Origin of the sequence: Microbacterium sp. 2MCAF23 (assembly GCF_052115565.1) — a bacterium.
Lineage (GTDB): Bacteria > Actinomycetota > Actinomycetes > Actinomycetales > Microbacteriaceae > Microbacterium.
This window is the reverse complement of record NZ_JBFRGY010000002.1, coordinates 1-57010: the sequence shown is the minus strand read 5'-3', so window position 1 is coordinate 57010 and position 57010 is coordinate 1. Positions and strand designations below refer to the sequence as shown.

Genomic DNA, 57010 nt, shown 5'->3' with positions numbered 1-57010 from the left:
CTCCACGTCGCTGAGCAGCACCAGCGCGTCGGCCCCGGTCAGCTGCGCCACCAACGCGCCGAGCCGGTCGTTGTCGCCGAAGCGGATCTCCTGGGTGGCGACGGTGTCGTTCTCGTTCACGATCGGCAGCACCCGCAGCCCGAGCAGGCGCTCCATGGCGCGGCGGGCGTTGCTGCGCGATGTCGGATGCTCCAGATCACCGGTGGTCAGCAGCACCTGCCCCGCCACGATGCCGTGCGGTCGCAGGGCCTCCTGGTAGCGGTAGATGAGCAGGTTCTGACCGACGGCGGCCGCCGCCTGCTGCGTGGCGAGGTCGGTGGGCCGCGCGTCGAGCTGCAGGAACGGGATCCCGGTGGCGATCGCACCGGAGGAGACCAGCACGATCTCGGTTCCGCGTGCGTGCGCGTGCGCCAGCGCCTCGACCAGCAGCGGAATGCGCCAGGCTCCCTCACCGCTGATGGACGAGGATCCGACCTTCACCACGATCCGCGTCGCCGCGGGCAGATCCGCCCGCGTCAGCGCCGTCACTGCGCGTCCTCGCCGGCTCCCGCCTGGCGGACGTCCTCGGCGCGCTCGCTGTCGGCGTCGTCCGCCGCCGTGCGAGTCGCCAGGCGCTCGCGCTCGTCCTCGGCGCGCAGTGCGGCCCTGGCATCCATGCGCTCGTGGTACCGCTCGCGCCGCTCGTTGGTGGTGCGTCGGGTGTTCGGATCGAAACGCGAGTCCAGACCGCGCGGTGACGTGATCAGTTCGGCCGCGGAGGACATCTGCGGCTCCCAGTCGAACACGATGCTCTCGCCCGGGCCGATCACGACCGTGGATCCCCGCACCGCGCCCAAGCGGAACAGCTCGTCCTCGACGCCGAGCTTCTCGAGCCGGTCGGCGAGGTAGCCCACCGCCTCCTCGTTCTGGAAGTCGGTCTGCTGCACCCAGCGCACCGGCTTGTCGCCGAGGATCCGGTACACGTTGCCGTAGCTGCCGCCTTCGACGCGGATCTCGAACTCGCGCTTCGAACCCCGGGGGCGGATGACGATGCGCTCCTTGGGAGCCTCGGCGGCTGCGGCCAACTCGGCACGGTGCGCGTCGACGATCTCGCCGAGCGCGAAAGTCATCGGGCGCAGCCCCTCGTGCGAGACCGTGGAGATCTCGAACACGCGGAACCCGCGCTGCTCCAGCTCCGGGCGCACGAAGTCGGCGAGCTCGCGCGCCTCCGGCACATCGATCTTGTTGAGGGCGATCACCTGCGGGCGCTCCAGCAGCGGCACCTGCCCTTCGGGCACCTCGTAAGCGGCGAGCTCGGCGAGGATCACGTCGAGGTCGCTGATCGGGTCGCGGCCCGGCTCGAGCGTCGCGCAGTCCAGCACGTGCAGCAGCGCGGAACACCGCTCGACGTGCCGGAGGAACTGCAGACCGAGTCCGCGCCCCTCGCTCGCGCCCTCGATGAGGCCGGGCACGTCCGCCACGGTGTAGCGGGACTCACCGGCCTGCACGACGCCCAGGTTGGGGTGCAGCGTGGTGAACGGGTAGTCGGCGATCTTCGGCCGCGCGGCGGAGATCGCCGCGATCAGGCTCGACTTGCCCGCCGACGGGTAGCCGACCAGCGCGACGTCGGCGACGGTCTTGAGCTCGAGCACGACGTCGCCCTCGAAACCGGGCGTGCCCAGCAGCGCGAATCCCGGAGCCTTGCGCTTCGGCGTCGCCAGCGCGGCGTTTCCGAGGCCGCCGTGGCCGCCCGCGGCGGCGACATAACGCTCGCCCGGAGTGACCAGGTCGGCCAGGACCTCACCGTCCGGCGACTTGACGACGGTGCCCACCGGTACGAGCAGCTCCAGGTCCTCACCGTCGTAGCCGGCGCGGTGGTCGCCCATGCCGAAGCCGCCGTTCTGCGACGTGCGGTGCGGCGAGTGGTGGTACGACAGCAGAGTGCCGGTCTGCGGGTCGGCGACGAGCACGATGTCGCCGCCGTCGCCGCCCTTGCCGCCGTCAGGCCCGCCGAGAGGCTTGAACTTCTCCCGGTGCACCGACACGCAGCCGTTGCCGCCCTTGCCCGCGCGCAGGTGCAGCGTCACCCTGTCGACGAACGTGACCATGCGGATCCTCCTGGGTTGCGGGACGGGCACTCACCGAAGCGTGCCGGGATATGGAAACGGGGCGAGCCGAAGCCCGCCCCGTTGCCGAAAACTGCCCAACCGGTGGTTGAGTGGGGTCCCCGCGCCCAGAGGCTCCGGTCAGCGCGCAGCGATGGCCGGAGAGGGCGTGGGGCGCGAAGTCTTACTCGGCAGCTGCGACGATGTTGACGACCTTGCGGCCGCCCTTCGCGCCGAACTCGACCGCACCGGCGGCGAGGGCGAACAGCGTGTCGTCGCCGCCACGGCCGACGTTCACGCCGGGGTGGAAGTGCGTGCCGCGCTGACGGACGAGGATCTCGCCGGCGCTGACGGTCTGGCCGCCGAAGCGCTTCACGCCGAGTCGCTGTGCGTTGGAGTCACGACCGTTGCGGGTCGAGCTCGCACCCTTTTTGTGTGCCATTTCTCAGCTCCTCTTCGTGCTTACTTGATGCCGGTGATTTTAACGCGCGTGAGGTCCTGACGGTGGCCCTGGCGCTTCTTGTAACCGGTCTTGTTCTTGAACTTCTGGATGACGATCTTCGGGCCGCGGAGGTGGCTGACGACCTCTGCGGTGACCTTGACCTTCGCGAGCTTGTCGGCGTCGGTGGTGATCTTGTCACCGTCGACGAGGAGCACCGCGGCCAGCTCGACCTTGTCACCCTGGGCCGCCTTCAGACGGTCGAGCTGAACGATCGTGCCGACCTCGACCTTCTCCTGGCGTCCACCGGCGCGCACTACTGCGTAAACCACTTCATACCTGTTTCGTTGGGGAGCGGGACCGCTCCGTAATCTCACGGGAAGACTGTGCGTGCATCGCGCCACAGCAGAGGGATCCGCAGTGGCGGGCGCGAGTTGCATGATCCCGCGGCGGCCGAGTGGGGCGTCCGGCGCGGTGCACCAAGGAGCTACTTTACCGGATGCGCCCTTCCCTCGCAAAGCGAGCGCGACCGTGTCGGGATCCGGATCGGATCGTGGGATCCGGATCCGCCTCCGCGACCTTCCCCGCGCTCTAGGATCGCGGAATGGCGATCTTCGTGGACGACCCGATCTGGCCGGCGCACGGCCGCCTGTGGGCGCACATGGTCAGCGACGCCAGCGTCGCCGAGCTGCACGCGTTCGCCGCCCGGCACGACATCCCCCGCCGGGCGTTCGATCTGGACCATTACGACGTTCCCGCGGACGCTCTGGACCGGCTCGTCGCAGGCGGTGCGAAGCGCGTGGGCGGCAAGGAGCTCACCCGCCGGCTGATCGCCTCGGGGCTGAGGGTCCCGGCCCGCGACCGCACCGGCGGGCACGACCACGGCACGAGGGTCGCACGATGACCTCGAGCAGGCTGGAGGCGTTCAGCGACGGGGTGCTCGCGATCATCATCACCGTGATGGTGCTCGGACTCGCCGTGCCGAAGGGGACGACCTGGACGGACCTGGTGCACACCTCCGGCCTGGGCCTGCTCACCTACCTGCTGAGCTTCGTCTACGTCGGGATCTACTGGAGCAACCACCATCACCTGTTCCAGCTGCGCCCCGCCGTGAACGGCGCCGTGCTCTGGGCCAACCTGCACCTGCTGCTCTGGCTGTCGCTGTACCCGTTCACGACCGCCTGGCTGACCGAGACCCGCGTCGCCCAGGTGCCGACGATCGTCTACGGCCTCAATCTGCTCGGCGCCGCTCTCGCGTACACGATCCTGCAGCGGACGATCGCACGCCAGCCCGGCGGAGACAGGATCCGCGAGGCATTCGGGCACGACGTGAAGGGCATCGTCTCACCGCTGCTCTACCTGAGCGGTCTGGGCCTGTCGTTCGTCGTGCCGTGGCTGGGCCTGATCCCCTACGTCATCGTCGCCCTGATCTGGCTGGCGCCGGACCGGCGCGTGGAGCGATACCTGTCCTCGCACACGGGCGACGCCGCAGGCCGGGCCCCCGAAGACGAAGAGGACCCGGCGCCGTAGCGCCGAGTCCTCTCACGTGATCCTGCGGGGGCGGGTCAGCCCTGTTCCGCCTGCGGCGCGGCCTCGGTCGTGTGCACGACCGCGGTGCCCGCGGAAAGCCCGGCGGTGCTCACTCGGCGGCGGCTGCGGCCCTGCCCCGGCGCCTTCGGCTCGGGAAGCGCGTCCAGCACCGAGTCGAGCAGCTGCTCCGCCTCCGTCTTGGGCGCCTTGACACGGTCGGAACCGCGCTTCTTGCGCGGCTTCTTGGGCCGCTCCTGTCCGGTGCGCTCGGCCGGAGCATCCGTCGCCGGCTCGGCCGTGGCGTCACCGGCGACCGGGGGCGTCTCCCCCGCGGCACGGCTGGACGCTGCGATCTGTGCGAGAGCGGACTTCGCGCCCTCCGTGATGACGTGCGTGCCGCCGTTCGCAGGCGCCGCCGACGCGGTCGGGGCAGTACCGTTGCCGCCGCCGCTGGAGACCGCGCTCCCGCCGCGCTGGCGACGGTTGGAGCTCTGCTGGGGGGCCGCCGCACGGTGCTTCACGACGGGGTCGTGGTGCACGATCACGCCACGGCCGGCGCAGACCTCGCAGGGCTCGCTGAAGGTCTCCAGCAGGCCGAGGCCGAGCTTCTTGCGGGTCATCTGGACGAGGCCGAGCGAGGTGACCTCGGCCACCTGGTGCTTGGTGCGGTCGCGGCTCAGGCACTCCACGAGGCGGCGCAGCACGAGGTCGCGGTTGGACTCGAGCACCATGTCGATGAAGTCGACGACGATGATGCCGCCGATGTCGCGCAGGCGCAGCTGGCGGACGATCTCCTCCGCAGCCTCCAGGTTGTTCTTGGTGACCGTCTCCTCGAGGTTTCCGCCCGAGCCGACGAACTTGCCGGTGTTGACGTCGACGACGGTCATCGCCTCGGTGCGGTCGATCACGAGCGATCCGCCCGACGGCAGCCACACCTTGCGGTCCAGCGCCTTCTCGATCTGCTCGGTCACCCGGAACACGTCGAACGGATCGCGGACGTCCTCGTACGCCTCGACCCGGTCGAGCAGGTCGGGGGCGACGCTCTCCAGATACGTGCGGATGGTGTGGCCCGCGTCGGCGCCCTGGATCCGCATCCGGGTGAAGTCCTCGTTGAAGACGTCGCGGACGATCTTGACCAGGAGGTCCGGCTCGGCGTGCAGCAGCGCGGGTGCCTGCTGGCTCTCGACCTGCTTCTGGATGTAGCTCCACTGCGCGGTGAGGCGCTGCACGTCGTTGGTGAGCTGCTCCTCGGTGGCTCCTTCGGCCGCCGTGCGCACGATCACACCGCTGGACTCCGGGAGCACCTCCTTGAGGATGCGCTTGAGCCGGGCACGCTCGGTGTCGGGCAGCTTGCGCGAGATGCCGTTCATGGATCCGTTCGGCACGTACACGAGGTAGCGGCCGGGCAGCGAGATCTGGCTGGTGAGGCGGGCGCCCTTGTGACCCACCGGGTCCTTGGTCACCTGCACGAGGACCCGGTCGCCGGCCTTGAGAGCGAGCTCGATGCGACGCGGCTGGTTGCCGGTCTCGACACCGTCCCAGTCCACCTCGCCGGAGTACAGCACGGCGTTGCGACCGCGACCGATGTCGACGAAGGCGGCCTCCATGCTGGGCAGCACGTTCTGCACGCGGCCCAGGTACACGTTGCCGATGAGGGATGCGTCCTGGTTGCGAGCGACGTAGTGCTCGACGAGCACGTTGTCCTCGAGCACGGCGATCTGGGTGCGGCCGTTCTTGGAGCGCACGATCATCTCGCGGTCGACGGCCTCGCGGCGGGCGAGGAACTCGGCTTCGGTGACGACGGGACGGCGACGGCCGGCGTCGCGACCGTCGCGACGGCGCTGCTTCTTGGCTTCGAGCCGGGTGGATCCCTTGATCGCCTTCGGCTCTGTGATGTACTCGACGACCCGCTGGCGCTGGCGCGGCTGCTCTGAGTCTCCGCGGCCGCGCGAACGACGTCCGAAGGAGTCCTCGGCGTCGTTGTCGTCCCGCGACTCGCGGACGTCGCGCGCGCTGCGGGAGGAACGGGCCGGGAGCGGGACGATCGTGGGGGCGTGGAAGTGCAGCTGCGTCGAGACGCGCGACACGAAGACCTCGGGCAGCAGGCCCAGGCTCACCGCGGTGACGGCCTCCGGCTCAGCCTCCGGCACGGCATCCACGACGGACTCCACGTCCGCGGCGACCACGGCGACAGGATCGGTCGCGGCACCAGCGGTCGGCTGCGCGCCGGCGCCTGAGTCCTCGGCGGGCTCGGCCTCGCCGTCCGCGGCGAGCGCGGCCTCGGCGGGTGCGGTCTCGATCGGCTCCGCGTCGACCTGCTCGCCGTCAACTGTGTCGAGCTGCTCGCTGTCCGCTGCGTCAGCTGCGGCCACGGCCTCATCGGGGCTCTCCGCCCCGGCGGTCACGATCGCGTCTTCGACGGGCGCGTCGGCGGATGTCGCGTCCTCCTCGGTCGATGCGGGCGTCGGCTCCGCGGGCTCGGGAGCTACCGGCGCCTGCAGCGCGTCGAGATCGAGGGTAGGGGCGTTGTCATTGTTCTCGTCGGCCATCTCTGGCGTACTCCCTGCACGGCGGCCAGGCCGCCGTGAATTCTCTCGTGCGACACGCTCGGCGCCGCGAACTCAATCGGTCTGCGATCGGCATGTGCTCTGATCGCTGGGAGCCGGAGCCCCCGAAGTCTGTATCCGTCGGCCGCCATCACGGCGACTCGACCCGTCCATTATCGCACCATCGCGACGATATGCCCGCCTCGACGCGAATCGATGCCTGCGCATGCATCCCGCACAGAACGTCGACTGCCATAATCGCGGCATGTCCGCACAGCGCACCCGTCCCGTCGGCTACGCCATCTGGCTCATCGTCGCGAGCGTCGTCGGGTGGTGGGCCGCCTTCCAGCTCACCCTCGACAAATTCGCCACTCTGGAGAACCCGACCGCCGACCTCAGCTGCAACGTGAGCGTATTCGTGCAGTGCGGGAAGAACCTGGAGTCCTGGCAGGGCTCGGTGTTCGGCTTCCCGAACCCGCTCATCGGGCTCACCGGCTGGATGGCCCCGCTCGTCGTCGGTGTGGCGATCCTCGCCGGCGCCCGGTTCCCGCGATGGTTCTGGGCGCTCTTCGGCCTGGGCATCACCGGCGCCTTCGTGTTCATCGCGTGGCTGATCGGACAGAGCTTCTTCGACCTGCACACGCTCTGCCCCTGGTGCGGCCTGACGTATCTGGTCGTGATCCCCACGTTCCTGGCCACCATGCAGCAGCTCTTCGCCAACGGGACGTTCCCGATCAGCCGGAGTGCCCAGGATGCCGCGCGCCGTCTCGGATCCTGGGTGCCGCTCGCGTCGATCCTGGCGTTCGCGGTCGTGGTGCTGCTCGCCCAGGTCGCCGGCGTCGACCTGATCGGCGAGGTCGTGCGGATGTTCTGAGGCGGATCCGGAATCACGGATCCGTGCGACCCCCCGATGCCTCACGCAGAAAGCCCCGGCCCTCTCACGGAGAGGACCGGGGCTTTCACGTCGATGGATGCGCCGGGGTCAGCCGAACCAGATGCCGAGCTCGCGCGCGGCCGACTCGGGCGAGTCGGAGCCGTGCACGAGGTTCTGCTGCACCTTCAGGCCCCAGTCGCGACCGAAGTCGCCGCGGATCGTGCCGGGAGCGGCGGTGGTCGGGTCAGTGGTGCCAGCCAGCGAGCGGAAGCCCTCGATGACGCGGTTGCCGGCGAGGCGGATCGCCACGGAGGGGCCCGAGAGCATGAACTCCAGGAGCGGCTCGTAGAACGGCTTGCCCTCGTGCTCGGCGTAGTGCGCGGCGAGGAGGTCGCGGTCGGGGTCAACCAGGCGGATGTCGACGAGGGCGTATCCCTTCGCCTCGATGCGGGCGAGGATCGCGCCGGTGAGGCCGCGCGCGACGCCGTCGGGCTTGACCAGGACGAGGGTCTCTTCGGTGGGCATGTCAGTCACTCTCTGTCGTCTTTCCAGCGGTGTCGGTGGAGGAAGTGGGGGTGGTGGGATGCGCGAGGCGGGCAGAGGCGGCGGCACGGTCCGCGCGTCCGCCGACGATCATCGCGTAGGCCCACATGCCGCCGAAGACGATCGCGACCAGCAGGATCGCGGGCACCAGGATGGCGGACAGCAGGACGATGACCTGCAGGATCCATCCCATCACGATTCCGGCTCTGCTGCCCATCAGCCCCGCGGCGACGAGCATCGCGACGCCGACCACGGCGCCGCCCACGATGCCCCACCACGGCGCGATGTCGGGGCCGAGCGCCTTCAGGCCGTAGACGGTGAGCCCTGCCAGGCCCACGACGATCGCCTCGAACGCGAGGATGATCGACCCGAGCTTCTGCGCGAGTCCGCGCGGCTTCCGGGCGCGGCGGGGACTCGCGGCGCGGGCCGCGGTCGCGGAGTCGTCGGTCACGCGCGCCATCCGCTCTTCCAGTCCTCATCGGCCGCGAGCGAGATCGCCTCACCGGCGAGCACGACGGACCCGGCGATGATCACCGCGCGGCGGTCGGCCGAGGCGGCCCATTCGCGCGCGGCGTCCGCGGCATCGGCCAGGGTGGGATGCACCGTGGCCCGGCCTCCGGCCCGCTCCACCAGATCCGCGATCGCGTCGGGCTCGCTCGCCCGCTCGGAATCGGGAGCGGTCGCGAACACGTGCTCGACCGACGGCAGCAGCGTCTCGACGATGCCCGCCGCGTCCTTGTCGCCGAGCACGCCGAGCACGAGGCCCCACTCGTCGAAGTCGAAGCTGTCCTTCAGCGCGGCCGCGAGGGCGCGGGCGCCGTGCGGGTTGTGCGCCGCATCCACGACCACGGTCGGCGCGATCCCGAGCAGCTGCAGGCGACCGGGTGAGGTCGCGCCCTGCAGCCCCTCCGCGAGCACGTCGCCGACGATCGCATGCTGCGCTCCCCCGATGAGCGACTCGACGGCCGCGATCGCGAGAGCCGCGTTGAACCCCTGGTGCTCGCCGTACATCGGCAGGTACTCCTCGGAGTACTGCCCGGCCAGACCCCGCACGGTGATCTGCTGGCCGCCGACGGCGAGACGCTGCTCGACCAGCGCGAAGTCCTGTCCCTCGAACGCGATGCTCGCGCCGCGCTCGGCCGCGACGCGCCGCAGCACCGCCTCGGCGTCGGGTGTCTGCCGCGAGGAGACCACGGCCGCGCCGTCCTTGATGATCCCGGCCTTCACCTCGGCGATCTTCGCGATGGTGTCACCGAGGCGGTCGGCGTGATCGAGGTCGATCGGCGTGAACACCGCGACGTCGCCGTCGGCCGTGTTCGTGGAGTCCCAGGATCCGCCCATGCCGACTTCGAGCACGAGCACGTCGATGGGCGCATCCGCGCACGCCACGAAGGCGAGCACCGTGAGCAGCTCGAAGAAGGTCAGGGGTGCGTCGCCCGAGGCCTCGAGCTCGGCGTCGACGATGCCGACGAAGGGCTCGATCTCCTCCCACGCGTCGGCCACGGCGCCGTCGGCGATGGGTTCGCCATCGATCATGATCCGCTCGGTGAAGCGCTCCAGGTGCGGACTCGTGAACAGGCCGGTGCGCAGCCCGTGCGCGCGCAGCAGGCTCTCGATCATCCGCGCGGTCGACGTCTTGCCGTTCGTGCCCGTGAGGTGCACGACGCGGTACGTCTTCTGCGGGTCGTCCATCAGCTCGAGCAGGCGCGCGGTGCGCTCCTTGCGGGGCTGCACCCAGCGTTCCCCCGCGCGCTCCAGCAACGCGGAGTAGACGGCGTCTGCGCGCTCTCGATCGTCGGTCACGATGCGTCTCCGATCCGGCTCACGGCGACGGCGAATCCGCCGCGGTTGGCGTAGGTGCCCGCCTCGATGTCGGCCACGAACTCCGCCACGGCGAACTCCGCGCCCGCTTCCAGGACGTCCGCCTCGACCGCGAGCGTCTCCTCGGCGACCCCGGCGACGCCGAACGCGCTGCGAACTGCCGCGCCGTCCTCGGCGTCGGTGAAGCGCAGCTGCAGGCGGATGCGGTCGCTCACGTCGAACCCGGCGTTCTTGCGGGTGTCCTGCACGGCGCGGATCACGTCGCGGGCCAGGCCCTCCGCCTCGAGTTCGGGCGTGGTGGCGGTGTCGAGCAGCACGAAACCACCGGTCGGGACGACGGCCAGCGCCTCGCCCTCGGGGCGCCCCGAGGTCTCCAGCGCCAGCTCGTACTCGTGCGGCTCCAGCGCGATGCCGTCCGCCGTCACCACGCCGGACTCCTCGGTCCAGAAGCCGTCCTTCGCGGCGCGGATGACGCGCTGCACATCCTTGCCGAGGCGCGGACCGGCGGCGCGGGCGTTGACGCTGAGGCGGTGGCTGATGCCGTACTCCGCCGCGGTGCCGTCGCCCTGGGCCACGAGCTCGACCGCCTTGACGTTGAGCTCGTCTCGGAGGATGTCCTCGAACGGAGCCAGCGTCTCGGCCAGCGGCGAGACGACCGTGAACCGCGCCAGCGGCAGGCGAACCCGCAGCTTCTCCTTCTTGCGCAGCGCATTGCCGACGCTGGAGAGCTCGCGCACCGCATCCATCGCGTCGCGCACGTCGTCGGCGTGCGGGAACAGTTCGGCGTCGGGCCAGTCCGTCAGGTGCACACTGCGTCCGCCGGTGAGGCCCTGCCACACGCGTTCGCCGATGAGCGGCACGAGGGGCGCCGCCACACGGGTCAGCGTCTCCAGCACCGTGAAGAGCGTGTCGAAGGCCTCGGTCGTCGTCGGGTCGTTCGCATCCACCCCCACCCAGAACCGGTCGCGCGAACGGCGGATGTACCAGTTCGTGAGCACCTCGGCGAACTCGCGCAGGCGCGCGGCGGCCGTCGTCGAGTCGAGGCTCTCGAGGTCCTCCTGCACGCCACGCACGAGGTCACCCGTACGCGCCAGGATGTAGCGGTCGAGCACGTCCGTCGAGTCCGTGCGCCAGCGCGCCTCATAACCCGATCCGTCGGGTCCGGCGGCGGCGTTCGCGTACGTCGCGAAGAAGTACCACGAGTTCCACAGCGGAAGGATGAACTCGCGCACGCCGGCGCGGATCCCCTCCTCCGTCACCGAGAGGTTGCCGCCGCGCAGCACCGAGCTCGACATCAGGAACCAGCGCATCGCGTCGGATCCGTCGCGCTCGAGCACCTCGGAGACGTCCGGGTAGTTGCGCAGCGACTTCGACATCTTGTTCCCGTCGGAGCCGAGCACGATGCCGTGGCAGCTCACGCCCGTGAACGCCGGGCGGTCGAACAGCGCAGTCGACAGCGCGTGCATCACATAGAACCAGCCGCGGGTCTGTCCGATGTACTCGACGATGAAGTCGGCCGGCGAGTGCGAGTCGAACCACTCCTGGTTCTCGAACGGATAGTGCACCTGCGCGAAGGGCATGGATCCGGAGTCGAACCACACGTCGAAGACGTCCTCGATGCGGCGCATCGTGCTCCGCCCGGTCGGGTCGTCGGGGTTCGGCCGAGTCAGCTCGTCGATGTATGGGCGGTGCAGATCGACCTCGCCCTCGGCGTTGCGCGGCAGGCGCCCGAAGTCGCGCTCCATGTCGGCAAGGGATCCGTAGGCGTCGACACGCGGGTACTCGGGGTCGTCGCTCTTCCAGATCGGGATCGGGGATCCCCAGTACCGGTTGCGGCTGATCGACCAGTCGCGCGCGCCCTCGAGCCACTTGCCGAACTGGCCGTGCTTGACGTTCTCCGGCGCCCAGGTGATCTGCTCGTTGTTCGCGAGCATCTCGTCCTTGAACTCGGTCACGCGCACGAACCAGCTCGAGACCGCCTTGTAGATGAGGGGGTTCCGGCAGCGCCAGCAGTGCGGGTAGGAGTGCAGGTAGCTCTGCAGGCGCAGCAGCCGGCCGTTCGCGCGGAGCAGCCGGACGAGCGGGGTGTTGGCGTCCATCCACAGCTCGCCGGCGACGTCCGTGACGTTCGACAGGAAGCGCCCGCCCTCGTCGAGCGACAGGATGGTCGGGATCCCGGCCGCACCCGCGACGCGCTGGTCGTCCTCACCGTAGGCGGGCGCCTGGTGCACGATGCCGGTGCCGTCGCTGGTGGTGACGTAATCGTCGACGAGGATCTGCCAGGCGTTCTCGGTGCCCCAGGTCTCGGCGTCGGCGTAGTAGTCGAAGAGACGGTCGTAGCGGACGCCGCCCAGGTCCGCGCCGGTCGCCGTCGAGGAGACCGCGGCGATCGCGTCCTCGGCGCTGTCGTAGCCGAGGTCCTTGGCGTAGCCGCCGAGGAGGTCCTTCGCGAGCAGGAAACGGTCGCCCTGAGCGCCCTCGGATGCCCCGTTCGGCCCGACCGGGACGACGGCGTAGACGATCTCCGGCCCGACGGCGAGCGCGAGGTTCGTGGGCAGCGTCCACGGGGTCGTGGTCCACGCCAGCGCCCGGACGCCCTCGAGGCCGAGCGCCGTGGCCTTCTCCCCCGACAGCGGGAAGCTCACGGTGACGGAGGGATCCTGACGCTCCTTGTACACGTCGTCATCCATGCGCAGCTCGTGCGCGCTCAGCGGCGTCTCGTCGCGCCAGCAGTACGGCAGCACGCGGTAGCCCTCGTAGGCGAGGCCCTTCTCGTGCAGGGTCTTGAAGGCCCAGAGCACGCTCTCCATGTAGCTCAGGTCGAGCGTCTTGTAGCCGCGCTCGAAGTCCACCCAACGCGCCTGACGGGTGACGTAGTCCTGCCACTCGTGCGTGTACGTGAGCACGGACTCGCGCGCCTTCGCGTTGAAGACGTCGATGCCCATCTGCTCGATCTCGTCCTTCTCGGTGATCCCGAGCTGCTTCATCGCCTCGAGCTCGGCCGGAAGGCCGTGCGTGTCCCACCCGAACACCCGGTCGACCTTCTTGCCGAGCATGGTCTGGAAGCGCGGGAACAGGTCCTTCGCGTAGCCCGTGAGCAGGTGTCCGTAGTGCGGCAGGCCGTTGGCGAACGGAGGGCCGTCGTAGAAGACCCACTCGTCGGCGCCCTCGCGCTGGGCGATCGAGGCGCGGAAGGTGTCGTCGGCCTCCCAGAACGCGAGCACGTCGCGCTCGATCTCGGGGAAGCGCGGGCTCGGGGTGACGGTCGCTGAGCCGGTCGAAGCGTCAGCGGCGGGGCCGAAGGATCCGGCGGAGGAGGTGCGCGGGTAGGTCATCGTGTCTCGCAGTGTCGGTGGCGGGCGGATGCTGCTGCTGCGAGGACGATTCCCGTGCTGTTCGGCAATGGGGACCGCGGTACCACCTCGCGTGCGGTTCGGTCCCTGAGGCTGTCGAAGGGCCGAACTGCCACTCTCACTGCGGCTGTGACGGGCCTGCCCCGCTCGGTTCTACTGACTTCGGTCGCTGGGCTTGTCGAAGCGTTCTTCCGAGAGCTCCCCGGTGATGGCCGGATCGATGCTCGTACCGTCCAGTCTAACGCCGCCGGATCCGGATGCGCTCCGGCCCGGATCCTGCCCCGGGATCCTCGACTGCTCGCAGGCTCGGCGGCTCGACCGGGATGACCGGCGACAGGCGTGTAGGGCATCGCGCCATGGGCCGCTGTCGGCGACGAGTCCTAGGGTCGTGGCATGGCCCGCAGCACCGAACGTCCCCAGCCGCCCCGCGTCTCACCGCCCGATCTGCCGGACGAGCTCGATGACGCGGTGGGCCGCCGGCACGGCGACCACATCGGACAGCGGATCCCGCTCGCCGAGGATCTCGCGCATGCGCAGTTCGAGCAGTGCTCACTGTCCGGCACCGCGGACCGTGTGGACCTGACCGGGGCGACGTTGCTGGACGTCGAGATCGTGGACGCGCGCACGCCCGTGCTGTCCCTCAAGGATGCGACGATCCGGCGGCTGCGCATCGCGGGCGGCCGGATCGGCACGCTCGATCTGTCCGGCGCGCACGTCGCGGAGCTGATGCTCGAACACGCCCGCATCGACTACCTCTCGCTGGCGGCGACGAAGATCCAGGATTCGCTCATCACCGACTGCACCCTCGCCACCGTCGACATCCCCGCCGCCACGGCCACCCGGGTGCGGTTCGAGCGCTGCCGAGCGGACGAGGTCGACACCCGGGGCCTGAGGGCCGACGCCCTCGATCTGCGGGGGCTCGACGCCGTGGCATTCGTCGACGTGACCGCGCTGCGCGGCACCACGATGACCGAACGACAGGTCGAGCTGCTGGCTCCCGCGTTCGCGCGCGCAGCAGGGATCGACGTGCAGGACTGACCCTCAGGGAGGGTCAGACGGAGGGGCCCGAGGCCGCCAGCAGCTCCCGCGTGAACGGGTGCTGCGGAGCTCCGAGCACCTGCGCGGCTAGGCCCTGTTCGACGATCGCACCGTCCTGCATGACCAGCAGATCGTCGGCCACGGACGCGATCACCCCGAGGTCATGCGAGACGAGGAGCATGGTCAGCCCGCGATCGCGCTGCAGGCGGTCCAGCAGCGCGAGGATCCGCGTCCGCACAGTGACGTCCAGCGCGGACACCGGTTCGTCGAGCACGAGCACCTCGGGCTCGGCGGCGAGCGCACGGGCGATCGCGGCGCGCTGTCGCTGACCGCCTGACAGCGCGGCGGGGCGCCGTGCGGCGAGCGCCGCATCCAGACCGACCTCACGCAGCAGGTCGGCCGCGCGTGCCGCCCGCTGCGCGCGAGGAACACACCCGGCCGCAAGCGCCTCCCGCAGCGAGCGCCCGATGGTCCAGCGCGGATCGAAGGCGCCCAGCGGGTTCTGGTGCACGAGCTGGATCCGCGGTCGGCCGCCGCCGGCCCAGGCGACCGTGCCGGTATCGGCGCGCTCGACCCCCAGAAGGACACGGGCCAGCGTCGTCTTCCCGGATCCGGACTCGCCCACCACCCCGAGAGTGCGCGCGCGGCGCAGGTCGAACGAAACGTCGCGCAGCACCGGTCGGTCGAAGCTCTTGCCCACCGCAGTGACCGTGGCGAGCACCGGCGCGTCGACGACGGTCGGGGTTCGCGGCGTCGGTGTCGAGGCGAGCACCAACTCGCGCGTGTACGCATCCTTCGGTGCGGCGAGCAGTTCAGACGCGGATCCGCGCTCGACCACGCGTCCGTCCCGGAGCACCACGACGCGGTCGGCGACCCGGCGCACCGCCGCCATGTCGTGGCTGACGAACACGACCGCGGTCCCCTCATCGGCGATCCGGCGCAGCAGCGCCAGCACCCGCGCCTGCACGGTCGCGTCCAGGGCCGTGGTCGGTTCGTCCGCGACCAGCACCACGGGCCCGGCTGCGAGCGCGCTCGCGATGAGGGCACGCTGACGCAGCCCGCCCGACAGTTCGTGCGGCCGCTGCCGAGCGCGCCGCACGGGATCCGGCATCGCGACGTCCGTGAGCAGCTCCAGCACGCGTGCGTCCCGCGCCGCACGCGGGAGGGATCCGTGGATCTCCAGCGGCTCGGCGACCTCGGCGCCGATGCGGCGCAGCGGATCCAGGGACACGAGCGCATCCTGCGAGACCAGGGCGATGCGTGCTCCGCGCAGCGTCCGCCAGCCGCGCTCGGGCAACGCCACGGCATCCACACCGTCGACTTCGAGCATCGCCGCCGAGACCGTGGCGTGCTCCGGCAGCAGGCCGAGCAGCGCGCGGACCGTGAGGGACTTGCCCGCCCCCGATTCCCCCACGAGCGCGACGCACTCCCCCGGCGCGACCGTGAACGACACGTCGTCGACGAGGGCACGCCCGTCGATGCGGATCCGCAGGCCCTCCACGCGGAGCGCGGGCGGAAGACCGGGCCCCGGAACTGCCTGCGGCTTCGACCGGGTACCCCCTCCGGCACTCCCGGCGCTCATGCGCGCCTCCCCTCGGCGCGGGCACGCAGCGCGCGTCCGAGGAAGGTCGCCGCCAGCACGGTCAGCGTGATCGCGAGCCCGGGGAACACGGCGATCCACCAGGCCTGGCCGAGCACGTTGCGGCCGCCTGCGAGCATAAGCCCCCACTCCGGCGACGGCTCGGCGGGTCCGAGCCCGAGGAAGCTGAGGCCGGCGGCGGCGAGGATGCTGGATCCGAGCCCGATCGTGGCGAGCACGCTGAGCGCGCCGAGCACACCCGGCGCGACGTGCCGGCGGAACGTCGTGAACGCCCCGACGCCGAGGATGTGCGCCGCCTCCACATGCTCCGCGCGACGCAGCACCTGCGTCTGCGCGCGGGCGAGCCGCACGTACACGGGTATCGCAGCGAGCGTCACACCGATCGCGACGTTCACGGCACCGGGGCCGAGGATCGCGACGACGACCAGGGCCAGCAGGAACTCGGGGAACGCCATCAGCACGTCGTTCGTGCGCATCAGCGCGACGTCAACCGGTCGCGGCGCCACTCCGGCGAGCGACCCGACGATCAGGCCGACCACGAGTGCCAGGCCTGTCGCCAGGACGCCGATGCCGAGCGAGCGCCCGGCCCCGTGCACGACCCTGGCGTACACATCGCGCCCGCTCTGGTCGGTGCCGAACGGGTGCCCCGGACCGGGCGGCAGCAGTGCATCGCGCACATGGGTCTGCAGCGGATCCCCCGGGGCGAGCAGGCCCGGCACGACGGCGGCGAGCACCACCACGGCCAGCACGACCGCGGCGAGCGCGAGAAGGACGCGCCTCAGCAGCCTCATGCGTCCGCCTCCGCGCGCGCGGGAGCGGCCTCGGCCGGGCGTCCGACCGAGGCCCGCAGCCGTGGATCCAGGAACGGCGCCGCCAACTCCACGAGCGTGTTCACGACGACGAAAACGAGAGCGCTGAACAGGATGATCCCGGTGACCACCGGCAGGTCGCGCCCCGTGATCGCCGCCAGCGTCACCCGCCCCAGACCCGGGCGCGCGAACACCGTCTCCACGAGCACCGCACCGCCCAGCAGCGAGCCCACGAGGTACGCGCTGAGGGTCAGCGCTCCGATCGAACCGTGCCGCAGGGTGTGCCTCAGCGTCAGCCGGGCGTGGTCGGCGCCGCGCGCGAGCACCGTCAGCGCCCATGGCTGCCGCTCGGCCGCCTCCACACCGTCGCGCAGCACCTGGCCGAGCAGCGCCGCGACGGGAAGTGCCAGGGCGACCGCCGGCAGCACCAGGCTCGCCCCGGTCCGCGATCCCGCCACCGGGAACCAGCCCAGCCCGAAGGCGAACACCGTGAGCAGCAGCAGGCCGATCCAGAACACCGGCGAGGACAGCACGATCAGCTCACCGGTCGCGACGAGCCCGCGAGCGAGCGGCCGGCGAACGATCAGCACCCCGGCGAGCGCGAGCAGCACCGCGATCGCGAGGGCGAGTGCCGTGAGCTGCAGCGTGGCGCCGAGCTGGCGTCCGATCACCTCGCTCACCGGCATCCGCAGCTGATACGACGTACCGAGATCCCCATGCAGCAGATCGGAGAGCATCGACAGATACTGCTGCCAGAGCGGGCGATCCAACCCCAGGTCGGCGCGGATCCGGTCCTTGACCGCTTCGCCCACCTGGGCCTGCGGGCCGAGCATGACGCTCACCGGGTCACCGGGCAGCACCCGGAAGGCGAGGAAGGACAGCGTCGCCGCCCCCCACAGCACGAGCACGATCGACGCGGCCGCCCCGCCGATCCGGCGCACGACGACGCCGGATCGGCGCACAGACGCGTCCGGCGGCCCTGGTCGATCCCTCACGAGCGGACGATATCGCGAACCGTGCTCACTTCACGCTGGCGCCGAAGAAGAGCGGCCGCCCGTAGATGTCGAAGCCCAGACCGGCCACCTTGTCGCCCACCGCGGTGATCGCCGAGGTGACGTAGAGCGGCACGATCGCGTCGTCCTTCGCGTTCCACTTCTGGATCTGCGCGTAGACGTCGGCGCGCGTGGACGCGTCAGTGGCGGCGATGCCGTCCTTGAGCAGTTGGTCGAGCTTCGGATCGCTCACCGATGATGCATTCTGGAAGCCGTCGGTCGCGAGATGGCTGCGCAGCAGGTCGGGGTCGACGCCGGAGAAGTCCCAGTCCGTGATGTCGAAGGTCTTGGGGCCGTACTTCTCGTTGTAGGCGCCCGGTTCCAGCGTCTCGCGCGTGATCTCGAACCCGACCGCCTTGAGATCGGACTGGATCGCGTTCGCGAGGGCCGCATGGTCGTCGGAGACGGGAGTCCAGGCGATCCAGTCCGCCGTGAGGCGCTTCCCGTCCTTGGTGCGGATGCCGTCGGCTCCGCGCTGGGTCCAACCCGCCTCGTCGAGGAGCTTGTTCGCGAGATCCTTGTCGAACGGCCAGCTCTTCTCGAGGCTCTTGTCGTAACCGGGCGTGGTCGGGCCGAGGATGCTCCACGCCCGCGGGAACTGCCCGAAGAAGATCTTGTCCACCGCGGCGTCGACGTCGATCGCCCGGGTGAACGCCTCGCGCACCTTCTGATCCGCGAACACCCCGTTCTTCTCGTTGAGGAAGAGCGAGTACGGCAGGCCCGGCACCTGCACGGACTTCACGGTCGCGGATCCCTTGATCTGCGAGACGAGGTTCGGCGGCAGCTGCGAGGCGAGGTCGATCTCGCCCGACGTCACGGATCCGCTGCGCACGGACGCTTCGGGGAGGATCTGCACCCGAAGGGTCTTGAACGCGGGGGCCTCCTGGCCCTCCGGCGCCCAGGCGTACTTCGCGTTGCGGGTGTACACGATCTCCTGATCGGGCGTGTACGACGAGATCTGGAACGGGCCGGTGCCCACCGTGATGCCCTTGCCACCGGCGGCGAGATCGGCGGAGTGCTCGGCGAGCACCTTCGGCGCGTAGAAGCCCAGTTGCGCGGTGCTCGCCGCCTGCAGGAACGGCGCGTACGGCTGCGAGAACGTGACCTTCACCGTGCTCGGGTCGATCACCTCGGTGCCCTTGTACAGCTCGCCGCCGAGCATGCTCGCGGCCTGCGCCGACTTGGTCGCAGGATCCGCGATCCGGTCGAAGTTGGCCTTCACCGCGGCGGCGTCGAACTTCTCCCCATCGGTGAAGGTGACGTCGTCGCGCAGGTGGAACGTGTAGGCGGTCCCGTCCTCGGAGATCTCCCACTTCTTCGCGAGCCACGGCACGAAGGATCCGTCCGTCTTCTGGAACACCAGCGAGTCCAGCACGGCACGCTGCACCATGGCGGTCACGTCGAGCTGGCTGGTCTGCGGATCCATCTTGCCGCTCGAGAGCAGGCTGCCGTCGACGCCCCACACGAGTTCGCCGTTCGCGTCTCCCGATCCCGATGCGGATCCGGTCGAGGCGGAGCAGGCGCTGAGCGCGAGCGCGGCGACCGCGGCGAGGGCGGTGAAGGGCAGGAGTCGACGCCGAAGCGGAGAAGGCATGAGGAATCCTCGGGTGCGGAGAGGGAGCTGTGTGCGGGACACTCCAGGCTATCGGTTTGTGGACGGAGTGGATCTATCGCCCGATTCCTGCGATCGATGAGCCCGAATCTGCTTTTGTGTTGTTTTATGTTGGATCTTGTGGGAAGCTAGCGCAACGCCCGAACCCGGGCCACGGAGAGCGGCAAAGGAGCCCGATGTACGCAGCGGAGCGGCAGCAGCGCATCCACGAGCGCGCACAACGGGACGGCCGCGTCGATGTCACCGGTCTGGCGGAACTGCTGGACGTGACCACCGAGACCGTCCGGCGAGACCTCGCGGTCCTGGAGCAGCAGGGCCTGGTCCGCCGCGTCCACGGTGGCGCACTCCCCGCCGAGCGCTCCTTGCCGGAGCTCACCCTCGCGGCACGCATCGGCCAGCACTCGGAGGCGAAACTGCGCATCGCCACGCGTGCTCTGCAGGAGCTGCCCGACGGCGGCACGATCCTCCTCGACTCCGGATCCACCACGCTCGCGATCGCCGAGCTGCTCCCGGCCGACGCGCAGCTCACCGTCGTGACCAACAACACCATCGTCGCCGGCGCCCTCGCAGGCCGGGACAACCTCACGCTGCTCCTCATCGGCGGACGTGTGCGCACCGTCACGGGCGCGGCCGTCGGTCCGTGGGCGATCGAGGCGCTCGCCGAGCTCACCGTCGACGTCGCCTTCCTCGGCACCAACGGCTTCGACGCCGACCATGGCCTGTCGACCCCCGACCAGGACGAGGCCGCCGTGAAACGCGCCATGCTCGAGGCCGCGCGCACCCGCATCCTCGTCGCCGACTCCAGCAAGCTCGGCGCCGTCCACCTCCAGCGCTTCGCACGCGCCGAGGAACTGCACACCATCATTACCGACACCGCAGCGGACCCCGACGCCGTGGAGGCGCTGCGCGCCGCTGGACCGAAGGTCGTGATCGCATGATCATCACTCTCACCCCGAACCCGAGCATCGACCGCGCCGTGACGCTCGACGCGCTCTCCCGCGGCGAGGTGCAGCGCGCGACGTCCAGTCGCGTCGATCCCGGCGGCAAGGGGCTCAACGTCTCCCGTGCCGTCGCCGCGATGGGCGGCGACACCCGCGCGGTACTCCCCTCGGGTGGGCTCGAAGGCGGGCTGCTCGAAGCGCTCTGCCGCGCCGCATCCGTGCCCGTCGTCGTCGTGCCGATCCGGGGCAGCGTGCGCATGAACATCAGCGTGCTGGAGCCCGACGGCACCACCACGAAGATCAACGAACCGGGGCCGCTGTTGGACGCCGCCGAGGTCGACGCCTTGATCGCGAACGCGCTGACCGGCGTCCCGGCCGGCGATTGGCTGTCGGGCGGCGGCAGCCTCCCCCTCGGCGCCCCAGCCGACTTCTACGGCCGGCTCGTGCGCGGTGCGCACGAGCGGGGCATCCGCGTCGCGATCGACACCTCCGGCGCCCCGCTCGCGGCTGCTGTCGAGGCCAAGCCGACCCTCATCAAGCCGAACCGCGATGAGCTCGGCGAGCTGATCGGCCGCGATCTGCCCACGCTCGGGGCCGTTCTCGACGCCGCGCAGGCGCTGCAGCGCGACGGCATCGACATGGTCGCGGTGAGTCTCGGCCGGGACGGCGCCGTGATCGTCACCAGCGGTGGCGCCTGGCACGCGACCGCAGTGGCGTCCGACGTCGTCTCGACGGTCGCCGCCGGCGACTGCATGCTCGCCGGATTCCTGTTCGCGCTCAGCGCGGACCATTCCGCGGCGGAGGCCCTCGCCGAGGGCGTCCGCTGGGGCACCGCGGCCGTCGCTCTGCCCGGCAGCCAGGTGCCCACGCCCGCCGATCTTCGTGACGTGCACGTCACCGTCACCTCCACCCCGGACCGCGAACTCCCCCTCGCGGACTGACCCCTCCACGGAAAGGAACTCCTCATGGCACTGATCAACGAAGAACAGGTCGTGCTCGACCTCACCGGCGCCGACCGGCACGAGGCGACGGCGACCCTCGCCGCACGGCTCGTCGCCACCGGCCGCTGCACCGACCTCGACCAGTTCCTCGCGGACGTCCGCGAGCGCGAGTCGAAGATGGCCACCGGCCTTCCCGGCGGCATCGGCATCCCGCACGCGCGCAGCGCCGCGATCACCGAGCCGTCCCTCGTCTTCGGCCGCACCCGCGACGGCATCGACTGGGGCGCGAAGGACGGCCCGGCGCGGCTGGTCTTCCTCATCGCCGCGCCCGAGGGCGGCGGCGATGCGCACATGCAGATGCTCCCGAAGCTCGCCAGGGCGCTGATGCGCTCCGAGTTCCGGGACGCGCTGCTCGCCGCGACGACAGAGGCCGAGGTCGTCGCGATCGTCGGCGAACACGTGCAGCTGGACGCGCCGAAGCCGGGGCCGGAGAGCACACCCGCGCCGGCCGCTGAAGCAAAGGCCGCGGAGGCCGAAGTCGCGGAGGCCGAAGTCGCCGAGGCCGCAGCCGAACCCGCGGCGGGCCGCTCACTCAAGCTCGTCGGCGTCACCTCCTGCCCCACCGGGATCGCGCACACGTACATGGCCGCGGAGGCGCTGGAAAGAGCTGCCAAGGCTGCCGGGCACTCGATCAAGGTCGAGACCCAGGGCTCCGCCGGATCCACTCCGCTCACCCCCGCCGAGATCGCCGAGGCCGATGCGGTCGTGTTCGCGCACGACCTCGCGGTGAAGGACGTCGGCCGGTTCGCCGGCAAGCCCACCGTCGACGTCCCGGTGAAGAAGGCGATCTCCGACGGCCCCGAGCTCATCGAGCGGGCATCGGCGCTCGCCGCAGAGTGGGCGGCCGACCCGACCAAGGCTGCGGCAGCCGCTGCGGGGCCATCGGCCGGAGGCCTCACCACGAAGGTGGAGGCCGATGCGAAGGTCGGCACGAAGATCCGCCAGTGGCTGATGACGGGGGTCTCGTACATGATCCCGTTCGTCGCCGCAGGCGGGATCCTCATCGCGCTCTCGTTCATGATCGCGCAGATCGCTGTCGGCGAGACCGGCGCGCTCAAGGTCGTCAAGTACAACCTCATCGCGCCGGACGCGACGAACATCGCTCAGCACTTCGATCCGACGAGCCTGATGTCCTGGGGCGGGCTGCTGTTCGTGATGGGAGCCGCCTCGTTCGGCTTCCTGGTCCCGATCCTCTCCGGCTTCATCGCGTTCGCGATCGCCGACCGTCCCGGGCTCGTCCCCGGCATCGTCGGCGGTTCGATCGCGGCCACCATGGGCGCCGGATTCCTCGGCGGCCTGGTGACCGGATTCGTGGGCGGATTCGTGGCCCGGTGGATCTCGCGCTGGCGGGTGCACAAGGGCGTCCGCGGCGTGATGCCGGTCGTCGTGATCCCGCTGCTGTCGACCCTGATCACGGCGGGGCTGTTCATCACCATCCTCGGCCGTCCGATCGTGTGGCTGACGACGCAGCTCAACCAGTGGCTGACCGGAATGACCGGCGCGGGCGCTCTGGTCCTCGGCATCGTCCTCGGCGCCATGATGGGCTTCGACCTGGGCGGACCGGTCAACAAGACCGCGTACGCGTTCGCCACGACCGGGCTCGCCGCGGCCGGCGCGGCGACCGACGCCCCCCAACTGAAGATCATGGCCGCGGTCATGGCCGCCGGAATGGTGGCTCCGCTCGCGATGGCGCTCTCGACCGCCCTGCGCCCCAAGCTCTTCACGGAGCCGGAGCGCGAGAACGGCAAGGCGGCCTGGCTGCTCGGCCTGTCGTTCATCTCGGAGGGCGCGATCCCGTTCGCCGCCGCCGACCCGATCCGGGTGATCGCCTCGTCGGTCATCGGATCCGCCGTGACCGGCGGTCTCTGCATGGTCTTCGGTGTCACGCTGCGCGCCCCGCACGGGGGGATCTGGGTCCTCCCGCTGATCGGCGCCCCGCTGCTCTTCCTGCTCGCGCTGGTCATCGGCGTCGTGGTGATGGCGCTCATCATCACCGTGCTGAAGACTGTCGCGCAGAGCAAGCGCGTCGAGCAGATCGAGACCGCGGCCTCAGAGTCCGTCGCCGTCTGAACAACCATCCATTCGAAGGAGAACAACCATGGCCACTCGTACCGTCACCATCGCCTCGTCCGTCGGCCTGCACGCCCGTCCCGCGTCGCTCTTCGTCGAAGCCGCGGCGGACTCCGGGCTCGACGTCGAGATCGGCCGTCCCGGTGAGGACGCCGTCGACGCCACCAGCATCCTGGGCGTCATGGCGCTCGGCGCGAAGCACGGCGAAGAGGTCGTGCTGACGGCCGAAGGCGCCGACGCGGATGCCGTGCTCGACAAGCTCGTGGCGCTGCTGTCCACCGACCTGGACGCTCAGTGAGATGACGGCCGTGATCCCCGGCGAGGTCCGACAGGGCATCGGCGTCAGTCCGGGCACGGCGTACGGGCCGGTGGTGCAGGTCGCACCGCCGGTCCGCCCGCCGCAGAACGAACCGGGCCCCGCCGACGCGGATCAGGCGGCGGCCGACGTCGCGCAGGCCTTCGCCGACGTCGCCGCGGCACTCGACGCCAAGGCGGAGCACGTCGTGGACACCGCGCAGGCGATCCTGCAGGCGACCGCGATGATGGCGCGCGACAAGTCGCTGCTCAAGGCCGCGGTGGCGGGTGTCCGAGCCGGCGTGGGACCCGCGACGGCGATCTCGGCCGCGGTCGAGGAGTTCGTCGTCAAGTTCGAGGCGCTCGGCGGCTACTTCGCCGAGCGGGTCGCGGATCTGCGCGACGTCGGCTCCCGAGCCGTCGCCGCGGTGCTGGGCGTGCCGGCTCCCGGGGTGCCGGACTTCACGGAGCCGAGCATCGTCGTGGCCGAGGACCTGGCACCGGCGGAGACGGCCACGCTGGATCGCGCGCTCGTCGCCGGGATCGTCACCCGGGCCGGCGGACGCACGAGCCACACCGCGATCCTCGCGGCGCAGATGGGCATCCCCGCCGTGGTGCAGGTGGCCGATGCGACGCAGATCGCCCCGGGCACTTTCATCGCCGTGGACGGCGACACCGGCGAAGTCGTCGTCGCCCCGGATCCGGCCCTGGTCGCCGAGCAGCGCGTCCGCCGGGAACGGCGTGCCGCGGCCCTGGCGGGGTCGTCCGGCCCCGGCCGCACCAAGGACGGTCTCGCGATCGCGCTGCTGGCCAACATCGGCGGCGTCGAGGACGCCGTGCTCGCCGGTGCGCAGGATCTCGAGGGCGTGGGTCTGTTCCGCACCGAGTTCGTGTTCCTATCGTCCGAGACCGCGCCCACCGTCGCGGAGCAGACCGAGATCTACCGGCGCGTCCTCGAACCGTTCGGCGGGCGCCGCGTGGTCGTGCGCACTCTCGATGCGGGAGCGGACAAGCCGCTGAAGTTCGCCGATCTCGGCCCGGAGGAGAACCCGGCGCTGGGGCGGCGGGGACTTCGCCTCTCTGCCGAGCGGCCGGACCTGCTCGACGCACAGCTGGAGGCGCTGGCCGCCGCCGCGAAGCAGACCGGCGCCGACGTCCGCGTGATGGCGCCGATGGTCGCGACCGTCGAGGAGGCCGCCTGGTTCGCCCGGCGCGTCTACGAGAACGGCCTGCCCAAGGCCGGAGTGATGATCGAGATCCCCGCCGCCGCTCTGCGCGCGTCCCACGTGCTCGGCGCGGTCGACTTCGGGAGCCTCGGAACGAACGACCTCGCGCAGTACACGATGGCAGCCGACCGGATGCAGGGCGAGCTCGCGGATCTCCTCGACCCGTGGCAGCCCGCTGTGCTCGACGTGATCGCGGCCGCCGCCGACGGCGCGAGGGCTGCGGGGAAGCCGATCGGCGTGTGCGGCGAGTCCGCCGGCGATCCGCTGCTGGCGCTCGTGCTCGTGGGCCTCGGCGTCACCAGCCTGTCGATGGCACCCGGCAAGGTCCCGGCCGTCCGGGTGGCGCTCGCCGCGCACTCCCAGCTCGACTGCCAGCGACTCGCGGCCGCGGCACGAGGTGCGGCGACCGCCGTCGAGGCCCGCGACGCGGTGCGCGCCACCGCAGCTGCGGAGCTGCTCGCCATCCTGTGAGGACCGCGAGGAGGCGCCGGAGTTCACTCTCCGGCGCCTCCTTGCGCTGAGCATCGCCGTCGCCCACCGGACCCGCGGTCCGGGACCGGGCCGGTAGACTGTCGCCACACCCCACACTCAGGCACGCTCACACAGTGCCGCACACATCGCACGAGGAGATCCATGTCGTCGTTGAACGCCATCCCGGACAAGCCCGCACTGGAAGGCCTCGAAGCGAAATGGGGTGAGCGCTGGTCCACGGACGGCACCTTCCTCTTCGACCGCCTCCGTGCCGCGCAGAGCGGCCGTGACGGCGTCTACTCGATCGACACCCCGCCGCCCACCGCGAGCGGCAGCCTGCACATCGGGCACGTGTTCAGCTACACGCACACCGACATCAAGGCGCGTTTCGAGCGCATGCGGGGCAAGAACGTGTTCTACCCGATGGGCTGGGACGACAACGGCCTGCCCACCGAACGCCGTGTGCAGAACTACTACGGCGTGCGCTGCGACCCGTCGCTCCCCTACGACGCCGACTTCACACCGCCCTTCGAAGGCGGCGACAACAAGTCATCCCGCGCCGCGGACCAACTGCCGATCAGCCGCCGCAACTTCATCGAACTCTGCGAGAAGCTGACCGAGGAGGACGAGAAGCACTTCGAGGCGCTGTTCCGCCAGCTCGGCCTCAGCGTGGACTGGACGCAGACCTACCGCACGATCTCGAACGAGTCGATCCGACAGAGCCAGCTCGCGTTCCTGCGCAATCTCGAGCGCGGCGAGGCCTATCAGTCCCTCGCGCCGACCCTCTGGGATGTGGACTTCCGCTCCGCGATCGCGCAGGCCGAGCTCGAGGACCGCGACCAGCAGGCCGCGTATCACACCATCGACTTCCCGTTCGCGGACGGATCCGGGCACATCACGATCGAGACGACGCGTCCCGAGCTCCTGCCCGCCTGCGTCGCGATCGTGACCCACCCCGAGGGTCCGCACAAGCACCTCATCGGCACGAAGGTGCGCACGCCCTTCTTCGGCACCGACATCGAGATCCACGGCCATCACCTCGCCCAGCCCGACAAGGGCACGGGAGCGGCCATGGTCTGCACCTTCGGCGACGTGACCGACATCGTGTGGTGGCGCGAGCTGCGCACCACGGACGGCCGCGACCTGCCGAACATGACCACGATCGGACTCGACGGACGATTCCTGCCCGACGCCCCCGCGTCGGTGGGCGACGAGGGCGCGGCCGCCTGGTACGTGGAGAACATGGCGGGCAAGACCGTGTTCTCGGCGCGGAAGGCGCTGGTGGAGAAGCTCCAGGAGACCGGCGCCATGACTGCGGTCGGCAAGCCTTTCAATCACGCCGTGAAGTTCTTCGAGAAGGGCGACCGCCCGCTCGAGATCGTCTCCACGCGCCAGTGGTACATCCGCAACGGCGCCCGCGACGCCGAGCTGCGCGATCAGCTGCTCGCGCACGGGGCCGAGCTGAACTGGCACCCGGAGTTCATGCGCGTGCGCTACGAGAACTGGGTGGGCGGCCTGACCGGCGACTGGCTGGTCTCGCGTCAGCGCTTCTTCGGCGTGCCGATCCCGCTCTGGTACGCACTGGACGAGAACGGCGAGCGCGACTACGACCGCGTGCTGACGCCGGGACACGAGAGCCTGCCGATCGACCCCACCTCCGACGTCCCCGCCGGCTACACCGCCGAGCAGCGCGGTGTGCCGGGCGGGTTCGACGCGGAGGCGGACATCCTCGACACCTGGGCGACCTCCTCCCTCACCCCGCAGCTCGCGGGCGGATGGGAGCGCGACGGCGAGCTCTGGGATCTGGTCTCGCCGATGGATCTGCGCCCGCAGGGGCAGGACATCATCCGCACCTGGCTGTTCTCCACCATGCTGCGCTCGACGCTCGAAGACGGACGCACCCCGTGGCGCAACGCCGCGATCAGCGGCTTCATCGTCGACCCCGACCGCAAGAAGATGTCCAAATCCAAGGGCAACGTGGTCACCCCCGCCGACATCCTCGACGCGCACGGATCCGACGCGGTGCGGTACTGGTCGGCCTCCAGCCGACTGGGGGCCGACGCCGCCTTCGACCCGCAGAACCCGACGCAGGTGAAGATCGGCCGTCGCCTGGCGATCAAGATCCTCAACGCCGCGAAGTTCGTGCTGTCCTTCCCCGTGCCCGAGGGCGCCGAGATCACGCATGCTCTGGATGCCTCGATGCTCGCCACCCTGGACGGGGTGGTGCGCGACGCGACGACGGCGTTCGAGAACTACGACCAGGCGCGCGCGCTCGAGATCACCGAGGCGTTCTTCTGGACGTTCTGCGACGACTATCTCGAGCTCGTCAAGGAGCGCGCTTACGACCGCACGAACGTGGGTCAGGCCTCCGCGGCACTCGCCCTGCGCCTCGCCCTCTCCACGCTGCTGCGCCTGCTCGCCCCGATCGTGTCGTTCGCGACCGAGGAGGCGTGGAGCTGGTTCGAGGATGGCTCGGTGCACACTGCGGCCTGGCCGGAGCCGCTCGGCCCCGTGCCGGGATCGACTGGTGCCGGCGACCCCGCTGTGCTCGCGACGGCGAGCAAGGCGCTGATCGGCATCCGGCGGGCGAAGACCGAGGCGAAGGCCTCGCAGAAGACCCCCGTGTCGTCGGCGACCATCGCCGCCCCGGCTGCCGAGATCGCGGCGCTCGAGGCCGCTGCGGACGACCTCCGGGCCGTGGGCCGCATCGCGAAGATCACCTTCCGTGAGGCCGATGCGCTCGAGATCACGGCCATCGAGCTGGCACCGGTCGAGGAGGCATGATGCAGCTCGGGACGCGTTGGGCCGCCGGATCCGAGCCGCCGGCATCGGTTCCCGCGGCCCTGCGCCCGGGCATCGCCGACGCGGAGGCCCGCAGCGTGGCGGGCGGCACGCTGAGCCTGCACACCGGGGCCTTGAACCTGCTGCGCGGCACGTGGACCCTGACCTGGCTGGAGGGCCGGCCGATCGCCGAGCTCGACACCGGCTGGGAGGTCTCGCGGACCGCCCTGGGCGAGGTCGTGGTCCGTCCGTTCGAGGACTGACCCGGTCCGATCCCTGAGCCTGTCGACGGGCTCTCGAGTGCGAGTGCCAGTGCGACGACCTCAGCGCGAACGCGATCCGATCATCTGCAGCGACTGCTCGAGGATGAACGGATCCACGGCCTTGCGCGCATGCTGCTCACGGAGCATGTCGATGGCGAGCGCGCGTCGCTCGGCCCGGCGCTCCATGCGTCGGCGGACGTGCGCGGTGATCGCGTCGGCGACGCGGAGGCCCGTGCGCTCGAGGTACGTGGGGGCGGCGATGTGCAGCGTCGCGGCGGTCATGACAACTCCTCGGTCTCTGTGGTGCGGTGTTCCGCGGCGCCCCGCGGGCGGGCGTCGGGAAGGTCGAACAGGTCTGCGCGGACCGTGACGCGGCGCACACCGGGGCCGGTCTGGTCCCGATAGCGCTGCACGGCGGCCTCGACGAGCGCATCGATCTGCTGCGCGAGCTCCTGCAGCTGCGGCGCGGTCATGTCGAGCATCGTGGTCATGTGGTGCGCGGCCTCGCGCCACTCCTGCGGCACCTCCGACTGCGGCCGGTGCAGGTGATCCATCAGTCGCTGGTGCCTGTTGCGGAAGAACTCGTCCTCCACGATCTGCGCGGCGGCCCGGCCGGACGGCGTCATCTCGTCGTTCGGCCCGGAGAACGACATCCGTCCACGGGGGCGCTCCCACCACCGCTCGCGCGCCGTGCCGCGGTCAGCGACCTCGTGGATGAGGTCGCGCGCGGCGAGCGCCCGAAGGTGATAGCTGGTGACGCCGGAGCTCTCCCCGATCAGCGCGGCGAGCGAACTCGCCGTCTGCGGACCGCGCTCCGCGAGCAGATCCAGGATCCGCACCCGCAGCGGGTGCGCGAGCGCCTTCAGCGCGCTCGCGTCGAGCGTGCGCTCCTCGGGCTGAGCGTCCCGTCGGGGTCTTTCGTTCTCCGTCATGCATGCAAAGATACCTTTGCAAGAAGCTCTTTGCAAGCACTTCTTTGCAACATCTCACGTCGACGCCCCCTCTGTACGCCGACGCCCCCTCGCAGGAGCGCTGCTCAGAGGGGGCGCCGGCGCTGCGAGGGGGCGTCGAGGAGCGGGTCAGGCCGCGGCGCGCGCAGCGACGAACGCTGCGACGCAGCGCTCGACCTGCTCCGGGGTGTGCGCCGCGGAGAGCTGCACACGGATGCGCGCGAGCCCGCGCGGCACCACGGGGAAGCTGAAGGCGGTCACGTAGACGCCCTGCTTCTGCATCTCCGCGGCGACCCGTGCGGTCAACGCGGCATCACCGAACATGACGGGCACGATCGCGTGCTCGCCCGGGAGCAGGTCGAACCCCTCCTCCGTCATCCGGCGGCGGAACAGGGCCGCGTTCTCCTGCAGCTGCACGCGAAGGGATCCGGATCCCTCGACGAGATCGAGCGCGCGCAGGGTGCCCGCCACGATCGACGGGGCGAGCGTGTTGGAGAACAGGTACGGACGGGCGCGCTGGCGCAGCAGGGCCACGATGTCGCGATGCCCGGCGACGTAGCCGCCGCTCGCGCCGCCGAGCGCCTTGCCGAAGGTGCCGGTGTAGATATCCACCCGGCCCTCGACGCCGCACAGCTCCGGCGTGCCGCGACCGTGCTCGCCGATGAAGCCGACGGCGTGCGAGTCGTCCACGAAGACCAGCGCGTCGTAGCGCTCCGCGAGGTCGCAGATGTCCGCGAGCGGGGCGATGTAGCCGTCCATGGAGAACACCCCGTCGGTCACGATCACCCGGAAGCGCGCATCGGCCGCGGCCTTGAGCTGCTCTTCGAGGTCGGTCATGTCGCGGTTGCGATAGCGCAGCCGGCGGGCCTTGGAGAGGCGGATCCCGTCGATGATCGAGGCGTGGTTGAGCTCGTCCGAGATGATCGCGTCCTCGGCGGAGAACAGGGTCTCGAAGACGCCGCCGTTCGCATCGAAGCACGAGGAGAACAGGATCGCGTCGTCGGTGCCGAGGAACGCGGACAGCCGTCGCTCCAGCTCGAGGTGCTGCTCCTGGGTGCCGCAGATGAAGCGCACGCTCGCCAGCCCGTAGCCCCACTCATCGAGCGCGCCCTTCGCGGCCTCGACCAGACGAAGGTCGTCCGCGAGGCCGAGGTAGTTGTTGGCGCAGAAGTTGAGCACCTCGGCGCCGTCTGCGACGATCTCCGTGCGCTGCGGACCGCGGATCCCGCGCTCGTGCTTGGTGAGGCCCGCTTCCTCGATCCCGGTGAGTTCGCTCGCGAGGTGCTGCTGGAATGCTCCGTACATCGTCGTCTCCTACAGTTCGGTCCAGTCGAGGATGATCTTGCCCGTGCCCGCGGATGCGGCGGACGCGAAGCCCTTCTCCCACTCACGAGCCGGGAGGACCTCGGCGATGATGCGGGTGATCGAGTCGCGCAGCACTGGGCTGGTCTGCAGCATCGCACCCATCGCGTTCCACGTCTCGAACATCTCGCGGCCGTAGATGCCCTTCACGGTGAGCATGTGCGTGACGATCTTGCCCCAGTCCACGCTGAACGGGCCGGTCGGCAGGCCGAGCATCGCGATCCGCCCGCCGTGGTTCATGTTGTCGATCATCGCGGGCAGCGCGCTCGGCGCCCCGCTCATCTCGAAGCCGATGTCGAAGCCTTCGCGCATGCCGAGTGCGCGCTGGGCGTCCGCGATGTCCTCACGGGAGACGTCGACGACGGCGTCGGCCCCCATCTCGCGGGCGAGCTCCAGCCGAGGAGCGCTCACATCGGTCGCGGTGATGAAGCGCGCGCCCACGTGGCGGGCGATCGCGATCGCCATCAGCCCGATCGGCCCGCAGCCCGTGACCAGCACGTCCTCGCCGACGAGCGGGAACGCGAGTGCGGTGTGCACGGCGTTGCCGAGCGGGTCGAAGATCGCGCCGAGCTCGGGAGTCACGTCGGAGTGGTGCACCCAGACGTTCGTGGCGGGCAGGGTGAGGTACTCCGCGTAGGCGCCGTCGCGTTGCACGCCGAGCCCGATCGTGCGGATGCACATCTGCCGACGGCCGGCACGGCAGTTGCGGCACATGCCGCACACGATGTGCCCCTCGCCGGACACCCGATCACCGACGGAGATGTCGTGGACGAGCGGGCCGACCTCGACGACCTCGCCGTAGAACTCGTGGCCGGGAATGAGCGGTGCCTTCACCGCGGAGGCGGCCCAGTCGTCCCAGCGCTGGATGTGCAGGTCGGTGCCGCAGATTCCGGTGCGCAGCACGCGGATCACCACCTCGTCGGGACCGGCCACAGGGTCAGGCCGGTCGACGAGCGCGAGGCCCGCGTGCGGGCCGTCCTTGTAGAGAGCCTTCATGCTTCGATCCCACCGCGAACGACTGTGAAGAACAAGCCTGACTGTCTGGACTGATCATTAAGCATCGCTACATGCTTGAATAGACATATGCAGCTGCAGCAGCTCCAGATCCTGCGCGAGCTCGGTGCGCTCGGAAGTGTGACCGCGGTCGCCGACGCTCTGCGGGTGACGCCGTCCGCCGTCTCCCAGCAGCTGGCCGCACTGCAGCGCGGCGTGCGAGCACCTCTGACCCGCAAGCAGGGCCGCACCCTCGTTCTGACGCCGGCCGGCGAGGCTCTCGCCGAAGCCGGCGCCGCAGCGCTCGACGCCATGGCCGCGGCGCGCTCGGCGGTTGACGAGTTCGAGGCCGCGGAAGGCGGCATCGTCACGATCAGCGGCTTCCTCAGTGCGGCACAGGCGCTGTTCGGACCCCTCCTGCGCGACCTCGGATCCGGCCCCGGGGTCCCTGCGATCCGGTTCACCGACGAGGACGTCGCGCAGAGCGACTTCCCTGCGCTCACCGCACGCTACGACCTGGTGCTGGCACACCGAATGGAGCACAGCGCGCCATGGCCGAAGACCGGGATCCGCGTGCTCACGCTCGCGACGGAGCCTCTGGATGTGGCGCTCTCCCCCGATCACCCGCTCGCGCAGCGAGCCTCGCTGCGCCCGGCCGACGTCGTCGGCGAGCGCTGGGTGACCAGTCGAGCGGGCTACTCCCCCGACGACGTGCTGCGCACGATCTCCGCCATCACGAATCGCCCGGCGGAGATCGTGCACCGCATCAACGACTACGGCGTCGCCGCCTCCGTCATCGCGACGGGCGATGTGATCGGTGTGCTCCCGCGCTACACGACCCAGGGGACGGACGCCGTGGTGCGCCGTCCGCTGCAGTATGTGAGCACCAACCGGATGATCGACGTGCTCGCCCGGCCGGAGAACCTGCGCCGGCGCTCGGTGCGACTCGTCGCGGACGCGCTCAGCCGCGTGATGGCGGAACTCGCAGGCTGAAGTCGGCGCGGGAGCGTCGGCGCACGGAACCGGCGCGGCGCGGGGTGCCCTCATGGTCGCCCCGCGCCGCGCCGGGAATCATCTGAGTCCGCAGGACCCGATTATTGCGAGCAGGTCACCTCGGTGCGGTAGATCTGCATGTCGCCGCCTGCGGCGTGCGGGGTCACGCACTTCGTGTGGGCGATGTACATGACCTGCTGGTACAACGGCTGCAGCACCTGGTCTGCGAGCACCCCGTCCTCCGCCTTCTGCCACAGCGCATCGGCCTGCTTCTCGTCCCCGGCGGCGAGCGCCTGCTTGACCTGGTCGGCCGCCGTGGGGTTGTCGTACTTCAGCCGGTAGTTGGCGTCGACGAAGATCGACGCGATCCACTCCGAGGCACGCGGGAAGGAGGAGCCCCAGAGCTGGATGCTCGGACCGTCCAGCCCATACTTGTTGATCGTGTCGGAGAGCGTGGCCGCGGGCACCGGCTTGGGCTCGACGTCGAGGCCGATCTCCTTCGCGGAATTGGAGATCGCCAGGGCGGTCGCCGCATCGGTCGTGCTGCTGGAGGCGTAGTTCAGCGGGATGGAGCCGGTGAACCCGGCCTTGGCCAGCAAGGCCTTCGCCGCGTCGGGGTCGTACGTGCAGTACTGCCCGCAAGCGCCCTCACGATAGGCCGAGACCGAGTTCGGCATGAGCGAAGTAGCAGGCAGGGTCGCACCCTTGAAGAGGTCCTTCGAGATGCTCTCCCGGTTCACGATCATCGAGAACGCCTGCCGCACCTCGACCGGATACGTCGCGTCCAGATACGTCGGCCACGCGATGTACGTCTGCAGCGTGTTGCGGTCGATCGCCGTCAGCCCCTCCTTGCCGAGCGCGTTGCGGCCCTGCGCGATGAGGCCGGGCGGCAGGCTGCGCAGCACATCCGCGTTGCCTGCCACGACATCCTGATAGGCCGTGTTCGTGTCGGTGTAGACGCGGAAGGTGAGCGTGTCGGCCGCGCCCTTCGGCACCCATCCCTTGTACTCCGGGTCCTTCGTCAGCACCGCCTCGACCTGAGGATCGAGCGACTTCAGCGTGTACACGCCGTTGCCGATCGGCTTCTTGTCGTAGGCGACCGGATCCTTGAACGCGCTCTCGGGCATCGGACAGAACGAGAGCATCGACAGGAGATAGGGCACGTCGTTGTTCGGCGACTTCATCGTCAGCGTGAACGTGTCGTCGTCCACGAGCTTGAGCCCGGACAGCGCGGTGCCCGTCGGCTCGCCCTCGGCGGGGTTCAGCTCGTCATACCCCTGGATCTGCTCGTATGCGAAGTTGGACGGCATCGCGTTGGCGCCGTTCGCGACGAAGTCGAACGTGTCGACGTAGGTCTTCGCGTCGATCTTCGTGCCGTCCGAGAAGGTATGCCCCTTCGCGACCTTCACGGTCCAGGTGGTCTGGTCCTTGCTCTCGACGGACGCGGCGCCGCGCATGAAGATCGACCCATCGTCCGCGATGCCGGTGAGTGGCTCGCAGATCGCCATGGCGATCTGACTCCCGGCGTTCTGCGCGCCGGTGATGCGCTGGATCTCGCCGTTGTTCACCGCCACCAGCGAGGTCTTGCCGTCTGCGCCGCCGGAGGGCTGGCCGAGACACCCGGTCAGCGTCGTCGCGCAGGCCGCGGCGGCGACGATGCCCACCGCGATGCGCTTCGTCAGTCTGGTCATGGTTCTGTCCTTTCGGAGGGGGTGGAGATGGTGTAGACGGCGCCCACACGGGAGCGGCTCACCTCGGCCGCGAGATGGCAGGCGGAGCGATGCCGCGCGGGCTCGCCGGGAACCGGAACGAGTGCGGGGATCTCCGTCGCGCACCGCTCGATGGCCGTGTAGCAGCGGGTGTGGAACGGGCAACCGGGCGGCGGATCGATCGGAGACGGCGGGTCGCCTTCGAGCACGACCCGGTCGAGCCGCTCATCGGGTCCGAGTTTGCGCGGGATCGCGGAGAGCAGCGCCCTCGTGTACGGATGCGCCGTGCGGTCGTACACGTCGTCGCCATCGCCGGATTCCACGACCTTGCCGAGGTACATCGTCACGATCCGATCCGACATGTGCTGCACGACGTCGAGGTCGTGCGCGATGAAGACCATCGACAGTCCCAGCTCGCGCTTGAGACGGTTCAGCAGGTTGAGCACCTGCGCGCGGACGGAGATGTCCAGGGCCGAGACCGGCTCGTCGCAGACGAGAAGCCGGGGCTCCACGGCGAGCGCGCGCGCGATGCCGACCCGCTGCAGCTGACCGCCCGAGAACTCATGCGGATAGCGCTGGGCATGGTCCGGGTTCAGCCCGACCTGCGCGAGCAGCTCTCGCACCCGTCCGTCGATACGCGACGCGGGAAGCAGCCGGTGCGTCTCGATGCCCTCTGCGATGGACTGGCCGATCGAGCGTCGCGGATCGAGCGAGGCATGGGGATCCTGAAACACCATCTGCACCTCGCGATGCAGGATCCGCGCCCTCTCCGCCGGACGCATCGCGACGACGTCGGTGCCGTTCCAGCGAACCGCTCCTTCGCTCGGCGCCTCCAGCCCGCAGATGATCCGGGCCAGGGTGGATTTGCCGCAGCCGGACTCACCGACCAGGCCGACTGTCTCCCCCGGGTCCACCCGGAAGTCGACCCCGTCCACCGCACGGACGGGCGAGTGCCCTGCCGCAGCGAACATCGTCTTCTTCTGCCGGTAGTGCCGGCGGACGCCCTCAAGCTCCAACAGGGACATCGGAGAGCACCTCCTCGAGATGGTGGCACGCGGCGGCGCGGCCCGATGCGAAGGCCACGAGCGGCGGATCGATCGACGCGCACTCCGCGGTCGCGTAGACGCAACGCGGGTTGAAGCTGCACCCCGGCGGACGGCGGGCGATGTCGGGCGGAAGGCCGGGGATCGTCGGCAGGTCCTGACCACGGTGCGCCGCTCCCGGGATCGAGCCGAGCAGGCCACGGGTGTACGGGTGCGCCGGCCGATCGAAGACCTCGTCGATCGGCCCGTACTCGGCCACCCGCCCCGCATACATCACGAGCGCGCGGTCGGCGAGCTGGCCCGCCACCCCCAGATCGTGCGTGATCATCATCAGCGCCATGTGCCGCTCCGCGGTGACCTCGGCGAGAAGCTCGAGGATCTGCGCCTGCACGGTGGCGTCCAGGGCGGTGGTCGGCTCGTCGGCGATGAGGACGTCCGGGTCGAGCGCGAGAGCCATCGCGATCATGATGCGCTGGCGCATGCCGCCGGAGAACTGGAACGGGTAGTCATCCGCACGGTTCGCGGCGTCGGGGATGCGCACGGCCCGCATCATCTCGATCGCGCGTTCCTTCGCCTCACGGCGCCCCAGCCCTCGATGCACCCGGTAAAGCTCGGCGATCTGCGTCGACACGGTCTGCACCGGGTTGAGCGCGCTCAGCGCATCCTGGAACACCATCGCGATACGCGCGCCCTGCACGGAGCGCAGACGGGCGGCGGAAAGGGAGAGCAGGTCCGTGCCGTCGAAGCGGATCCGACCCCCGGTCACCACTGCGGCGGGCTTCGGCAGGATCCCCATCACCGCCTTGGCCGTGATGCTCTTGCCGGAGCCGGACTCACCCAGCACCGCGAGCGTCTCACCGCGGTCGAGTGTGAAGCTCACGTCCTGCAGCGCCGTGATCGGTGCGGTGCCGCGGGATCCGCGGAATTCCAGAGAGAGGCTCTGCACCTCGAGCAGCGCGGTCATCGGCGGCCCTTCGGGTCGAGGGCATCGCGCAGGTTCTCGCCGAGAACGACGAAGGCCAGCGTGGTGAGCCCCAGCATGGTCGCGGGGAACAGCATCAGGAGTGGGGCGATCTGCCAGTTGCCGTCCTGGCTGGCGGTCGCGATCTGCAGTCCCCACGAGAACGCGGGCAGCTTGAGGCCGACGCCAAGGATGGAGAACCCCGCCTCGGCGGTCATGCCCGCGCCGATCGAGAGCGTGCTCATCACGATGAGCGGGGTCACCGCGTTCGGCACGACGTGGGCGCGCAGGATCCGCCACGGACCGACACCCAGACCCCGCGCCGCCTGGATGTATTCGAGGCTCTTGACCTGCAGCACCGAGCCGCGCATGTACCGCATCGTCCCTGCCCAGCTGAACAGCACGAGCACGAAGACGATCGTCCAGACCGTGCGGGAGCGGAACTGATACAGGATGACGAGGCTCGCGATCCCGACGGGGATGCCCAGGATGACGTTCGAGATCCAGGACAGCACGGAGTCGACCACGCCGCCGAAGTAGCCGGCGAGCGCGCCCGCCACGAGTGCGATCGTGAAGCTGATCACGGCGGTGAGCACCCCGACCTCCAAGGACGTGCGCGCGCCGTAGACGATGTTCGTCCAGTAGTCGCAGCCCTGGATGTCGAAGCCCATGATGTGGCCCGGCTGCGGACCCACCCGCGACATCGCGAGGCTGCAGGAGCGCGGATCCAGGGGCGTGAACAGCGCGGGGAAGAGCGCCATCGAGGTCACCACGAGGATGATCGCGACCGCGACGAGGAAGAACGGCTTCCGCCAGAGCGCGTGCAGGCCGCTGCGCGGGCGGGCGCGACGCATGCGCGCGGTGAGCAGCGCCATCGTGGATTCGCGCGCTGCAGGATCAGACATGACGCACCCTCGGGTCGATGATCGGATACAGCAGGTCGACGGCGAGCGCGCAGACCAGGTAGAAGAGCAGCAGGAACACCGAGACCCCGACCACCACCGGCCCGTTCTGCGTCTCGATGGCACGGGACAGGGTGCCGCCGAGGCCGGGCAGGTTGAAGATGGTCTCGATGAGCACGGATCCGCCGAGCAGGCTCGCCAGGCTCAGGCCGAGATAGGTGACGACGGGCATGAACGCGTTGCGCAGGGCATGCACCCACATGATCCGCCGTGGCGGGAGTCCCTTCGCGGTCGCGGTCACGATGAAGTCAGACCGCAGCACGTCGACGAGGCTCGTGCGCGTCAGCCGCGCGAGCGGCGAAGCGGTCTCCAGCGCCAGCACGACCGCCGGCAGGATGAAGGCGATCGGGAACCCGAGCCGCACCCCGGATATCGGCAGCCAATGCAGCTTTATGCCGAAGACGTACTGCGAGAAGTAGGCGATGATGAAGCCGGGCACGGCCAGGAAGAAGATCGTGAAGAAGAGGTTGAACTTGTCCGGCAGCCTGCCCTGGCGCAGCCCCGCCCAGACACCCAGGCACACCCCGATGGCGATCTTCAGCAGGAACGCGGACAGTGCCAGCACGAGAGTGTAGGGCAGTGCCGTCGCGATGAGAGTGGACACCGCGTTGCCGTTGAAGTCACGGCCGAAGTCGCCGTGCAGCACATTCATCAGGTACTTGCCGTACTGCACGAGGAACGGATCGTCCAGGTTGTACTGGGCGCGGATCGAGGCGATCGTCGAGGGCGACAGTCGCTTCTCCCCCGCGAGCGCCAGTACCGGATCCCCTGGGACGAGGAAGACGAGGAAGTACACCAGGAAGGTCGAGCCGATGAGGGTGGGGATCATCAGCAGGATCCGCCGCAGGCTGTACCGGAGCATCAGTGCCTCGCGGACTCGCGTGCCGGCTGGTGGGCCGTGAAGTAGGCGATCATCTCGTCGGGCACAGCGGGGATCTGCTGCGGCTGGGACCCGGATCGGATGGAGAGGGCGCCGGCGACCCCGGCGGCGACGGCGTCGCGGGCCGCGAGCGGGTTCGTGTCGGTCGGGGTGCCGGAGCGCACGAACTCGACGAACTCGGCCACGGTGAGGGGATCCGCTCCCCCGTGCCCGCCGTCGCCGCCGTCCTGGATCGGATAGCGGACATGCCCCTTCTCGAGGTAGTCGCTGCGCGCGTTCCACACCCGGATCTCACCGCCGGTGCCGTCGTCGAAGTTCTCGATCCGCCCCTCGGTGCCGATCACCGTGTAGTTGCGCCAGTAGTCCGGGGTGAAATGGCACTGCTGATAGCTCATCAGCACCCCCGAGTCGGTGCGCATCATGATCATCGAGATGTCCTCGACATCGATCACCGGGTTGAGATCCTGCTGGGCGAGCGGCGGCCAGTTCGCCATCGAGAACCAGTCGCCCATCCGCCGGTCCGAGTTGTCCCGACGCGAATCCACCTGCCCGTAGACGGCGAGGTCCCCGACGCCGACCACCGTGCGCGACGATGTGCCGGCCAGCCAGTGCATGACGTCGATGTCGTGGGCGCCCTTCTGCAGAAGCAGGCTCATCGCCTTGTCGCGCTCCGCATGCCAGTCCTTGAAGTAGTAGTCGCCGCCGTGGCCGACGAAGTGACGGCACCAGATCGCCTTGACCTCGCCGATCTCGCCACGGTCGATGACGTCCTTCATCATCCGGACCACCCGCATGTGCCGCATGTTGTGGCCCACGTAGAGCTTCGATCCCGTGCGATATGCGGTCTCCAGGATCCGGTCCGCATCCTCGATCGAGATCGCGAGCGGCTTCTCCACGTAGACCGGCACGCCGCCCTCGAGCAGTTCGATCGACACCTCGGCGTGCGTGAAGTCAGGCGAGGTGATGAACGCTCCGTCGATCGCGATCCCCGAGGCGAGCAGGTCGGCGACAGAGGCGAACACCGGGATGTCGCCGAACAGCCTGGCCGCCCTCGCGTGCGTCTGCGGAGCAGGATCCACCGCCGCGACCACCGTGCCGCCCGCTGCCTCGACGTGCAGGGCCACGCCCGCACGTGCACCGACGCCGATCACCGCCGCCCGGAAGGCGGTGGTCTGCCCTGCTGCGTCCTGTTGCGCCATGTCATCCCTCTCGTTGCTGGTTGTGATGGCCGGGGCGGTCACGCCCTCGAAGCCGTAGATACCTGCGGCGTGTCGCTGGAACGCGAGCCCGAGGGCGCCGATCGCCGCGGCGTCGACGCCGAGTTCACCTCCGCGGATGAGACGCGTGCCGGTGTCGATCCCCATGACGGCGGTGCGCACGTTCTCCTCGAGCGGAGCCGCGATGAGGTCCGCGAACTCGGCGAGCTCCCCGCCGAGCACGATCACCTCGGGGTCGACGGTCAGGATCAGCGCCGCCATCGCCGGCGACATCGCCGCGCTCAGGCTGCGCAGCGCCTCGAGCCCGCGGGGGTCGGCCGGGTCGTCGCGCAGGCGGCGCAGCTCAGCGCCGACGGCGGGAACGGCCTCGAGCAGAGTTCCCTTCGGGATCTCCACATCGCTGAACGCGCGGAGCATGCCGACCTCTCCGGCGCGCCCGCGACGGCCACGCACGACGTGTCCCGCCGCCGTGACCCGGGCGGAGACGTGGTGCCAGGTGAGCGCGTAGACGCCCGTGTCGGCGTCGCGGAGCGCGCCGGAGCGCGACTCCGCCTCTGCCGCGAGGGCGAGGTCGTTGTCCACGACGACCGGGATCCCGAACGCCTCGCTGAGCAGCGTCCCGAGGTGGGTGCCGTGCCAGGAGGCGACCTGAGGCGAGGAGATCACGATGCCGTCTTCGTCGAGGAGGCCGGCAGCGGCCACGCCGATCGCAGCGACGTCCGACAGCCGGCGGCCGGCGCGCTCCAGGGTCTGGACGAGAAGGGCGCGCAATGGGGCGAGACCGGGCTGAGCGGTCGTGGGCGGGGCGATCTCCGAGCTCTGCACGCCGAGGATTCGGCCGGAGCGGTCGGCGACCAGCATCCGCACTCCGCTGCGGGTCAGATCGACACCGATGACGACCTGAGCTCCGAGGATCAGGGAATACGAGCGGGCCGGGCGCCCTGCGGACGCGCGGGCCTCGTGCTCGACCACGAGCCCTGCGTCCTTGAGCTCGGCGAGCGCCGCGGTGACCGTCGGCCGAGACAGGCCCGTGGACTCCGCGAGGTCCGAGATGGTGGCGCCGTCGTGCTCACGCAGCGCGGTCAGGCACTGGGCGACGAGGCGTGGATCAGTCGTGGACATCATGGACCTTTCGGAACCAACTTGATAAGCATTACGAAAGTGCTTTCGTCATTGATATCCGACGAGTTCGCGTCGTGTCAAGGCAATCCACCCTGACTCGGGATCCGACTCCTAGGCTCGGAGCATGACGGTCGAGACCAACCCGCTGCTCACCCCCTCCGCCCTCCCCTACGCGCTGCCCGACTACGGACGGATCCGTGCGGAGCACTATCTCCCCGCATTCCGGCGGGGTTTCGAGGAGCATCTCGCCGAGGTCCGCCGGATCACGATGGTGCGGTCCATGCCGACTTTCGAGAACACGATGGTCGCGCTGGAGCGCAGCGGAGAGCTGTTGGACCGGGCCTCGCACGCGTTCTACACCGTGAGCTCCGCCGATGCGACGGCGGAGATCCAGGCGATCGACGAGGAGCTCGCGCCGCTGATGGCGGCTCACCAGGATGCGATCCTGCTCGACTCCGCGCTGTACTGGCGCATCTCGCAGCTGCACGATCAGATCGACGCGCTGTCCCTGGATCCCGAGCAGCACCGTCTCGTCGAGCGCTGGCATCGTGAGATGACCTTGGCCGGAGCCGCACTCGACGACGATGCGAAAGCCCGACTCACCGAGCTGAACCAGCGGATCTCCGCACTCAGCACCGCATTCGAGCGAAACCTGCTCGCCGACACGAACGAGCTGGCCGTGCTGTTCGACGACGCCACCGAGCTCGACGGACTGAGCGCGGGAGAGCTGTCAGCCGCGGCCCGAGCCGCCACCGAGCGCGGGCTCGAGGGCAAGCATCTGCTCACCCTCCCGCTCTTCACCGGCCACCCGGCGCTGGCGGCCCTCACGAACCGCGAGAGCCGCCGCCGCATCATGGAGGCATCGCACGCGCGTGGAGCCCGCGGCGGCGAGCACGACAACCGCGGCGTCCTCGCCGAGATCGTGCGTCTCCGCGCCGAACGCGCGGACCTGCTCGGCTACCCCTCCCACGCGGCCGCCGTGACCGCTGACGAGACCGCGGGTACTCCTGAGGCCGTCGAGCGCATGCTGCGCGACCTCGCCGCACCGGCCGCGCGCAACGCGACGGCGGAGCGAGCGGCCCTGCAACGCCTCATCGACGAGACCGAGTCCGAGCCGTTCCCCCTGGAGGCGCACGACTGGGCCTTCTACACCGAGAAGCTGCGCACCGCGCAGTACGAGATCGACACCGCGGCGCTGCGCCCATGGTTCGAGTCGGAGAGCGTTCTGCGCGACGGCGTGTTCGCCGCCGCCGGCCGGCTGTACGGGCTCTCGTTCACCGAGCGCCCTGAGCTGCCCGTCTACCACCCGGGCGCGCGCACGTTCGAGGTGTTCCAGGAGGACGGACCGGCGCTCGGGCTCTTCGTGCTGGATCTGTACACGCGCGACAGCAAGCGCGGCGGCGCGTGGATGAATCCGATCGTCAGCCAATCCGCGCTGCGCGGCACGTTGCCCGTCGTCGCGAACAACCTCAACGTGGCGAAGCCCGCCGACGGGGAGCCGACGCTGCTCACGCTGGACGAGGTCAACACCCTGTTCCACGAGTTCGGCCACGCACTGCACGGGCTCTTCTCCGACGTCACGTACCCGCACTTCTCCGGCACCAACGTGTTCCGCGACTTCGTCGAATTCCCCAGTCAGGTCAACGAGATGTGGATGCTCTGGCCGGAGATCGTCGGCGAATACGCACGGCATCACGAGACCGGCGAGCCGCTCCCGGTCGGTCTCGTCGAGCGCCTGCAGGCCACGGAGACCTTCAACCAGGGCTTCGAGACCAGCGAATACCTCGCCGCGGCCTGGCTCGACCAGGCGCTGCACGCGCTGGCTGTGGGCGACTCGATCGATGACGTCGCAGCGTTCGAGGCTGCGGCTCTCGCAGACATCGAGCTGAACGATCCGGCCGTGCCCACCAGATACTCCTCGGCGTACTTCGCACACGTGTTCTCCGGCGGCTACAGCGCCGGCTACTACTCGTACATCTGGAGCGAAGTGCTCGATGCCGACACCGTGGAGTGGTTCCGCGACAATGGAGGGCTGACCAGGGAGAACGGGGAGCGCTTCCGACGGCGCCTGCTGGGTGTTGGCGGGTCGAAGGATCCGCTCGAGGCCTACCGCGACTTCCGCGGCCGCGATGCGGAGATCGCGCCGCTGCTCAAGCGCCGCGGGCTGGATCGCTGACGGCAGCGCTGTCGGCGGAACGCTCCGGCGCTCTGCCGACAGCGCGGCTCAGGCGCTCTTGCGCTTGCGTGCCAGCACCAGCGTGGGCGGCGCGCCTTCGTCGACCGCGGCGCGGGTCACGACGACCTTCTGCACGTCCTCCTCGGACGGGATCTCGAACATGATCGGTCCGAGCACATCCTCCAGGATCGCCCGGAGCCCGCGCGCGCCGGTCTTGCGCAGCACGGCGAGGTCAGCGATCGACTGCAGAGCATCGTCCTCGAACTCCAGCTCCACCCCGTCGAGCTGGAACATGCGCTGGTACTGCTTGACCAGTGCGTTGCGCGGCCCGGTGAGGATGTCAATGAGGGCAGCCTGGTCGAGCGGCGAGACCGAGGCGACGACCGGCAGCCGGCCGATGAACTCGGGGATGAGACCGAACTTGTGCAGATCCTCCGGGAGCACCTCGCTGAACAGATCGAGATCCTTGCCCTTGTCATGCAGCGGGGCGCCGAATCCGACGCCATGCTTGCCGACGCGGGAGGAGACGATGTCCTCGAGACCCGCGAAGGCCCCGGCGACGATGAACAACACGTTCGTGGTGTCGATCTGCAGGAACTCCTGGTGCGGGTGCTTGCGACCGCCCTGCGGCGGCACCGACGCGACCGTGCCCTCGAGGATCTTCAGCAGCGCCTGCTGCACGCCCTCACCCGAGACGTCGCGAGTGATCGACGGGTTCTCGGCCTTGCGCGCGATCTTGTCGATCTCGTCGATGTAGATGATGCCCTGCTCAGCGCGCTTGACGTCGTAGTCCGCGGCCTGGATCAGTTTGAGCAGGATGTTCTCCACATCCTCACCGACGTAGCCCGCCTCGGTGAGCGCGGTGGCGTCGGCGACCGCGAACGGCACGTTCAGTCGCTTCGCAAGGGTCTGCGCGAGGTAGGTCTTGCCGCAGCCGGTCGGGCCGATCATCAAGATGTTGCTCTTGGCGATCTCGATGTCTTCGGCCTTCTGCTCCGCCGGCTGCAGTGTGCCACGGGCTCGAACCCGCTTGTAGTGGTTGTAGACCGCCACCGCGAGCGCCTTCTTGGCCGGCTCTTGACCTACCACGTACTCCTCGAGGAAGGAGAAGATCTCTCGAGGCTTGGGCAGATCGAACTCGGCGACCTCGCCGTTCGCGGATTCGGCCATGCGCTCTTCGATGATCTCGTTGCAGAGCTCGACGCACTCGTCGCAGATGTACACGCCGGGACCGGCAATGAGCTGCTGAACCTGCTTTTGACTCTTGCCGCAGAACGAGCACTTGAACAGGTCGGCGCTCTCACCGATGCGTGCCATGTGCGTCCTCCTTCGAGACGTGGTCCGCGGTCGCCTCCGTGCTGTCACGACGGCGATCACGGCGTGGGAACACCGTGCGGCGATGCCGCTGTTCGAGCCTAACCTCAACATCCGACAACGGGTCGCATCGCCACGGATTCCGGCGATCCGACCGGTCCGCGCTCGGCGAACGGCCCGAATATGACGACACGCCCTCGCAGAGCGTCACCGCAAGCGGTCGACGTCCTGCCGGGGTGAGGCACCGAACTGCCGGCGGTACTCGCGGCTGAACTGCGATGCGCTCTCGTAGCCGACGGCGAAGGCGGCGCCGCCGACGTCGCCGGGGTGGGCGAGCAGCCGCAGCCGCGCTTCCTGCAGCCGGATCTGCTTCTGGTACTGGATCGGGCTCAGCGCGGTGACGGCCTGGAATGCTCGATGGAAGGCCGAGGGGCTCATGCTCGCGAGCCGGGCGAGCTCCTCGACGCGCATCGGCTCCGCATAGTGCTCGCGGATCCAGCCGACCACTCGGCGCACCCGGTTGAGCCCGCTGTCCGCGAGGCCGAGCTGGCGCACCGTCGCGCCGTGCTCCCCGGAGATCAGCAACCACAGGATCTCGCGCTCGATCAGCGGTGCGAGCACGGGCAGGTCATCCGGCGTGTCGAGCAGCCGCAGCATGCGAACGGCAGCGTCGAGGAGCCGCGGCGACACCGTGCCCACTGCGATGGCCGGGGCGGCGCGCGCGGCACCCACGGGGCGGAGCGACTCCGCCGCCTCGGGTGTGAGCAGCAGTTCGGCGATGGCCTCGGGACGCAGCTCCAGTCCGAATCCGAGCGCGGGCTGCTCGGGGGTGGCGTCGGTGAACTGCCCCGAGACGGGCAGGTCGACCGAGGCGACCAGGAACTGGCCGGGACCATAGTCGTGCACGGCATCGCCGACCGTCATCCGCTTGGAGCCCTGAGCGACCACGGCCAGGACGGTCCCCGTCGAGGATTCATCCGGCGACCCGGTCCCGTCCTTGCGCGACACGAGCACTGAAGGGATGGCCGTCCGGTGCACCCCGAGTGCCGCGTGCCGTCCGATCAGAGTCCGCAACTCCTCGAGATCCATGCCCCGATTGAAGCACGCGCCTCGGGGCGATGCACCGAATCCTGCCGCGCTGGAGAGGATCGGGCAAGACCGCGGGAGCTTCGCTCTAACACCGTCGACCCGGGTCCCGGTTGAGTGTGAGTATGACGAGCAAAGCGCAGGTCCTCTCCCGCGGTCGCCACCCCGGCGCCGACGTCCGCGATCAGACGGGCGAGACACCCGTGGTCATGAACGGGGCCGCTCGGCGAGCAGGCCGGAGTGGGAGATGATCCGGTGATCGGGTCCGCGGCAAGGCTCACCGCCGTGCCCACGCACGAAGGGGATCGCGTCACGACGCTGGAGCTGTTCTTCGACCTCGCGTTCGTGTTCGCGTTCACGCAGCTCAGCCGACTCATGGCCGAGCATCATGACCTCATCGGCGTGGTACAGGCGATGACGATCCTCGCACTGCTGTGGTGGACCTGGAACTCCTACGGCTGGCTCGCCAACCTCGCACACGCCGACCGCGGCTGGGTGGGCGCCGTCATGCTGGCGGCCATGGGCTCGGTCGTCGTCGTGGGCGTGACCGCCATGCACGCCTATCGCGCCCTCGAGGACGACCTGTTCGCACCGTTCGTGTTCCTCGGCGCCTATCTCGCGGCCCGGATCATCCATGCGGTCTCGTTCGCGGCCGTGTCGACGCCCGAGCTGCGTCGGCAGGCGTTCACGACCTCGGCCCTCGCCATCATCCCGTCGGGGGCGCTGCTCGTCGCGGGCGCATTCCTCGGCGGCGGCTGGCAGGTTGGCCTCTGGGCGGCTGCGGCGGCAGTCGAGCCGGTGGTCACGCAGCGGATGAGCGCAAGCGCGGACTGGCGGGTCGGTTCGACCGCGCACTTCACCGAGCGGCACGGGCTGATCGTGATCCTGGCGATCGGCGAGTCGATCATCGCGATCGGCACGGGCGTCGCATCCGTGCCGATGAGCGGCGGGATCCTGGCCGGGATCGCGCTCGCGCTCACGATCGCCGCTGCTCTCTGGTGGGCCTATTTCCGGCAGCTCGCGGAGGAGGCTGAGCAGGCACTCATCGCTCGTGCCGCACCGGAGCGGGCGCACACCGCCCGCGACGGCTACACCTACCTGCACCTCGCGATCGTGGCGAGCATCGTGGTGACGGCGCTCGGCGTCGAGGAGTCGCTCGCACGCATCGCCTCGCACGAGCCGCTCGGCTGGCTCGCCGCTTCGGCGCTCGCGGTCGGCCTCGCCGGCTATCTCGGTTCGACGGCGTGGTTCTCCCGGATGGTGGCGAGCCGGGCAAGGCCGTTCCGTGCGTTCCTCGGCGCGGGCGTTGCCGCGACCGCACCTCTGCTCGCGACGCTGACCGCCGTGCCGGCGCTCGGCACCGCGGCCGGCTTGCTTGTCGCGGGCCTCATCGCGGAAGCGCTGGTCGGACGACGCGGTGCTCGCACCCGTTCGACCACGAGCGGTTGATCCGTTCCCGGCTGGGCACCGCCGCCAGACGCCTGAAGGGCCGAGCGCGGCGCGCTCGGTCCTTCAGCGACTCGGCTCAGACCATGCTCTTCGGGTGCCAGACCGTCTTCACCTCGGTGAAGGCCGCGATCCGCTGCGGGGAGGCGACCACCTCACCCGGAGCGAGCACGCGCTTGAGCGTGTCGGCGGCGGTGATCTGCAGGTCGACCCAGTCGATTGCGCCGGCGCCGGCGAGATCGAGGGCGTTGACGTCGGCATGCGACGCGAGCCACGGCGCGAGTTCGGCCGGGGATCCGGTGAGCACGTTCACCACGCCGCCGGGAAGGTCGCTCGTCGCCAGCACCTCGGCGAGGCTGATCGCCGAGAGCGGGTACCGCTCGCTCGCCACGACGACCACGGCGTTGCCTGCGACGAGCGCCGGCGCGACGACGGAGACGAGACCCAACAGCGCGTTCTCCTGCGGCGCGACGATCGCGACGACGCCGGTCGGCTCCGGGGCGGAGATGTTGAAGTAGGCGCCCGCGACCGGGTTCAGGTTGCCGGCGACCTGGGCGTACTTGTCGCACCAGCCCGCGTACCAGACCCAGAGGTCGATGGCCTCGTCGACCTGTGCTCCTGCGGAGGCTGCCGACACGCCCTGCTGTGCCACGATCTCGTCGACGAACTGCGCCTTGCGCCCCTCGAGCACCTCGGCCACGCGGTACAGCACCTGTCCCCGGTTGTACGCGGTGGCCTTCGCCCAGCCCGCCTGCGCGGTGCGCGCGGCCTTCACCGCGTCACGCGCATCCTTGCGCGAAGCCTGGGCGGCATTCGCCAGGAACGCGCCCTTCGAAGTGGTGACCTCATAGGTGCGTCCCGATTCGCTGCGCGGGAACGCGCCGCCGATCGCGAGCTTGTATGTCTTGGGCACCGTCAGTCGCGCGCTCATGCCGCGGATCCCTTCTTCTGCGCCCTGGCCTCGATCTGGCGGGCGACCCCTGCCGGACGCAGGTACGCGGTCAGGCCCTGCTTGCCGCCCTCGCGGCCGTAGCCGGACTCCTTGTAACCGCCGAACGGGCTGGACGGGTCGAATCGGTTGAACGTGTTCGCCCACACCACGCCGGCGCGGAGGCGGTCGGCGACGGCGAGGATCCGGGCTCCCTTGTCGCTCCAGATCCCTGCGGAGAGACCGTAAGGAGTGTTGTTCGCCTTCGCGATCGCCTCGGCCGGTGTGCGGAAGGTGAGCACCGACAGCACGGGGCCGAACACCTCCTCGCGGGCGATGCGATGCGACGCCTCGACGCCGGTGAAGATCGTCGGAGCGAACCAGAAGCCCTTCTCGGGGATCACGCAGTCGGCGGTCCAGCGCTCGGCGCCCTCGTCCTCGCCGACCTGGCTGAGCTCCCTGATGCGGGCGAGCTGCTCGGCCGAGTTGATGGCGCCGATGTCGGTGTTCTTGTCGAGCGGGTCGCCGAGACGCAGCGTCGACAGGCGGGACTTCAGCCGGTCGATGACCTCGTCGTGGATCGATTCCTGCACGAGCAGGCGGCTGCCGGCGCAGCACACGTGGCCCTGGTTGAAGAAGATGCCGTTGACGATCCCCTCGACCGCCTGGTCGATCGGGGCGTCGTCGAACACGATGTTGGCGGCCTTGCCGCCGAGTTCGAGCGTCAGCGCCTTGCCCGTGCCCGCCACCGTGCGGGCGATCTCGCGGCCCACGGCGGTGGACCCCGTGAAGGCGACCTTGTCGACGTCGGGGTGGCGCACCAGCGCTGCGCCGGTCGCCCCGGCACCCGTGATGATGTTCACCACACCGGCCGGAAGGTCGGCCTGCTGCAGGATCTCGGCGAAGATCAGCGCCGTGAGCGACGTCGTCTCAGCGGGCTTCAGCACAACCGTGTTGCCGGCAGCCAGGGCCGGGGCGACCTTCCAGGCGAGCATAAGCAGCGGGAAGTTCCACGGGATGACCTGCCCCGCGACACCGTGCGCCGCCGGGTCAGGTCCTGCGCCGGCGTAGTCCAGCTTGTCCGCCCAGCCCGCGTAGTAGAAGAACCAGGAGGCGACGAGCGGCACATCGACGTCGCGGGCCTCCTTGATCGGCTTGCCGTTGTCGAGGCTCTCGGCGACAGCGAGCTCGCGGGCGCGCTCCTGTACGAGCCGCGCGATGCGGAACAGGTACTTGCCCCGGTCGCGGCCGCTCATCTTCGACCACACCTTGGTGTAGGCGCGACGTGCAGCGGCGACAGCGAGGTCCACGTCCTCATCCGACGCGTGCGCGATCGTCGCGATGCGCGACTCGTCGGCGGGCGAGATCGTGCCGAACGAGGCGCCGCGCCCCTCGACGAACTCGCCGTCGATGAAGAGCCCGTACTCGTCCTTCAGGTTGAGGATGCTCCGCGACTCGGGCGCGGGCGCGTATTCCAGGAATCCCATGCGTGGTCCTCCGTCAGTCGATCGTGACGTAGTCGGGGCCGGAGTAGTGGCCGGTGGTCAGCTTCTGCCGCTGCAGCAGCACGTCGTTGAGCAGGCTCGACGCACCGAAGCGGAACAGGTGCGGCTGCAGCCACTCCTCCCCCACGGTCTCGGCGACGTGCACCAGGTACTTCACCGCGTCCTTCGAGGAGCGGATCCCGCCGGCGGGCTTGACGCCGATCTTCTCGCCGGTGAGCCGGTGCCAGTCGCGCACGGCTTCGAGCATGAGCAGCGTGACGGGCAGTGTGGCCGCCGGGGCGACCTTGCCGGTCGAGGTCTTGATGAAATCGCCGCCGGCCAGCATGCCCAGCCACGACGCGCGCCTGATGTTGTCGTAGGTGTTCAGCTCGCCGGTCTCGAGGATGATCTTCAGCGAAGCGGAGGTGCCGTCCTCCCGGCGGCAGGCGTCCTTGACGGCCACGATCTGATCGAACACCTGGCCGTAGCGGCCGGCGAGGAAAGCGCCTCGGTCGATGACCATGTCGATCTCGTCCGCGCCGGCCTCGACCGCGTCACGGGTGTCAGCGAGCTTCACCCCGAGCGATGCACGGCCGCTCGGGAACGCGGTCGCGACGGCCGCGACCGAGATGCCGCCGTCGTCGGGGTCGCCATGCCGGGCACCGAGCGCCTCGACCGCGTACGGCACCATGTCGCCGTAGACGCACACCGCCGCGACCGACGGGCAAGTCGGATCCGAGGCATCGGGCAGCTTGGCTTTGGAGACCAGCGAGCGCACCTTGCCCGGGGTGTCCGCGCCCTCCAGAGTCGTGAGGTCGATGAGCCGCACGATCGTGTCGAGAGCCCACGCCTTCGACGTCGTCTTGATGGAGCGCGTCCCGAGCGCGGCGGAGCGCTGCTCCAGGCCCACTGCATCCACTCCGGGCAGGCCGTGCAGGAATCGGCGCAGCGTGAGGTCGTCGGGGTCGCCGCCGAGCACCTCCAGCGCGGTGCGCCGTGCGAGTTCGGTCGTCGTCACTGGTCCTCCAAGAGGGTCCGGGCGGTCGCCTCGTCGGTGACCACCATCGTGCACAGGTTCGCGGTCACGACCGTGCGGGCGATGTCGTGCTTCGCCTCTCCGGCCGTGACGAAGACAGAGGTGCGCGCCTCACGCAGCCGCTCCAGGCTGAGCCCGACCGTGCGGGCATCGAGCTCAGGATCGACGATGTTGCCGTCCGCATCGATGTAGCGGCCCAGCACGTCGCCGACCGCGCCGCGCCGGCCCAGTTCGTCGATGTCCCGGACGCTCAGATAGCCGTTGTCGACGTGGGCGGATCCGGCGTCGCAGACGCCCGCGGTGAAGAGGTAGGCGTCGGCCTGGGCGGCCTGCTCGAGCACGCCGGCGACGGTGCGATCGCGCTCGATGGCCTGCTTGGTCTCCAGCCGCTCCAGGATCGCGGGGCTGGGCAGCAGTGCGACATGCCCCGAGGCGCGCTGCGCGATCGTGGCCGCGAGCGAGGCGGCGCCTCCCGGGCGGCGGTTCACGCTCACGCCGCCGTTCATCTGCACCACGGTCACGCCACGGGCCCACCCCTCGGCCATGCGGTCGGCGATCGCAGTCAGCGTCCGCCCCCAGCTCACGGCGAGCGTCTTCGGCACGGGCCGGAGCGCCGCGAGGTGATCTGCGGCGCCCTGCGCGACGCGTGCGAGCGTCTCGGCGTCGCTCGGGCCGTTCGGGACCACGACGGCGTCGGCAAGCCCGAAGCGCTCGCGCAACTCTCGCTCGATGCCGAGCTTGCGAGCGCGCGGATGCACGATCTCGATCCGCACGATGCCGTCGATCCGTGCCTGCTGAAGGAGCCGCCCGACCTTCCAGCGCGAGATGCCCAGCAGGCCACCGATCTCGTCCTGCGTCTTGTCCTCGTCGTAATACAGCTCCGCCACACGAACGGCGAGCAGCTCGTCGTCGTCGATGGCAGATCGGGGCATTCTCCGAGGGTACCCTCCGCCACGCGCACGCGCACGTCATTGCTCATATGAGCACGGTGCGTCACTCACTCGCGCAACGGGCGGAGACGTGAAAGGGCGGCCCGGAATCGGTTCCGGACCGCCCTTTCACGGGATGTCAGCAGGTCAGCTCAGCGCCTGGCGCTTGCGGCTCGTGAGCACCTGGTCGACGATGCCGTACTCCTTGGCCTGCTCGGCGGAGAGGATGTTGTCGCGATCGATGTCGCGGTTCACCTTCTCGACCGGCTGACCGGTGTGCTTGGCCATGGTCTCCTCGAGCCACGTGCGCATGCGCAGGATCTCCGCGGCCTGGATCTCGATGTCCGACGCCTGTCCCTGACCGGCCTCGCCCATGGCGGGCTGGTGCATCAGCACGCGGGCGTTCGGCAGCGCGAGACGCTTGCCCGGCGCGCCTGCGGCGAGCAGGACCGAGGCGGCCGAAGCGGCCTGACCGAGCACGACGGTCTGGATCTGCGGCGCGACGTACTGCATCGTGTCGTAGATCGCGGTCATCGCCGTGAAGGATCCGCCGGGCGAGTTGATGTACATCGTGATGTCGCGCTCGGAGTCCTGGCTCTCCAGGACCAGCAGCTGCGCCATCACGTCATCGGCGGATGCGTCGTCGACCTGCACGCCGAGGAAGATCACGCGATCCTCGAACAGCTTGTTGTACGGGTCCTGGCGCTTGAAGCCGTAGGCGGTGCGCTCCTCGAACTGAGGGAGGACGTAGCGGCTCGAGGGCAGAGTGCCGGCGGACCGGAACGTGGGTGTGTACATGAGTGTCCTCTCCAGCCTTACTTGTCCGCGCCCGTGCCGCCGCCGCCGTGCACGTCACTGGCGTGCTCGCGCATGTGGTCGACGAATCCGTATTCGAGAGCCTCGGAGGCGGTGAACCAGCGGTCGCGGTCGCCATCCTCGTTGATCTGCTCCACCGTCTTGCCGGTCTGCGACGCGGTGATCTCGGCGAGGCGCTGCTTCATCGACAGGATGAGCTGCGCCTGCGTCTGGATGTCGCTGGACGTGCCGCCGAAGCCGCCGTGCGGCTGGTGCAGCAGCACCCGCGCGTTCGGCGTGATGTAGCGCTTGCCCTTGGTGCCGCTGGTGAGCAGCAGTTGCCCCATCGAGGCCGCCATGCCGATGCCGACCGTGACGATGTCGTTCGGCACGAACTGCATCGTGTCGTAGATCGCCATGCCGGCGGTGATGGAGCCGCCGGGCGAGTTGATGTAGAGGTAGATGTCCTTCTCGGGGTCCTCTGCGGCGAGAAGGAGGATCTTGGCGCAGATCTCGTTGGCGTTCTCGTCCCGCACCTCGGATCCCAGCCAGATGATGCGATCCTTGAGCAGCCTGTCAAAGACGCTCGTCGCGACCAGGGGTTCAGCCATTTCAGCTCCTGTTTCCGTGTTCGGTGTTTCGAATCTACCGGCGACAACGCACGCGCCCGGCCGTGTTCGCCGTCGGCATATCAGGCGTCGTCGCCTGCGATCTCGTGGGCATAGGCGGTCATCGACCGGTGGTAGCGAGGCATGTGCGGCACGAGCGCCAGGACCGCGACCCCGAGCCCGCGTTCCGGCTGTCCGGCGCTGGCGAGAGCGAGCGCATGCATGGCGGCGATCGCGTCGCGGTAGATCGAGTCCGGGTGCGCCGCGTGCTCGGACTCGATGAGCTCGAGGGCGCCCCGCACGTCGCCGAGGTTGCGCAGCGAGCTGGCGAGCTGGATCGTCGCCTGGGCGCGTCGATCGTCGTCGAGACCGAGCTCGAGGGCACGCCGGTACAGCGGCACGGCTTCGTCAGGCAGCCCCGCGGAATCGCGCGCTCCGGCGCGCTCGAACGCGGCCTCAGCGTCGTCCGGCCCGCGCTCGGCGGCGATCGCGTCGATCCTCGCGATCACCTCTTCGTCGACGAGGCCGCCTGCGGCGGCGTCCCAGACAGCGTCGATCCGCTCCTGCCAGTCCTTCATCTCTGTCCTCGCGTCTTCTCGGGATGCGAAGAGGGCGGGTGCGTGGTGCACCCGCCCTCTTCCGGATCATGGATCCGATGATTACTCGGCGTCAGCGGCCTTCTCGGCGGCCTTCTTGGCCGGAGCCTTGCGGGCGGCCGGCTTCTTCGCGGCGGGCTTCTCCTCGGCGGCGGGAGCCTCATCGGCGTCCGCGACCTTGGCGGGAGCCTTCTTCGCGGGTGCCTTCTTGGCCGGTGCCTTCTTGGCCGGCTTCTCCTCGACCGGAGCCTCGGCGGCGTCCTCGGCCTCGTCCTCGGTGGCCACGAAACCGGTCAGATCCACGGCCTTGCCGTTGGAGTCGACCACGGTGACCTTGCCGAGCGCGACTGCGAGGGCCTTGTTGCGGGCGACCTCGCCGACCAGCACAGGCAGCTGGTTCTGGGACTGCAGCGCCTCGACGAACTCCTGCGGAGCCATGCCGTACTGCGCGGCGGACTGGATCAGGTACTGGCTGAGCTCGTCCTGCGAGACCTGCACATTGGCGCTCTCGGCGATGGAGTCGAGCAGCACCTGGGTGCGGAACTGCTTGGTGCTCGCCTCGGTGACCTCGGCGCGGTGCTCGTCGTCCTCCAGGCGGCCTTCGCCCTCGAGGTGGTTGTGCACCTCGTCCTCGATGAGCTGCGGCGGGACGGGGATGTCGATCTGCTCGAGCAGCGTCTCGACGAGCTTGTCGCGTGCGGCGGAGGCCTGCGTGAACACGCCCTGCTGCTCGACCGACTCGCGCAGGCTGTCGCGCAGCTCGGCGATCGTGTCGAACTCGCTCGCGATCTGCGCGAAGTCGTCGTCAGCCTCGGGCAGCTCACGCTCCTTGACGGCCTTGACCGTGACGGAGACCTCGGCCTCCTCGCCGGCGTGGTCGCCGCCGACGAGCTTCGAGCGGAACGTGGTGTCCTCACCGGCGGTGAGGGAGTCGATCGCGTCGTCGATGCCCTCGAGCAGCTCGCCGGAACCGACCTCGTAGGAGACGCCCTCCGCGCGGTCGATCTCGGCGCCGTCGATCGCGGCGACGAGGTCGAGCTCGACGAAGTCGCCGGCCTTCGCGGGACGGTCGACCGGCACCAGGGTGCCGAAGCGGGCGCGCAGGCGGTCGAGCTCTGCATCCAGGGCGGCGTCATCGGCCTCGACGGCGTCGACGGTCACGGTGATGCCGTCGAGCGAGGGGACCTCGATCTCGGGACGGACATCGACCTCGACCTCGACCTTGAGGTCGCCGGAGAAGTCCTTCTCGTTCGGCCACTCGATGACCTCGGCCGAGGGGCGGCCGACGATACGGAGGTTGTGCTCGAGCGACGCCTCGCGGAAGAAGGTGTCCAGGCCCTCGTTGACGGCGTGCTCGATGACCGCGCCACGACCGACGCGCTGGTCGATGATCGGCGCGGGCACCTTGCCCTTGCGGAAGCCGGGGATCTGCACGTCCTGAGCAATGTGCTCGTACGCGTGCGCGATGCTGGGCTTGAGGTCCTCGGGGGTGACCGTGATGTGCAGCTTGACCCGGGTCGGGGCAAGCTTCTCGACGGTGCTGTTCGCCATGCTGGTGTGTCTCCTTGTGAATGTCCCGCGCGGAGATCCACGCGAGTGCGACGTGTGTGAACGTCGGGGCGACAGGATTTGAACCTGCGACCTCCCGCTCCCAAAGCGGGCGCTCTACCAAGCTGAGCTACGCCCCGGTTAGGACCCGCGCGCGCGGGAACGGCCTCCACGAGTCTAACGGACCAGAGCACCCCCGCCGGTCAGGTATGCTCGTGGGAGTCCGCGGTGTTGTTGCGCGGGCCGGTTCCCTCGCTCGTCGAGGGATCCGGGGCTGTAGCTTAGTGGTAAAGCCTCTGTCTTCCAAACAGATGATGCGAGTTCGATTCTCGTCAGCCCCTCCACTTCTCCCTACTCCTGCAAGGGATCTCAGGCGGATCCCGATCCGACGATCGCCGGGAAGCGCTCGATCCGCGACGGCAGGCTCATCTTCTCCCGTTCGCGGCGTAGAGTTCGCTGCGTCGAAGGGAGCGGGCATGGAGATCACCCCCGCGCGCATCACGGCACTCCAGCCGGACCAGGTGTTCGTCTTCGGCTCGAACGCCGAGGGCCTTCATGGCGGCGGCGCCGCCCTGATCGCGTACGAGCGGTTCGGCGCGGCGTGGGGTGAAGGGCACGGTCATCACGGCCAGACCTATGCCATCGACACCATGAGCGGGCTCGAGGTCCTCGCCGCAGAAGCACAGGGGTTCGTCGCATACGCGACCGCTCACCCTGCCCTGCGTTTCCTGCTCACCCCGGTCGGATGCGGGATCGCGGGCTACAGGCCCGATCAAGTCGCGCCGTCGTTCGCCGGCCTGCCTGACAATGTGTCGGTGCCGGCGAGCTTCGTCGCCTTCCTCTGAGGTCGCGGCGCCGAGCAGCCTCGACCGCATGCGTCCGAGCGGGCCCGGCTTGGCCGATCTGCATGAGAGGATGTCCGCACCTGCGACGACATCGAGCCGCCGCACGCCGCATCGCCTGGCCCCTCGGCCCCGAACGACAGGACCGTGATGGAAGAGCCCCGCCCTCCGCGCGGCGACGACGCCCCGTCGCACGTCGATGATGCTCCATCCCTGATCGGCGCGGTCCCGCCGTACCTCGACGGCGCCTCGCCGCTGGGCACGAGCGCCTCCGACCCCGAGACGGGCACAGACGACACCGACGCGACGCAGACCGCTCCCACCGACCCCGACGCCCGTCGTCGCCGGCGGCGCCGCGTCCTGGCCTGGGTGCTGCCTCCCGCGGTCGCCGTGCTGATGCTGGGCGCGTTGGCCGCCCTCGAGCTCACGGCATGGCAGAGCTTCGACCACGAGAGCACCTCGCTGAGCAAGGCACTCGACGATCAGGACGAGGTCACGCGCCAGGTCCAGTCCGCCCTCTCAGGTTCGCGCAGCGTGACCGACGCGGCGACCGCCGTCCTCGCCGTTGCGGACGGCGGGCTGCTCACCGCCGAGGACCGCACAATGCTCACCGACGTCACCCATCAGTCCACCGAGCAGTCCAGGGCCGCCTCAGCGCTGATCCCCGGCAGTCGCCCTCGTGCGGGCACACGGAAGTTCTGGTTCTGGGAGGTCAACACCGACACCGCACGACTCGAGAGGCTCGATGCGAGCGCCCGCGACCGGGCGAAGAAGCTCAGCGCCGCCGAGGGGCCGCTGCGGACCGCCACCGAAGCAACCCGCACCACGGCGTCGACCGCGCTCGCGGCGGCGGCGGGTCGCGCTGCAGCCGCGGAGGCCGCGAACGTGCCCGCCGACAACGACGCCGTGCTCGACCTCCGCTACGCCGTCGACCAGGTCAAGCAGCGCGCGTCGCCGTTCCAGCCCCGGGTGTCCGCGGACTACACAGCCCTCGCTCAAGCCGTGCAGAAGCTGCAGGAGTCGCACGCCGCCACGCTCGCCAGCGAATCCGGGCCGCTCGAGCAGTCCCGCCTCGACCTGGAGGCGTTCGCCCGGTCTCTCGCCCCGGGCCTCCTCTTGGACTTCGAATGGGCCGACCTCATCAACGGCCTGGGGGAATCCAACGGTTACCTCTCCGGGGAGACCGCCTGGTGGTACGACAGGGGCGGATACGCGACCATCCGGCTGTCGAACTCGATCGCCCAGGAATGGCCGAGCGACGCCGCCCACGCGATCGTCGCCCACGAGGTCGGGCACGCCATCACGATCCGCTGCCGCACGATGTACGACACGACGAACGATCAGACGGCGGAGGCCTGGGCCACCGCGTGGGCGATCAGCATGGGCTTCACGTCCGACGCCAACGGCACCTCCGCCTACGGCTCTCCCCCCGATTCACTGATCCAGACCGCAGCCGGCTGCCGGTGAACCCGGCGCGCCTCGTCGTCCACACCGTCCGAAGTCGCCCGGACACGACGAGAGCCCCTGCCGAAGTGAACTGGTCCCCAGTAGTTGGACTGGCCGATTGAGAGCTTAGGGTTAAGCGGCGAGGGCCTGGGTCCGGTATTGCACCGGGCTCAGGCCCTTGAGCGTTGAGTGGGCCCGTTCGGCGTTGAACCAGTCGATGTAGGTGTCGATCGCGG

The 57010-nt window shown here is 69.8% G+C and carries 50 protein-coding genes and 2 tRNA genes (1 of these 52 cut by a window edge); 17 read left to right on the top strand and 35 right to left on the bottom strand.

Features of this window, described 5'->3' with window-relative positions; translation table 11 throughout:
* From proB to rplU, 4 genes are all read right to left on the bottom strand, one after another.
* Window positions 1–528, bottom strand: the 5' portion of a protein-coding gene (proB, locus tag AB4078_RS01785) for a glutamate 5-kinase (RefSeq protein ID WP_440731540.1). 255 nt of this gene lie to the left of the window's left edge; 528 of the gene's 783 nt are visible here — the first part of the coding sequence; it begins with the start codon at window positions 526–528; its stop codon lies off the left edge, out of view.
* Complete coding sequence (gene obgE, locus AB4078_RS01780) at window positions 525–2087, bottom strand: GTPase ObgE (RefSeq protein WP_440731539.1); 1563 nt, start codon at window positions 2085–2087, stop codon at window positions 525–527. The genes proB and obgE overlap by 4 nt, the downstream gene beginning before the upstream one ends.
* 181 nt (window positions 2088–2268) lie before the next feature.
* The gene (gene rpmA, locus AB4078_RS01775) at window positions 2269–2526 is read right to left on the bottom strand and encodes a 50S ribosomal protein L27 (protein ID WP_159575753.1); all 258 of its coding nucleotides are present in this window, start codon (window positions 2524–2526) and stop codon (window positions 2269–2271) included.
* Between the two features lie 20 nt (window positions 2527–2546).
* Window positions 2547–2855 carry a 50S ribosomal protein L21 gene (rplU, locus tag AB4078_RS01770; protein ID WP_233309240.1) on the bottom strand — a complete coding sequence of 103 codons (309 nt, stop codon included), beginning with the start codon at window positions 2853–2855 and terminating at the stop codon, window positions 2547–2549.
* A 272-nt stretch (window positions 2856–3127) separates the two neighbouring features.
* Here rplU and AB4078_RS01765 point away from each other — a divergent pair, with 272 nt between their 5' ends.
* A complete protein-coding gene (locus AB4078_RS01765) occupies window positions 3128–3427 on the top strand; it encodes a DUF4031 domain-containing protein (RefSeq protein WP_440731538.1) in 300 nt (99 codons plus the stop codon).
* Complete coding sequence (locus AB4078_RS01760) at window positions 3424–4053, top strand: TMEM175 family protein (protein WP_441975733.1); 630 nt, start codon at window positions 3424–3426, stop codon at window positions 4051–4053. Before AB4078_RS01765 ends, AB4078_RS01760 begins: the two co-directional genes overlap by 4 nt.
* Before the next feature lie 35 nt (window positions 4054–4088).
* Here AB4078_RS01760 and AB4078_RS01755 read toward each other — a convergent pair whose 3' ends face one another.
* Entirely contained in the window at window positions 4089–6602 is a 2514-nt protein-coding gene (locus AB4078_RS01755) for an Rne/Rng family ribonuclease (protein ID WP_441975732.1), read from the bottom strand.
* A 262-nt stretch (window positions 6603–6864) separates the two neighbouring features.
* Between AB4078_RS01755 and AB4078_RS01750 the strand changes: the two genes are divergently transcribed.
* Window positions 6865–7473, top strand: a complete 609-nt coding sequence (locus AB4078_RS01750; protein ID WP_440731535.1) for a vitamin K epoxide reductase family protein — start codon at window positions 6865–6867, stop codon at window positions 7471–7473.
* Between the two features lie 108 nt (window positions 7474–7581).
* On the opposite strand, the gene ndk is transcribed toward AB4078_RS01750, so the two are convergent.
* From ndk to ileS, 4 genes are read right to left on the bottom strand one after another with little or no spacing between them, the layout of a single operon-like run.
* Window positions 7582–7998: a nucleoside-diphosphate kinase gene (gene ndk, locus AB4078_RS01745; protein WP_045272553.1), complete on the bottom strand. Its 417-nt coding sequence runs from the start codon at window positions 7996–7998 to the stop codon at window positions 7582–7584.
* 1 nt (window position 7999) lies between these two features.
* On the bottom strand, window positions 8000–8476 hold the full coding sequence (locus AB4078_RS01740) for a DUF4233 domain-containing protein (protein ID WP_441975731.1): 477 nt from the start codon (window positions 8474–8476) through the stop codon (window positions 8000–8002).
* A complete protein-coding gene (locus tag AB4078_RS01735) occupies window positions 8464–9819 on the bottom strand; it encodes a bifunctional folylpolyglutamate synthase/dihydrofolate synthase (RefSeq protein ID WP_440731533.1) in 1356 nt (451 codons plus the stop codon). Before AB4078_RS01735 ends, AB4078_RS01740 begins: the two co-directional genes overlap by 13 nt.
* The gene (gene ileS, locus AB4078_RS01730) at window positions 9816–13172 is read right to left on the bottom strand and encodes an isoleucine--tRNA ligase (RefSeq protein WP_441975730.1); all 3357 of its coding nucleotides are present in this window, start codon (window positions 13170–13172) and stop codon (window positions 9816–9818) included. Before ileS ends, AB4078_RS01735 begins: the two co-directional genes overlap by 4 nt.
* A gap of 411 nt (window positions 13173–13583) precedes the next feature.
* On the opposite strand from ileS, the gene AB4078_RS01725 reads away from it, so the two are divergent.
* Entirely contained in the window at window positions 13584–14228 is a 645-nt protein-coding gene (locus AB4078_RS01725; RefSeq protein ID WP_441975729.1) for a pentapeptide repeat-containing protein, read from the top strand.
* 13 nt (window positions 14229–14241) lie between these two features.
* On the opposite strand, the gene AB4078_RS01720 is transcribed toward AB4078_RS01725, so the two are convergent.
* The 4 genes from AB4078_RS01720 to AB4078_RS01705 are packed head-to-tail and all read right to left on the bottom strand — an operon-like array spanning window position 14242 to window position 19283.
* A complete protein-coding gene (locus AB4078_RS01720; protein ID WP_441975728.1) occupies window positions 14242–15810 on the bottom strand; it encodes an ATP-binding cassette domain-containing protein in 1569 nt (522 codons plus the stop codon).
* Window positions 15807–16619 (bottom strand): ABC transporter permease, encoded by an 813-nt coding sequence (locus AB4078_RS01715; protein ID WP_441975727.1) that lies wholly within the window; start codon window positions 16617–16619, stop codon window positions 15807–15809. The genes AB4078_RS01720 and AB4078_RS01715 overlap by 4 nt, the downstream gene beginning before the upstream one ends.
* Window positions 16616–17632, bottom strand: coding sequence for an ABC transporter permease (locus tag AB4078_RS01710; RefSeq protein WP_441975726.1), 1017 nt, complete (start codon window positions 17630–17632; stop codon window positions 16616–16618). The genes AB4078_RS01715 and AB4078_RS01710 overlap by 4 nt, the downstream gene beginning before the upstream one ends.
* Window positions 17633–17657: 25 nt before the next feature.
* Entirely contained in the window at window positions 17658–19283 is a 1626-nt protein-coding gene (locus AB4078_RS01705; protein WP_441975725.1) for an ABC transporter substrate-binding protein, read from the bottom strand.
* Window positions 19284–19477: 194 nt separating this feature from the next.
* Between AB4078_RS01705 and AB4078_RS01700 the strand changes: the two genes are divergently transcribed.
* The 7 genes from AB4078_RS01700 (at window position 19478) to AB4078_RS01670 (ending at window position 28348) form a co-directional block, all read left to right on the top strand.
* Window positions 19478–20239: a DeoR/GlpR family DNA-binding transcription regulator gene (locus tag AB4078_RS01700; protein WP_441975724.1), complete on the top strand. Its 762-nt coding sequence runs from the start codon at window positions 19478–19480 to the stop codon at window positions 20237–20239.
* Window positions 20236–21183, top strand: coding sequence for a 1-phosphofructokinase (pfkB, locus tag AB4078_RS01695; RefSeq protein ID WP_441975723.1), 948 nt, complete (start codon window positions 20236–20238; stop codon window positions 21181–21183). The genes AB4078_RS01700 and pfkB overlap by 4 nt, the downstream gene beginning before the upstream one ends.
* A 24-nt stretch (window positions 21184–21207) precedes the next feature.
* Window positions 21208–23313, top strand: a complete 2106-nt coding sequence (locus AB4078_RS01690) for a PTS fructose transporter subunit IIABC (protein ID WP_441975722.1) — start codon at window positions 21208–21210, stop codon at window positions 23311–23313.
* 28 nt (window positions 23314–23341) lie between these two features.
* Window positions 23342–23611, top strand: a complete 270-nt coding sequence (locus tag AB4078_RS01685) for an HPr family phosphocarrier protein (RefSeq protein WP_440731523.1) — start codon at window positions 23342–23344, stop codon at window positions 23609–23611.
* Window position 23612: 1 nt separating this feature from the next.
* On the top strand, window positions 23613–25304 hold the full coding sequence (gene ptsP, locus AB4078_RS01680; RefSeq protein WP_441975721.1) for a phosphoenolpyruvate--protein phosphotransferase: 1692 nt from the start codon (window positions 23613–23615) through the stop codon (window positions 25302–25304).
* 162 nt (window positions 25305–25466) lie between these two features.
* A complete protein-coding gene (gene valS, locus AB4078_RS01675; protein WP_441975720.1) occupies window positions 25467–28088 on the top strand; it encodes a valine--tRNA ligase in 2622 nt (873 codons plus the stop codon).
* Window positions 28085–28348 (top strand): hypothetical protein, encoded by a 264-nt coding sequence (locus tag AB4078_RS01670; protein WP_441975719.1) that lies wholly within the window; start codon window positions 28085–28087, stop codon window positions 28346–28348. Before valS ends, AB4078_RS01670 begins: the two co-directional genes overlap by 4 nt.
* A 60-nt stretch (window positions 28349–28408) precedes the next feature.
* Here the strand turns inward: AB4078_RS01670 and AB4078_RS01665 are convergent, their stop codons facing one another.
* From AB4078_RS01665 to tdh, 4 genes are all read right to left on the bottom strand, one after another.
* Complete coding sequence (locus AB4078_RS01665; RefSeq protein WP_441975718.1) at window positions 28409–28630, bottom strand: hypothetical protein; 222 nt, start codon at window positions 28628–28630, stop codon at window positions 28409–28411.
* Window positions 28627–29280: a helix-turn-helix domain-containing protein gene (locus AB4078_RS01660; RefSeq protein WP_440731518.1), complete on the bottom strand. Its 654-nt coding sequence runs from the start codon at window positions 29278–29280 to the stop codon at window positions 28627–28629. Before AB4078_RS01660 ends, AB4078_RS01665 begins: the two co-directional genes overlap by 4 nt.
* A gap of 147 nt (window positions 29281–29427) precedes the next feature.
* Entirely contained in the window at window positions 29428–30603 is a 1176-nt protein-coding gene (locus tag AB4078_RS01655; protein WP_441975717.1) for a glycine C-acetyltransferase, read from the bottom strand.
* Between the two features lie 9 nt (window positions 30604–30612).
* Window positions 30613–31656, bottom strand: coding sequence for an L-threonine 3-dehydrogenase (gene tdh / locus AB4078_RS01650; protein ID WP_441975716.1), 1044 nt, complete (start codon window positions 31654–31656; stop codon window positions 30613–30615).
* Window positions 31657–31743: 87 nt separating this feature from the next.
* Here tdh and AB4078_RS01645 point away from each other — a divergent pair, with 87 nt between their 5' ends.
* Window positions 31744–32646: a LysR family transcriptional regulator gene (locus tag AB4078_RS01645; RefSeq protein ID WP_440731515.1), complete on the top strand. Its 903-nt coding sequence runs from the start codon at window positions 31744–31746 to the stop codon at window positions 32644–32646.
* 101 nt (window positions 32647–32747) lie between these two features.
* Here the strand turns inward: AB4078_RS01645 and AB4078_RS01640 are convergent, their stop codons facing one another.
* Genes AB4078_RS01640 through AB4078_RS01615 form a run of 6 tightly spaced genes read right to left on the bottom strand, consistent with a single transcriptional unit; the run spans window position 32748 to window position 40540 of the window.
* Window positions 32748–34337 carry an ABC transporter substrate-binding protein gene (locus AB4078_RS01640; protein ID WP_441975715.1) on the bottom strand — a complete coding sequence of 530 codons (1590 nt, stop codon included), beginning with the start codon at window positions 34335–34337 and terminating at the stop codon, window positions 32748–32750.
* Complete coding sequence (locus AB4078_RS01635) at window positions 34334–35380, bottom strand: ABC transporter ATP-binding protein (RefSeq protein WP_441975714.1); 1047 nt, start codon at window positions 35378–35380, stop codon at window positions 34334–34336. The genes AB4078_RS01640 and AB4078_RS01635 overlap by 4 nt, the downstream gene beginning before the upstream one ends.
* Window positions 35361–36362: an ABC transporter ATP-binding protein gene (locus tag AB4078_RS01630; RefSeq protein WP_441975713.1), complete on the bottom strand. Its 1002-nt coding sequence runs from the start codon at window positions 36360–36362 to the stop codon at window positions 35361–35363. The genes AB4078_RS01635 and AB4078_RS01630 overlap by 20 nt, the downstream gene beginning before the upstream one ends.
* Complete coding sequence (locus tag AB4078_RS01625; protein WP_441975712.1) at window positions 36359–37264, bottom strand: ABC transporter permease; 906 nt, start codon at window positions 37262–37264, stop codon at window positions 36359–36361. Before AB4078_RS01625 ends, AB4078_RS01630 begins: the two co-directional genes overlap by 4 nt.
* Window positions 37257–38183: an ABC transporter permease gene (locus tag AB4078_RS01620; RefSeq protein WP_441975711.1), complete on the bottom strand. Its 927-nt coding sequence runs from the start codon at window positions 38181–38183 to the stop codon at window positions 37257–37259. Before AB4078_RS01620 ends, AB4078_RS01625 begins: the two co-directional genes overlap by 8 nt.
* A complete protein-coding gene (locus AB4078_RS01615) occupies window positions 38183–40540 on the bottom strand; it encodes an ROK family protein (RefSeq protein WP_441975710.1) in 2358 nt (785 codons plus the stop codon). The genes AB4078_RS01620 and AB4078_RS01615 overlap by 1 nt, the downstream gene beginning before the upstream one ends.
* A gap of 124 nt (window positions 40541–40664) precedes the next feature.
* On the opposite strand from AB4078_RS01615, the gene AB4078_RS01610 reads away from it, so the two are divergent.
* Window positions 40665–42716 carry a M3 family metallopeptidase gene (locus AB4078_RS01610; protein ID WP_441975709.1) on the top strand — a complete coding sequence of 684 codons (2052 nt, stop codon included), beginning with the start codon at window positions 40665–40667 and terminating at the stop codon, window positions 42714–42716.
* 48 nt (window positions 42717–42764) lie between these two features.
* Here AB4078_RS01610 and clpX read toward each other — a convergent pair whose 3' ends face one another.
* Together clpX and AB4078_RS01600 are read right to left on the bottom strand one after the other, a co-directional pair.
* Window positions 42765–44033 carry an ATP-dependent Clp protease ATP-binding subunit ClpX gene (gene clpX / locus AB4078_RS01605; protein WP_440731507.1) on the bottom strand — a complete coding sequence of 423 codons (1269 nt, stop codon included), beginning with the start codon at window positions 44031–44033 and terminating at the stop codon, window positions 42765–42767.
* Between the two features lie 204 nt (window positions 44034–44237).
* On the bottom strand, window positions 44238–45119 hold the full coding sequence (locus AB4078_RS01600) for an AraC family transcriptional regulator N-terminal domain-containing protein (RefSeq protein WP_441975708.1): 882 nt from the start codon (window positions 45117–45119) through the stop codon (window positions 44238–44240).
* A gap of 282 nt (window positions 45120–45401) precedes the next feature.
* Here AB4078_RS01600 and AB4078_RS01595 point away from each other — a divergent pair, with 282 nt between their 5' ends.
* Window positions 45402–46565, top strand: a complete 1164-nt coding sequence (locus tag AB4078_RS01595; RefSeq protein ID WP_441975707.1) for a low temperature requirement protein A — start codon at window positions 45402–45404, stop codon at window positions 46563–46565.
* A 76-nt stretch (window positions 46566–46641) separates the two neighbouring features.
* On the opposite strand, the gene AB4078_RS01590 is transcribed toward AB4078_RS01595, so the two are convergent.
* From AB4078_RS01590 to AB4078_RS01550, 9 genes are all read right to left on the bottom strand, one after another.
* Window positions 46642–47493 carry an aldehyde dehydrogenase family protein gene (locus tag AB4078_RS01590; RefSeq protein ID WP_441975706.1) on the bottom strand — a complete coding sequence of 284 codons (852 nt, stop codon included), beginning with the start codon at window positions 47491–47493 and terminating at the stop codon, window positions 46642–46644.
* Window positions 47490–48977, bottom strand: a complete 1488-nt coding sequence (locus tag AB4078_RS01585; RefSeq protein ID WP_441975705.1) for an aldehyde dehydrogenase family protein — start codon at window positions 48975–48977, stop codon at window positions 47490–47492. Before AB4078_RS01585 ends, AB4078_RS01590 begins: the two co-directional genes overlap by 4 nt.
* 13 nt (window positions 48978–48990) lie before the next feature.
* Window positions 48991–49959 (bottom strand): deoxyribose-phosphate aldolase, encoded by a 969-nt coding sequence (deoC, locus tag AB4078_RS01580; protein WP_441975955.1) that lies wholly within the window; start codon window positions 49957–49959, stop codon window positions 48991–48993.
* Between the two features lie 29 nt (window positions 49960–49988).
* Window positions 49989–50942, bottom strand: a complete 954-nt coding sequence (locus AB4078_RS01575; RefSeq protein WP_440731501.1) for a sugar-binding transcriptional regulator — start codon at window positions 50940–50942, stop codon at window positions 49989–49991.
* Window positions 50943–51086: 144 nt separating this feature from the next.
* The gene (locus AB4078_RS01570; protein ID WP_440731500.1) at window positions 51087–51737 is read right to left on the bottom strand and encodes an ATP-dependent Clp protease proteolytic subunit; all 651 of its coding nucleotides are present in this window, start codon (window positions 51735–51737) and stop codon (window positions 51087–51089) included.
* A gap of 17 nt (window positions 51738–51754) precedes the next feature.
* Entirely contained in the window at window positions 51755–52345 is a 591-nt protein-coding gene (locus AB4078_RS01565) for an ATP-dependent Clp protease proteolytic subunit (RefSeq protein WP_440731499.1), read from the bottom strand.
* An 80-nt stretch (window positions 52346–52425) separates the two neighbouring features.
* Window positions 52426–52920: a tetratricopeptide repeat protein gene (locus AB4078_RS01560; RefSeq protein WP_440731498.1), complete on the bottom strand. Its 495-nt coding sequence runs from the start codon at window positions 52918–52920 to the stop codon at window positions 52426–52428.
* 81 nt (window positions 52921–53001) lie between these two features.
* A complete protein-coding gene (gene tig / locus AB4078_RS01555) occupies window positions 53002–54489 on the bottom strand; it encodes a trigger factor (protein ID WP_441975704.1) in 1488 nt (495 codons plus the stop codon).
* A 63-nt stretch (window positions 54490–54552) separates the two neighbouring features.
* Window positions 54553–54626 (bottom strand) — tRNA-Pro (locus tag AB4078_RS01550).
* A 130-nt stretch (window positions 54627–54756) separates the two neighbouring features.
* Between AB4078_RS01550 and AB4078_RS01545 the strand changes: the two genes are divergently transcribed.
* From AB4078_RS01545 to AB4078_RS01535, 3 genes are all read left to right on the top strand, one after another.
* Window positions 54757–54830: transfer RNA gene (locus AB4078_RS01545), tRNA-Gly, on the top strand.
* Window positions 54831–54962: 132 nt separating this feature from the next.
* A complete protein-coding gene (locus AB4078_RS01540) occupies window positions 54963–55331 on the top strand; it encodes an A1S_2505 family phage non-structural protein (protein ID WP_440731496.1) in 369 nt (122 codons plus the stop codon).
* Between the two features lie 144 nt (window positions 55332–55475).
* Window positions 55476–56795, top strand: a complete 1320-nt coding sequence (locus tag AB4078_RS01535; RefSeq protein WP_441975703.1) for a hypothetical protein — start codon at window positions 55476–55478, stop codon at window positions 56793–56795.
* Window positions 56796–56906: 111 nt separating this feature from the next.
* Here AB4078_RS01535 and AB4078_RS01530 read toward each other — a convergent pair.
* Window positions 56907–57010: IS3 family transposase (locus tag AB4078_RS01530; protein ID WP_441975954.1), on the bottom strand; the 104-nt coding region annotated here is incomplete at its 5' end.

Bases quoted from the DNA above. Each gene is read 5' to 3' on its own strand.
- obgE (WP_440731539.1), bottom strand. From the start codon at position 2,087: ATGGTCACGTTCGTCGACAGGGTGACGCTGCACCTGCGCGCGGGCAAG.
- rpmA (WP_159575753.1), bottom strand. From the start codon at position 2,526: ATGGCACACAAAAAGGGTGCGAGCTCGACCCGCAACGGTCGTGACTCC.
- AB4078_RS01765 (WP_440731538.1), top strand. From the start codon at position 3,128: ATGGCGATCTTCGTGGACGACCCGATCTGGCCGGCGCACGGCCGCCTG.
- AB4078_RS01760 (WP_441975733.1), top strand. From the start codon at position 3,424: ATGACCTCGAGCAGGCTGGAGGCGTTCAGCGACGGGGTGCTCGCGATC.
- AB4078_RS01755 (WP_441975732.1), bottom strand. From the start codon at position 6,602: ATGGCCGACGAGAACAATGACAACGCCCCTACCCTCGATCTCGACGCG.
- AB4078_RS01750 (WP_440731535.1), top strand. From the start codon at position 6,865: ATGTCCGCACAGCGCACCCGTCCCGTCGGCTACGCCATCTGGCTCATC.
- ndk (WP_045272553.1), bottom strand. From the start codon at position 7,998: ATGCCCACCGAAGAGACCCTCGTCCTGGTCAAGCCCGACGGCGTCGCG.
- AB4078_RS01740 (WP_441975731.1), bottom strand. From the start codon at position 8,476: ATGGCGCGCGTGACCGACGACTCCGCGACCGCGGCCCGCGCCGCGAGT.
- ileS (WP_441975730.1), bottom strand. From the start codon at position 13,172: ATGACCTACCCGCGCACCTCCTCCGCCGGATCCTTCGGCCCCGCCGCT.
- AB4078_RS01725 (WP_441975729.1), top strand. From the start codon at position 13,584: ATGGCCCGCAGCACCGAACGTCCCCAGCCGCCCCGCGTCTCACCGCCC.
- AB4078_RS01720 (WP_441975728.1), bottom strand. From the start codon at position 15,810: ATGAGCGCCGGGAGTGCCGGAGGGGGTACCCGGTCGAAGCCGCAGGCA.
- AB4078_RS01715 (WP_441975727.1), bottom strand. From the start codon at position 16,619: ATGAGGCTGCTGAGGCGCGTCCTTCTCGCGCTCGCCGCGGTCGTGCTG.
- AB4078_RS01705 (WP_441975725.1), bottom strand. From the start codon at position 19,283: ATGCCTTCTCCGCTTCGGCGTCGACTCCTGCCCTTCACCGCCCTCGCC.
- AB4078_RS01700 (WP_441975724.1), top strand. From the start codon at position 19,478: ATGTACGCAGCGGAGCGGCAGCAGCGCATCCACGAGCGCGCACAACGG.
- pfkB (WP_441975723.1), top strand. From the start codon at position 20,236: ATGATCATCACTCTCACCCCGAACCCGAGCATCGACCGCGCCGTGACG.
- AB4078_RS01690 (WP_441975722.1), top strand. From the start codon at position 21,208: ATGGCACTGATCAACGAAGAACAGGTCGTGCTCGACCTCACCGGCGCC.
- AB4078_RS01685 (WP_440731523.1), top strand. From the start codon at position 23,342: ATGGCCACTCGTACCGTCACCATCGCCTCGTCCGTCGGCCTGCACGCC.
- ptsP (WP_441975721.1), top strand. From the start codon at position 23,613: ATGACGGCCGTGATCCCCGGCGAGGTCCGACAGGGCATCGGCGTCAGT.
- valS (WP_441975720.1), top strand. From the start codon at position 25,467: ATGTCGTCGTTGAACGCCATCCCGGACAAGCCCGCACTGGAAGGCCTC.
- AB4078_RS01670 (WP_441975719.1), top strand. From the start codon at position 28,085: ATGATGCAGCTCGGGACGCGTTGGGCCGCCGGATCCGAGCCGCCGGCA.
- AB4078_RS01665 (WP_441975718.1), bottom strand. From the start codon at position 28,630: ATGACCGCCGCGACGCTGCACATCGCCGCCCCCACGTACCTCGAGCGC.
- AB4078_RS01660 (WP_440731518.1), bottom strand. From the start codon at position 29,280: ATGACGGAGAACGAAAGACCCCGACGGGACGCTCAGCCCGAGGAGCGC.
- AB4078_RS01655 (WP_441975717.1), bottom strand. From the start codon at position 30,603: ATGTACGGAGCATTCCAGCAGCACCTCGCGAGCGAACTCACCGGGATC.
- tdh (WP_441975716.1), bottom strand. From the start codon at position 31,656: ATGAAGGCTCTCTACAAGGACGGCCCGCACGCGGGCCTCGCGCTCGTC.
- AB4078_RS01645 (WP_440731515.1), top strand. From the start codon at position 31,744: ATGCAGCTGCAGCAGCTCCAGATCCTGCGCGAGCTCGGTGCGCTCGGA.
- AB4078_RS01640 (WP_441975715.1), bottom strand. From the start codon at position 34,337: ATGACCAGACTGACGAAGCGCATCGCGGTGGGCATCGTCGCCGCCGCG.
- AB4078_RS01635 (WP_441975714.1), bottom strand. From the start codon at position 35,380: ATGTCCCTGTTGGAGCTTGAGGGCGTCCGCCGGCACTACCGGCAGAAG.
- AB4078_RS01630 (WP_441975713.1), bottom strand. From the start codon at position 36,362: ATGACCGCGCTGCTCGAGGTGCAGAGCCTCTCTCTGGAATTCCGCGGA.
- AB4078_RS01625 (WP_441975712.1), bottom strand. From the start codon at position 37,264: ATGTCTGATCCTGCAGCGCGCGAATCCACGATGGCGCTGCTCACCGCG.
- AB4078_RS01620 (WP_441975711.1), bottom strand. From the start codon at position 38,183: ATGCTCCGGTACAGCCTGCGGCGGATCCTGCTGATGATCCCCACCCTC.
- AB4078_RS01615 (WP_441975710.1), bottom strand. From the start codon at position 40,540: ATGTCCACGACTGATCCACGCCTCGTCGCCCAGTGCCTGACCGCGCTG.
- AB4078_RS01610 (WP_441975709.1), top strand. From the start codon at position 40,665: ATGACGGTCGAGACCAACCCGCTGCTCACCCCCTCCGCCCTCCCCTAC.
- clpX (WP_440731507.1), bottom strand. From the start codon at position 44,033: ATGGCACGCATCGGTGAGAGCGCCGACCTGTTCAAGTGCTCGTTCTGC.
- AB4078_RS01600 (WP_441975708.1), bottom strand. From the start codon at position 45,119: ATGGATCTCGAGGAGTTGCGGACTCTGATCGGACGGCACGCGGCACTC.
- AB4078_RS01590 (WP_441975706.1), bottom strand. From the start codon at position 47,493: ATGAGCGCGCGACTGACGGTGCCCAAGACATACAAGCTCGCGATCGGC.
- AB4078_RS01585 (WP_441975705.1), bottom strand. From the start codon at position 48,977: ATGGGATTCCTGGAATACGCGCCCGCGCCCGAGTCGCGGAGCATCCTC.
- AB4078_RS01575 (WP_440731501.1), bottom strand. From the start codon at position 50,942: ATGCCCCGATCTGCCATCGACGACGACGAGCTGCTCGCCGTTCGTGTG.
- AB4078_RS01570 (WP_440731500.1), bottom strand. From the start codon at position 51,737: ATGTACACACCCACGTTCCGGTCCGCCGGCACTCTGCCCTCGAGCCGC.
- AB4078_RS01565 (WP_440731499.1), bottom strand. From the start codon at position 52,345: ATGGCTGAACCCCTGGTCGCGACGAGCGTCTTTGACAGGCTGCTCAAG.
- AB4078_RS01560 (WP_440731498.1), bottom strand. From the start codon at position 52,920: ATGAAGGACTGGCAGGAGCGGATCGACGCTGTCTGGGACGCCGCCGCA.
- tig (WP_441975704.1), bottom strand. From the start codon at position 54,489: ATGGCGAACAGCACCGTCGAGAAGCTTGCCCCGACCCGGGTCAAGCTG.
- AB4078_RS01540 (WP_440731496.1), top strand. From the start codon at position 54,963: ATGGAGATCACCCCCGCGCGCATCACGGCACTCCAGCCGGACCAGGTG.